The sequence below is a fragment of the Klebsiella sp. LY genome (assembly GCF_004010915.1).
Classification (GTDB): Bacteria; Pseudomonadota; Gammaproteobacteria; order Enterobacterales; family Enterobacteriaceae; genus Klebsiella; species Klebsiella quasipneumoniae.
Genome location: NZ_CP022441.1, coordinates 113,607 through 170,595, shown reverse-complemented (window position 1 = coordinate 170,595; position 56,989 = coordinate 113,607). Strand labels below are relative to the sequence as shown.

Genomic DNA, 56,989 nt, shown 5'->3' with positions numbered 1-56,989 from the left:
CCTTATTCATACCACTAGCGATGATAGTGTTTATCTGACTATTACCGACGTTTTGCTTAGTGAAATTGAAGATAATGATTTCACTCAGTATATAAATCAAGGTTACACGGAAGAACAAATAATTGGGGCGATGGCCTTTTCTACACATTTACCTAACATGGATGTAATAACAGCTTTCCCGACTGATGACAGATTTACTGACAAATACTGGAGTCTGGATAAGGAAGCAAGACTCAAGCTACTAACTCGGTTTCGCGATGTAGTTATCCCTGTATTGAAAGAAAAGTACGATCTCATTTTTATTGATACACCACCGCAAGATTCTCCAATCATTTGGTCAACAAATGAGGCGGCTGACGCAATTCTTGTTCCGATTACACCCCGTGAATATGATTTTGCTTCTACCACAAACTATATGATTACTATTTCAGACCGTCTGGCACAATTGCCCTCCAAAGGCGAAAACATTAAATGGCTAAATGTATTGGCTGTGAATGTAGATGACAGAAGCCAGCATGAGATTCGTACTTTAAATAAACTTGTAAGAACTGTACGTGACCGTTTCATGACAACAAATATTAAACATTCAGAAGCTTTCGTTGCAGCAGCTGAAAAAGGTCGCACTGTACTCGATATTAAAAAATCAGAAGAGCTCTGTTCTTCAAAGCAGTATGATATTGCGGAAATGTCTGTTCAGTCTGTATATCAACAACTTATCAATGAGATTAAAAGCTTTTCAGTTAGGGAGGACAGTGAATAATGAGTGATGTTGAACGCGGTACGAGCAAAGACAAGTACTTGACCGGAAACGCAAAGCGTACATTTGTTGATCAAAAAAGCGGGCTTCCGCCTCTAAAAGCTCCTTCTGTACAAAAACGCCTATTTACTCTGTCAAATGGTCGTAAAGTAGAAGCTCGCTACGTAGTCGTTCCTGGTTCAGAAGTGGCAGAGAAGACGCTAGTTCATGAGCTAAACCCTCGAAATCAAGAGGCAATTGACGACCTTTCAACAAGGGAAATACTCCCCCTTATAAAAGAAAATGGGGTTACTACTGAAGCTATTGCTGTATACCGCGACGGTAAATATTACCTGATTGAGGGTAGTCGGCGTCGTTATTGCTGCATCAAATGTTTGGCAGACCTGCCGTTATGGGCATTTGATGAAGAGGTAAGTCGTGAAGATGTCGATTGTATTGTAAATGCTGCACAAACAGCGAAAAGGTTCTCATATCGTGAAGTGGGTATTAAGTACCTTCAAATCATGAAAAATGAAGAGTTCAAAACCAATGAGGAACTTGCTTCTTATTTTAACATTAGCGTTGAGTCGGTAAGAAAGAGAATCCAGGCGGCTAAAGTTAACGAAGAACTAATTAGAATTTTCCCTGATAGTGAAGGGATACCTAATACTTACTATGGTAAATTGGCTAAAATTGAAAAAGTTGCTATTGCCCATAAAATCCCTTTGTCAGAGCTAACATCTGAAGTCGGGACAGAAGACAATAAGATCATTAACGTTAATGATATTGAGGAAGTCCAGAAATCCATTTTAGATGGTTTGCATTCAGTACTTACCATTCTCTGTAATGATGCAAATAAACCGCCTAAATGGACTGTGTCAGATATTATAGATTTCGAAGATAAGGATACTTACGCACGTGTCAGGAAGAGCCAAGACGGTCAAAAAGTAAGTTTTGAGTTCAAGCGTATAAGCCAGTCAACCATTAATGAAATAGAACGTTTAATTAAAGTTAGTATTGGCAAATCAAAATAATCATAAAATGGTATGGTCATGGCCCTTAGGGGTCATGACTTTATAATCCATTAAAAGCAAAGCAACCCCCTTGTTCGCAGTCCGGCTCCTTGAGATCCAACGGCTTCATGTTAACCCGACATGACAAAACAACCCCCTTGTTCGCAGTCCGGCCCCTTGACGCCCAGCGGCTTCATGGAAGCCCGGCAGGGCAAAACAACCCCCTTGTTCGCAGTCCAGCCCCTTGACGCCCAGCGGTTTCATGACAACCCGGCAGGGCAAAACAACCCCCTTGTTCGCAGTCCGGCCCCTTGACGCCCATCGGCTTCATGACAACCCAACAGGGCAAAACAACCCCCTTGTTCGCAGTCCGGCCCCTTGACGCCCATCAGCTTCATGACAACCCGGCAGGGTAAAACAACCCCCTTGTTCGCAGTCCGGCTCCTTGAGATACAACGGCTTCATGATAACCCGACATGATAAAACAACCCCCTTGTTCGCAGTCCGGCCCCTTGACGCCCAGCGGTTTCATGACAACCCGGCAGGGCAAAACAACCCCCTTGTTCGCAGTCCGGCCCCTTGACGCCCATCGGCTTCATGACAACCCAACAGGGCAAAACAACCCCCTTGTTCGCAGTCCGGCCACTTGGCGTCCATCGGCGTCCTGATACCCCGGCAGGGTAAAACAACCCCCTTGTTCGCAGTCCGGCCACTTGGCGTCCATCGGCGTCATGATACCCCGGAAGGGTAAAACAACCCCCTTGTTCGCAGTCCGGCCACTTGGCGTCCATCGGCGTCCTGATACCCCGGCAGGGTAAAACAACCCCCTTGTTCGCAGTCCGGCCACTTGGCGTCCATCGGCGTCCTGATACCCCGGCAGGGTAAAACAACCCCCTTGTTCGCAGACCAGCCCCTTGACGCCCAGCGGTTTCATGACAACCCGGCAGGACAAAACAACCCCCTTGTTCGCAGTCCGGCCCCTTGACGCCCATCGGCTTCATGACAACCCGGCAGGGCAAAACAACCCCCTTGTTCGCAGTAACGCTATGACCGGTCTGTGACACCTGATGAATGGTTTTTGATTTACGCCCATATAAATTAGGTTGTTAGTAGAGAAAAAAATTTATTCATGCTGATAAGATTGGGAAAGGTGGCAGATCTGGATTGAGTAATTTTTTATTCGTAAATCAACTGAACAGGTAGGATATGGGAGAATTATATTTGCTGTTTGCTAAAGACAAAAATGGCATGTTATATGACACCTATCATGCCCGGCTAACATCTGACATTGATTACTATTGCACTCAATGCGGACGTCGCATTGATTATCAAAAAGAAGTTGAAATTGGAGACTTCAAACAACAGCATTTTTTTAAACACAGCGTGGCTGATGATAAAACTATAGAGATATGTGAAGAAAGCTATCTTAATGAAGCTATTAAAGATATCGCACATAGTATCCTAGCCACTGACGGCTTCATTCATGTGAGCCCAATGTTTAATAAAGGCCAGATTCAAGCACCGAGTAAAATTTTCGCACCTCATAACGTCATGATTTCACATGATGACCTCATAGGTTCCCAGCGAGTTGATTTCAAATGGACAAGTTCAAAAGGGAAATGCATGGGGTTAGTTTTCGTTGACCACAATGAAGTCATTGAAAACAAGGTGTATGACGTGACCGATTCAAAAGCCTTCATTGCCGAAATTAACCTTGCAATACTTAAAAGTCATCTACGTTCGATGATTAAATCAAAACATGGGATGGATACTGGATTAATCAACGCCATAAAGGGATTATTAACCAATAAAAATATATATAGCCGCTGGATCAGTTGGGACGGTAAAAAAACGAATTTTAGAATGTCTCCAGCTTACTTTCGTACCTTCAACAACTACGGATATGACAGTTACAAAAACATAGTTTCGCTGGATGGTTTTTTTCATCATGAAAATGATTACATTGACCAAAATACAAAGTCCGTTTTGAAGATGACAGGAAGGAAGTTTGATTTTCAAGTTAAAGAAATGACGTATAAGTTCAGCCTGGAACGAGGAAGTTACTCCGATACGTTCTATGTCGTCATCTATGAGAAAGAATGCGTTTTACTTGATTATGTACTCAATTCTGTTCCAGCTAATGACAATACATACAATCAGATTAAAGCTTTGTGTATAAAGCTCATTCGTATGTATGAATCTGCCATGCGTGGTTTAAGCCTTGCTGGTTAGGGCTGCGCCCGGCCTACTCACGAATAATCAGGGCCGTTTTCCGTCCAAAAAAAGCCTCCACCCCCTTTAAACTGGGGGAGGGGAGTAATAAACAGCAAAAACGGATCTGATCATGTCGAAAACGACGTTGATCATTTCTGGAAACCTCCCAGCAAAGCTGGTATCTATCGTCCTGAAGTGACGATTAACGAATCTAGAAAGTTACTTTCTTTGGTGGGGTAGGTCGGTGGTAGGAAAACGATGGTGACTCCAGGGCTAAGGCCCTAATCAGGTGTTAACCTAATCAGGGCTTACTTAGTGATAACTTAATTACTGAATTTGCGGAAATTCGATAATGAAGTTGCTTTCGCCGGTAGAGCCGTTTTCCGCTGTAAAAATTGGGACGGTTGAGTTTTCCCCGTTCCCAAGGTCTATCTGAATTTCTTTCGTCTCCCCAGGCTGGATCACGTTCCCCAGAATGTTAATCGCATAATCGGCATCCTTCCTGACCGTGATATTTGCTGTTTGTACGCCCTGCGCCAGTGAGCCATCGTTACGACGCAGCTGGCCCGTACGCATGACGGCCAGCGGTGTGTTATCGCTGGTTTTGAGCGCTTTCACCACGCCTAAAGTTTTCAGCTTCTCAAGGGTCACGAGATTTTTAGGGTAATAGGCAAGGCAAACTGAATGCTTTTTTGTGTCGTGTTGCCTTTGGCATCGGTAGCAAAAGCGGTCAGTGTATATTTGTCCGTATCTGAATCCAGGCTGGGGAAGAGGCGAGGGTAGTCTGGGGTATAACTACCGTCCGAGTTCTGGTTAAAACCTAAGACAACGCTGTCAGACGCCGGTCCCCCTTTGAGCACAAGCCGGACAAGGCTGGGGGCGGTTAACGCATCATTTAACGTTATGCTGATGTTCTCAAGCCCGTAAACGGTGGCTCCAGAGGACAGAGACGCATTTTCATAGTTGAAATTCACCACAGGAGGCGTCTTGTCGTTAATCAGGTTTATGAATGGTGACGATGTTTCATTGCTAAAGGTGTCCTTTGCCAGAAAGCTCAGGTTATATTTCCCTTCGGCCAGTTTGCTCAGGTCAAAACTGTATGTGTAATCCTCGCCAGAAAGGGCGGTCTGGGCACCAGATAACAACTGTCCACCAGTATCAGAATCTATCAGGGTAGCCGATTTTAGTTGCAGCAGATCGCGGAATTTACCGCGTCCAGGTTGCGTTACAAATAAAAGAACCTTTTTGTTTTCTTCCTGGTAACTGTATCCAGTAATTCTGGGTAGCAGGTCAGTATTCCAGTGGTGCCTTTTTTCAATAGATACTGATGAAAACGTTTTATCGAAATCAGTCAATCTGAAGGAGTAGGTCGTAATACCGTTCCCCGTTTTTGGGATGGACCAGGATACCGCACCGATACACTCAGTTTCGCCAGCTGGTACCTGACAAATCTCAGTATTACCACTCATCGCACGCTGAACGTAATTCCGTGGTGATGCCGTTATCCTTACAGAGCTGAATTTAACGGGCAGATCTTTGGTATTCCAAAGGTAGCTGCCTGCATTCGTTTCGCCTTTTTTGTCTGATGTTAACCAGGCCTCAGGTGCTGCCGGACTGACCGGAGCCTCACTCCCCAAATTGATATCATAGGAGAGTGAACCGCCGCCCCATTGATAGCCATTATGGATAGTGTAAGTGACTTTATAGGCGGTCTTCGCTGATACATAGCTGTACCCATTAGCCTCGGAAATTATCGTTCCAAACTTCAAACCAGCTTTATTGTATTCCCTGCGGTTATTCGATGGCACCCGATACACGAGTGTCAAAGGGTTCTGGTTTACAGTCATTCCCGGCTTATAAGCTATGTAACCTTCACTAAAGCCTGGAACCACGCTCGTTTTAGACGTGGGGTCATATACGGCAAACAGTGTGTATTCACCAAGATCCGAGTCAAATACAAACCTCTGGTCTGGCAATGCTTTACGGTTTCCCGCTTTATCATAGAGCGTTACACGAAAGCGGTATTCGACATCAGCGTTTGATACAGGCATCCAGGCGGAACGACTAAAATTACCTTTTGTCCACGGCACAGATAGCGATGCTGAACCACTGTCGTAAACCATATCAGTGATGGAATACACCGTATCGTCAGGCTTGATCACCTGGATAGTCGCTTTATCAAAACCGGTTGCAGCTTTGACATTATTCACATTCAGGTAGAGTTTTGCTTCAGCCCCCTGGCCCAGTTCCCAGCGATCACCAGTTAACACCATGTCGTATCCGGGTTTTTGGTCCACGCTCAGGTTATCGGATGAGGGGCCAGCAGTATCAATAATAAAATTGTGAGTCGTGCTGTCGATAACCGCGTTTTGTGTATTCAGGATATCCGAGGTTATGACATAACTCCCGTCACTCAAAGGCGGCAGTGTCACCGTTTTTCCGTAAAACTCTTCACCTGTAGAGGCCTTTATACGGTCATTGACCGTCACGCTATCTGTAGTAAAGCTATATACACCAACATTGTCTTTCTTTACCGTTACCTGAATTTTGCGATCGAGACCTGATATCAGCTTTACCTGAATTTTTTCGTTCGTATTCAGAACACCAGAATCCGCGCTGACTGATTTATCCGTTCCGTAGATATCCGTGATCGCATACTCATAGACACGAGCATATGAGGGGAGAGAAAGGGCGGTCAGTATTAGCGTAGTCAGTAATTTTATTTTCAATTTCATATCAAATTATTCCAGAAGAATATTGAAGGTTATGCCATGGCGATAATGATTTTCTTTTTCTGATTGCATGCATTTAACAGAGCCATGAGGCAAGAAAAGCCACCAGCCCCACGTAACAGAGGCGGTGGCCGTCGATAGTTAGTTAAGTTGCGGGAACTCGATGATGAAGTTACTTTGGCCTGTAGAGCCGTTAGCAGCCGGAAAAATCGGTACAGTGGAATTTGCGCCGGTTCCGAGGTCGAGCTGAATTTCTTTTGTTTCCCCAGGTTGGATCACCGTACCGAGAATGTTGATGGCGTACTCAGCATCACTTCGGACCGTGATATTGGCTGTCTGGATGCCTTGGGCAAGTGAACCATCATTACGTCGCAGCTGACCGGTTCGCATGACGGCCAGCGGTGTGTTGTCGCTTGTTTTCAGCGCCTTCACCACACCCAGCGTTTTGAGTTTTTCCAGGGTCACGAGATTTTTCGGATAGTAGGCAAACTGAATACTTTTCTGGGACGTGTTCCCTTTAGCATCTGTAGCATAGGCCGTGAGAGTGTATTTATCCGTCGACGCATCCAGAGTCGGGAACAGACGTGGGTAATCTGGTGTGTAGCTCCCGTCAGCATTCTGGTTAAAGCCGAGGACAACACTGTCAGATGCCGGTCCCCCTTTGAGCTCCAGACGGTCAAGAACTGGTTTGGTCAACGCATCGTTAAGGTTAACGGCGATATTCTCCAGTCCATAGACGGTCGTTCCGGAGGGGAGCGGGGCATTCTCGTAGTTAAAGCTGATTTCCGGAGGCGTCATGTCATGCACCAGCGTGATGAATGGCGACGTTGCCTCGTTTTCGAAAGTGTCTTTTGCCAGGAAGCCTAAATTGTATCGTCCTTCCGCCAGCTTACTCAGATCAAACGTATAGGTGTAATCTTCACCCGAAAGCGCAATTTTGGTTCCATTAAGTACCTGCACGCCGGTATCGGCATTAATCAGTTCAGCAGACTTGAGCTGGAGCTGGTCCCTGAAGTTGCCGTTACCGGGCTGCGTAACAAATAACAGCACTTTTTTCTTATCTTCCTGATAGTCATAGCCGGTGATTTTAGGAAGAAGATTGGTGTTCCAGTGGTTACGCCTTTCCGCATTTATTGAGGCTAGTGTTTTGTCCTCGTTATACATTCTAAAAGAATAGGTCACGCTACCATTACCACTTTGGGCAATAGTCCATGGTACCGGCCCGCTGCACTCAGTCTCGCCTGGCGGGATCTGACAAATTTCCAGGTTCCCTGTAAACGCTCTCTGGAGATAGTTTCTCGCAGAGGTACGAACTCTCGCTGAAATGAATTTCACCGGCAGATCGCTTGTCTTCCACAAGTAGTTAAAGGAATTGATTTCACCCTTTTTGTCCGTAGTGAGCCAGACGGTGGAAGGCGTTTCCGGACTTTCAGGGGTATCCGGCCCGAGTTTCAGATTGTAAGTCGCAGCAGCGCCACCCCACTGGTACCCGTTATGGATATCGTATCTGATGTTATACGGCGTTGTTGCGGCCACATAGACGTAGCCGTTGGCTTCGGAGATGATGGTGCCAAAACTTAAACCCGCTTTGTTGTATTTCCGGACGTTATTCGTCGGTAGCCGGTAGACGAGGGTAATCGGATTTTGATTAACCGTCATACCTGCTTTATACGCTACGTATCCCGAGGTGATCCCCGGCACCACGCTTGTCTGTGATTCGGGATCGCGTATTGCAAATAGGGTAAATTCACCAAGCTGGTTGTCGAAAACAAATTTCTGGTCAGGTAACACTTTACGTGAGCCTGCCTTGTCATAAAGCGTCACCCTGAAACGAAATTCAACGTCTGCATCCGATGTCGGCATCCAGGAAGCCTTTTTCCTTTCACCTAATGTCCAGGGAGCCGAAAGGGAAGAGGACCCACCATCATAATCCATGTCCGTGATTGAATAGACGCTGTTGTCCGGGTTGATGACCTGTAGCGTTGCTTTATCAAAACCGGTCGCGGCCTTAACGTTATTCACGTTCACATATAATTTTTGTTCAGCACCGAGGCCGAGCTCCCAGCGGTCTCCCTGTGTGACCATTTCATAGCCTGGTTTCTGAATAATGCTCAGATTGTCTGAGGTTGGCCCAACACTATCGATGGTGAAATCCTGAGTGGTTGAGTCGACCTGAATATCCTGTGTGTTAAGTATTTCAGAGATGACCTGATAGGGACCATCACTCAGGGGAGGAAGCGTGATGATTTTCCCGTAGAACTCTTCGCCCGTTGAGGCCTTAATTCGATCACTTACCTTAATGCTATCGGTGGTCGTGCCGTAGACCTCTGTACCGTCTTTCCTGACAGATACGTGTACTTTGCGATCGAGGCCGGAAATCAGGCTTAGCTGAATTTTTTCGTTAGTGTTAAGAATACCGGTTTCCGCACTGACTGATTTCTCAGCGCCATAGATATCCTTAATGGTGTACTCGTAGACCCGCGAATACGATGAAAAGGGGAGGGTCGCGAGGATTAACGTTGTCAGCAGTTTTATTTTGGTATTCATATCAAATCATTCCCAGCAGGCTTGAAATCAGAGTGAAGAAAGTTACTTTTCTCTCTCCCCGGCCGTCATATCCGCCGTGTCGTGTTTATCCAGAAATTACCGGCCACCAGCAGGGACCGGTAATCGTGAGCCGCTATTTAATTTGCGGAAACTCAATGATGAAATCGCTTTGCCCGGTAGCGCCGTTTGTCGCCGGGAAAATTGGGACCGTGGCGTTTACACCAGCGCCGAGGTCTATCTGGATTTCTTTGGTTTCGCCTGGCTGAATGACAGTACCCAGTATGTTGATCGCATAATCAGCGTCAGTCCTGAGCGTGATGTTGGCCGTTTGTACGCCCTGAACCAGGGAGCCATCGTTACGCCTCAGCTGCCCGGTACGCATGACGGCCAGCGGTGTGTTGTCGCTGGTTTTCAGCGCCTTCACCACACCCAGCGTTTTGAGTTTTTCCAGGGTCACGAGATTTTTCGGATAGTAGGCGAACTGAATGCTTTTCTGCGTGGCGTTCCCTTTGGTATCCGTTGCATAAGCCGTCAGCGTGTATTTATCGGTATTTTCGTCAAGGGTAGGGAACAGACGGGGATAATCTGGCGTATAGGAGCCATCGGCATTCTGGTTGAAGCCAAGGATCACACTATCAGATGCGGGGCCACCTTTGAGCTCAAGACGTTCCAGTACAGGCTTTGTCAGCGCATCATTCAGGCTGATCGCGATGTTCTCCAGCCCGTACACGGTAGAACCGGAAGCGAGCGGGGCATTTTCATAATTAAATATGACGTCCGGGGGAGTCATGTCGTTCACCAGCGTAATGAACGGGGATGACGATTCATTATCGAAGGTGTCTTTGGCAAGGAAAGAAAGGTTATATTTGCCTTCCGGGAGAGCTCCCAGATCAAACGTATAGGTGTAATCATCACCAGCAATCGCTGTATTGGTACCGGTTAACACCTGCACATTTGAATCTGCATTAATCAGAACAGCAGACTTAAGCTGCAATTTGTACCGTAAACTGCCGTTCCCCGGCAGATTCACAAATAGCAGAACCTTTTTCTTGTCTTCCTGGTAATCATAGCCAGTAATTCTGGGTAACTGGTCAGCATTCCAGTATTGCCGCCTTTCAGCATATTGTGAGAAAAGGGAGCCATCGGCATTGGTCATCTTGAAGAAAAACCCCATATGGCCGTTACCACTTTTTTGAATATTCCCTACAATTTTCCCTTCACACTCCAGTTCGCCGACAGGAATGTCACATAAGAAATCGCCGGTATTAGACATAGCCTTTTGGATGTAATTTCGTGCCGACGCTTTCACGCGGGCAGTAAGAAATGTCACCGGGAGATCGGATGTTTTCCAGAGGTAATCATATGAGCTTACCGCGCTTTTCTTGTCCGAGGTAATCCACACGTCAGGAGTAGTTGGGCTTACCGGCGCATCTGCACCCATTTTAATATTGTAGGTAACACTGGCTCCCCCCCACTGATAACCGTTATGGATAACAGAGAGCGTCTGGTAAGGGGTCGTGACCGACACATAGCTGTAGCCGTTCGCCTCAGAAATTATGTTCCCGAAGGCCAGCCCGCCTTTTCTGTACTCCCTGCGGTTCGTAGAAGGGACACGGTAGACAAATGTAATGGGGTTCAGATTGACCGTCATCCCCGATTTATATTCAACATAGCCTTTACTGAATCCAGGTATAACACTGGTTTCAGTTGTAGGGTCATACACCGCGACTAGCGTGTATTCGCCTAAATCCGAGTCAAAGATGAACTTCTGATCCGGCAGGACTTTTCGGGTACCGGCCTTGTCGTATAGCGTGACACGAAAGCGATATTCTGTATCCGCATTGGACACCGGCATCCAGTCGGCTTTAACCGCGCTCCCCTTAGTCCACGGAACAGAAAGCGATGCAGAACCGCTGTCGTAAACCATGTCCATTTTGGAATAGACGGTATTATCAGGATTTAGGATCTGGATAGTGGCTTTATCAAAACCGGCAGTCGCTTTCACATTTTTGACGGTGACATAGAGTTTTGCTTCTGCCCCCAACCCCAGCTCCCAGAGGTTTCCGGTAAGGACCATGTCATATCCCGGACGCTGATCAATACTCATGTTATCGGCAGTGGGGCCAGACGTATCAATCAGGAATGACTGGGTTGTCGAATCAATAAGGGCATCCTGGGTATTCAGTATTTCCGAGGTGATGGTATACAGCCCATCACTTAACGGGGGCAGGGTTATCACTTTCCCGTAAAACTCTTCATCTGATGATGATTTGATGCGGTCGGCAACTTTTACGCTTTCTGTCGTCGTGCTGTAGACATTCACGTCGCCTTTTTTCACCGTCACCCGGATTTTTCTGTCCAGTCCTGAAATCAGGCTAAGCTGGATTTTTTCCGTGGTGTTCAGCTTCGCTGAATCGGCGCTAACGGATTTCTCCACACCGTAGATATCTTTGATTGTGTACTCATAAACACGGGAATGGCCGGGCAATGAAAGGGTGCCGAGGATTAATGCCGCCAGAAGCTTGGATTTGAATTTCATATCAGTACCAGTCTAAAGCATGGTTAAAAGGTCGCATTGTGGGTCGCTCTTAACCACTGATGGAGCGATACATGCCTAAAAGTTACTTTCCTTCTCCGTTGAAAAAAAACGGATGTTTATGATTCTGCACTTCAGGCCAGCGGCTTATTTCACCTGCTGGAGAACAGCACGCCTGCTCTTCTGGACTGGCGAGTGTAATGAGCGATTCCACACCAGCGTGTTTTCGTAAATCGAGATGAAACCAAGACTAATCAGCTCCTGCTTAATCCGTTCGTTCAGCAATGAACAGGTCTTTTGCCCCGTCAAATTTGAAAGGTAATTTTGTAAGGCCTTTGGTGTGGCCGGGAGAGATTTAGGGGAGGATGCGCAGGAAAGCTTCAGTCTGTTAATCCAGTAGCCCATGTCATGCTCTTTGGCTTTCATCACTTTCATTGTTGAAGCCTTGTCTTTAACCGGTTGCGGAACGGGCAGGGCTGGAGAGATCCTTGTACAGCTGATCCCTGTTGCTTTCAGACGGGCAATAATACCGTCATAGCCCTTGTCACGGGAGATAACAGAGAAGTGTGACGTATCCCCGGCCAATGCGGTCAGTTGTCCGAGTTCCAGGACCAGATGGAAATCAACATTGTTTTTGGATACCTCAGTCGCCGGAATAATGCGTAAAGAAATTGCAGAGCTCAGGGACGTAACAGGAATTTTAATGTTTTCCTGTTTAGCGCCCGTGAAGAAAAGCACTTTGTCAAAGTCATGAAGGGAAACTCCCTCAAGGCTTCCGATATTTTCATAATCAATCAGGGCAATTCTGGTTTTGGGACTTCGCATTACTCTCTCCCGAAAAAAAAGGTTGAACCAAATATCAACCAAATCGACTACACCACATGCAGGCCAAAAGTAACTTTTATGCCTACGTACATTACCTGCACCCAGTAAAAGTGACTTTTTAAAGGGCAAATCCTGACTAAACGTCCAGCTCCTGATTCACCATGGCTACGGCCATTGGTCTGGAGCCACTGGTATCATCCACCTCGACGGCTATATCTATCCAACGGCTGGGATCTGAAACCCAGTCAATAAGCTCTTTTATGGACAGGCTGTGCCTGATCTCAATGTTTTTAATGCTGTCATTGCCAAACCAGTTAATCCGGTTCACATGCTGTTTTATGTAGTACACATCCCATGAGCCATGGCCCAGAAAGTCCTTACCCCACTGCCGTTTAAGCTCTCGCCAGTCACAGGGCAGAACGTCTGCACGAGAAAGACTGTCTGTTATCTGATAGATATCTGAAAACCCCACCTCGCTATCCGGGATCATTTCCAGGTACAGGTACCCGGCAACCGGATGCTTCGCGCTAATGACCACATTTTTGGAGCTCATCAAAGGTTCCGTTTTTCGTATGAACAGGCCTGACGCCAATAATCCAGTTATATCAAAATCGGCATCAGAAATTCCTGAATAACAGGACGAAAAAAAGCCTAAACGAAAAAAAATGCGATAGAAAAAATAGGGTCTTCCAGGAGCGATATATTTTGATATCGTCAAATAACTAATCCATCGGAGAAGTTCAAATGACGCCAGTATTCAGAGCGGGAAATGTGAAAACAGTACGCGCAGCAAGAAGAAAACGACACAGAAGGAGAGGGAGGCTCATTCACAGCCATGATGACAGTTTCATTACCAACAGACTCCTCGATCAGCTAACCGACGAGATGATGTATCAGGAAGCATTCAGAAAAAAGCTTATCGACGAACGATAAAAAAATACTCCACGGCCGAAAAGTACCTTTTAGCCGGAAAAAATCAAAATTCTCTATGTTAGATTATGACCAGTATTATTAGGTCAGAAGTAAACCAGTGCCCTGTCTGGTTAAAGGGAATGGCGGTAGCTTCTGAAAATTCAGCTTAACTTCCAGTTTATTCTAGCGGGATGTCTATGCATTCAACTCATCTGACGAAAAAGTTTAATATTCTGGCGGTCGTCTATTTCACAATCATTGCTTGTGGTCAGATTGTTCTTTTCCCTCATTCGCAGCCCATTTTTCTGGTCATCGTCACTATGGGTATTGCGGTTCGCTTATTTACCCTGCGGCCACAATATAAAAATTTACGGTTTCTGGTTTTGTCCATCATCTCACACCATCTTGTTTTTACCATTCTTACGCTCATCCAGCTCTATATCAATGCCAGGTATATCAGGGCCAGTTTCATTGAGTATCAGATGGTTTACGCGCCTTTGCTCATCGGGATGGGATATGTGTATTTCAACGTCTGGAGAGCGCGTACCTGACGTCCACCTGACCTCTTTGATTAAAGGAGCCTGAATGCTTCGTTCTACCCCCAAAATCACACCCCTGACCTTTTCTCCTGAAGAAATTAGTGGCCTACAGAACGGCCAAAAAACCCAGTTCCGCCGGGCACTGAAAGGTCGTGATGCTTTTTCAGAAAATATCACCTCCAGAGTAACTTCTGGACCTGCAATACCAGTCCTAAAATGCCCTTATGGTCAGCCCGGCGACCGGATTTGGATCAGAGAAACAGCAAGGACCGAGTGGCAGCAAGTACAGGAGTCCCCGCTAAGAGTTCAGACCGGTGTACGGTACCGCGTTGATAACGAGTACCAGGAACTGACCAGCGATTACCCGTGCCGGATGTTCCCTACAAAACGCCTGACATCACAAGGCGTGCCTGCGTGGGCAACGCCGGTAAGTATGCCTCGATGGGCTAGCCGGTATCTTCTCGAAGTCTGCGATACGCGCCTTGAGAAACTCTGCGATATCTCTGAAACCGATGCCTATGCGGAGGGGGTTCTCACTGAAGTGTGGGACCAGGTTGTCGTTGCCCGAAATTACGGTATACCCGATGCATTCTTTCAGTACTGGTCTGACGATATCGATCACTACGTCGAAATGAATGAACTGTACCGTAGCTCTTTCCAGAGCCTGTGGGATAAGATTTATGAAGCTGGAAGCTGGGCTTCTAACCCGCTCGTTTGGGTTGTCACGTTTAAATTACTGGATATCGACAGGGGGGAGAATGAATAACACGCCAGCTCTATACGAGGCTGTTGATTCAAAGATTCTGGAAAAGGTGGGTAAACATCCAAAAGCATTCGTGGATATATATTTTCCGGAAATATACACGCTTTGCGTGGAAATTCTTAATGACAATAAAAAAGAGCCTGCTCGTATACTCGACAGGCGACTACAGGCTCTACGAAAGAAAGGTTTGATCCATCACGTTACCGGGAAAGGTTGGGTTAAAATGATTCCCCAGGAAGGAAAGGAAGGAAATTCAGGGGGGTAGAGACTCCAGCTGATAAAATGAAATATCAGGGCTGTTCTTTTCATATGGAGTAAGCTGTTATGCTTTACCCATTTTTTGGAGCCCTGTGCTTCATTCTGACGTTATGCTTTTTAAGTATCAGCGGTATGATTATTCTCATCCATAAAACTGATTCTGTTCAATACAGCGTTCGGCGTTACCGATTTCTTTTACTCTGCAAGGCAGCTGGTGCAGTGAATTTTTTTATTACCATTTACTGCATCGCTGGAACCGAGGGACAGCTTTAGCGCTGTTCCACATCTGGTCAAATCTTGTGGCTCTGGACCGAAAAGTAACTTTTCAACCGGGCTATCAATCCAGACAATCAGAATATGACATTCTTCTTATTAAATGATGTCGCCGGGGGCGATTATGAATATCTATATGGACGGTAAAAATGTAGGCTGGCTTTTATACCTTGCTATGGGTTTTGTCGCTTTGGGCATTGCTTTTTTATTGTCCCATAAAATCACTTCAATGCTAAAAATAAAATCAACGGCTAATGGCGGGCTTATCATATCAGGAATTACATTAATCCTGGCTGGTTTTGTCATGTTCATTGTCGTTAACCGAAGTTCATTATCATTGGATGATATTAAGATGGGAGAGCGCTGGCTTAATGAGTGCCAGCTACTTGAAACTAACATTAACAATGGTCTTTTTGACGAACCGACAAACAAGGTTAATTGCAACGGAGTGATTGAAAACATTCCAAAATACAGTTACGACGATTACACCACCGAATGGTTATTGTACCACCAACGCAATGAAAATCTGAAACATGCAGGACTAACATCAAAACTCAGTTCATAGCTGATTTCATGAAAGTAACTTTCTTATCACCTATTTTAAACGACTCAAGAGGCTGTTTGTGAATAAATTATTAATATTCATGGCGTTATCACTTTCCCTGTGTCTGTCTGGCTGTGATTTGGGAACATCAAAGTCCTCATGGGCTACCGCTAAAGTGGTTAAAACAGAGATGGTGTATGGAAATGTACTATACAGGATTGTTTTCTATACCCTTCCGGATTTTGATGAAGGAAATAGGATTTTTCAGGCGAACCTTTCTCCTCTTGAGGCAGTGAAAGCAGAACATGGGCAAATGAATATCAGGCTGAGAACATATTCAGATGGCAAAATAATGGTGTATGAAAACATTAGAACTTTCAAAGAATAGTTATGACAGAGGCAGTTATATGAGAATGAAAATCATCAGCAACTCATCCAGTCATTCAGCGCATTATATATACACATCATTTATTATAATATTAAGTTTGCTTGTCGCATACTTTCTTGCAAAAGAACTTTCAAAAACAGATGAGCCCGCAACGAAACAAGAGTTAATTGATATCATTGAAGCTACCCCATGCGCTTTAGAACCTATCTCCAGAGCCATAGAGCAAAATCCGATAAGTATCGTCAGAGCAAATTCTATTGCCATCCAATGTCAGAGAAACATATTAAGAAGCGAAGTTATAAATGAGCAAAGAGAAGCATTAAATGAGCAAAAACAAGCATTAAAGTACGTTGAAAAAGATGAGTGGCAATAATATTTACAATCATTTCTTTGTTTTAAATTCACATATCAATAAATGCTTTATAAGCAGGCATAACATGGAAATTAAACAGAACTTCTTGGTAGTAATAGCTTTAATTATTGTTGTTTGTGGTATTTTTATAGTTTCCGGGAAGTATGATGTTAACACTTTCCAGTTTGCATATTCCATTGCCACAAAAGAGAGTCTGGCGAAAATTATAAACAATACGCCTTGTGCATATAACCCCATTAATAAAGCCCTCGAAAACGGGCCGATTGATATCGGGCAGGCCAATGAAATTGCAGATAAATGTAAGAGGGAGGAGCAGTCAGAAGCAGAAAGGAAAGTGCAGCAGGATGCGTTAAGGCAAATCAGCAAACCTAACGATATTGAAGATAAAGACCGAGCTGCGACCAAACAGGAGATTATTGACATCATCAGTTCTTCACCTTGTGCTAATGGACCAATCACTGCTGCCATCGCTGGTATGCCTATTAGCATCAGTTATGCCCGACATCTCGGCAGCACTTGTGAAGAAGTTTCAGCACAACGGCAACGTTTAAAACATGAAAGAGAAGAACAGGTACAGGCTCTTTCCTATTTTTACGAGTAATAACCCCCCTGGTTCTTATTCATTAAGAAAAAGGTGGTCGTTAACCTAAAGGTTTTTTAAAAATAAAAAGGACTGGCATCGTTTCTTTAAGTGTCAGTTATCAAATTTCGGAAAGTTACTTTCTGGGGGGACTATGTCTGAAAAGATTATCAAAAGGGGAGGAGAGCTCATAGAGTTGCACTCTCGCAATAATATTTCAAATAAAGCGGAGCTGCAGAGCAATACACAAAAACCCAAAACGAAAATCACCAAAGCTCAAAGAGCAGCACTCAGAATGAAATTTGCTGCCCGGTGTGCTTATTGCGGGTGTGAGCTGAAGGAAAAGGGCTGGCACGCCGACCATGTAGAGCCAGTACGGAGAGATTTCGATATAGTTCGCGCGCCCCAGGGGAGTCGGGTGACTCACGTTGCACGCAACAATGGACGAGTATTCCATCCCGAGCGGCATGATTTAGAAAATCTTTTCCCAGCATGTTCTCCATGCAACCTGTTTAAAGCGACATTTTCAATCGAGGGATTCAGGAAACAGATAGCCCACCAGCCTGAACGAGCTCAAGCCTACTCTGTCAACTTCCGCACCGCCCAACGATTCGGACTAGTGACGGTCATAGAGAGACCTGTCGTGTTCTGGTTTGAGGTCTATGATGCTTCGGAGCCTCTGGAGCCCCAACTATCCTACTTCATGGAGAACCGGCAGGTCGCTCCGGTCTCCAGATGATTTGATTGATAGTCAATCGCCCTTCCGAACGTTGGTGTTTATTTATCTTTCCAGGTTGCGAGAGAATAAGAGGTATTTTGCAGTTTTAGTATTAATGTTTAATTTCAGGAGGATATTACTACCTTCGGTAAGAATACGTTTCTAACGAATGAAGACATCCTGATAATATCAAAAATCCTGAGCTGCTCGTTGCATTTCATCGGTGATTAAATCATAAGTTACAGTAATATCCGCCCCGCAAGCCTGTTCCAGCTTCAATCTAATCAACTTACCGATATGTTCATCTGTCATCGAGGATTCGATCCTGACGATTCCTCTGCCAGCTCTTAGTTTAGCTCGGTTTTCTTCTACCTCATGAATATCGAAAGTTTCCATTGTCATCTCTCTGTTGTCAGATAAATTGTTTAGAACAATATATCAGTCGTCACCATGCATCTCAACATATCCTTAAAATAACCCGTGGCGCAGGCCAGTATAACCAGATAATATTCTGGCATCATTCCTGTTCATTGTTATATAAACTGTTCAGTTACAGGCATTGCCTGGTCATACTTCTATCTCGAATCGTTAACCATGTGATGTAATTAGTCATGCAAAATGGACTCTACTATGCCCAGTCAAATTCCACTCGCGCCAATACTTCCGACAGATTTATTCAATAAAGAGGGCTTTATTGAATAAATCGAATAGAGAGAACAAAGGGGAGTCCTGTTGACCCTGCACTACGGGTTCTACCAGCGCTTCTCAATAGTGTCTACTATGAGGCTTATGTAAGCAGATCTCGATTCCTCACTGTCGGACTGCCTTGCGTAAGCTTTTTTTATTGCACCTTCAGAGAGAGGATGTTTCATGTTTAGAAGTAACATGATCACCAGAACATCGATAATGCGGGCAGAGGAAAAGTACTCATAGATGTAGTCGAAAGACGTTTGTTTAAAGTCTACTCCAGTTGCTCCAATATCAATCAGGGCAGCGATTATCTCCCTTTCGTCACCATTTCTGACGGTAAGCTTTAACAGGTTTAGTTTACGTTTCTGTGCTTCCTCAATCTTTCGTTGTGACTGTAGATATTCGGCAAGGTTTTTAAACATTATAACGTATCCCGTGAGTACTAATCCCGCAGAGCATACGGAGATTCCCTGAAAGTTGGAAGTCGGCAAACACCTGATTTGACCATTCCCCATAATGGATATACAATAATCGTCAAATGGAGGTGGCTTATGTACAAAAACACCACAGCTGAAAAACTACCAGATACTCATGATAATCTGACGGACTTTCAGCGCAATCTACTGAAAAGAATAAACAATATCGCACTGTCTCTGATGCCTGAGTTTGAGGACAAATCCCAGGCCATGGAAGCGATCACACTGGATGATGGCTCATTGATGCAGTTACTTTACTCTGTGCAAATGCAACAAAAAACGCACGCATCTGAGTATGAAATGCGTAAGGTTCATCGCCGTCGTGAAAATCTGGAAGCTTTTTACAGAAGCCTTCAGGAAATAGGCGGTACCTTTAAAGTCAATGATGTGGCGGACATACTGGGGATTACCCGACAGGCAGTGAACATCCGGGTGAAGAAGAATCAGCTTCTGGCCTTTAAGCAAAACGGTGACTTTATGTTCCCGGTCTTCCAGTTTACTGATGAAGGTCTGAGACCGGGATTTAAAGACATCATGGACGCATTCGATGAGGATACCCATCCGGTGTTGCGGCTGGAGGTTTTCAAAGCTCCGATTGCGGTCAGCGATGAGCAAACCAAAACACCCATCCAGATCCTGACTGATGGCGCAGCTGAAGATGAACTGGCTCTGGCCGTTCGAGCCGCACGACTATTCGGTAGCCATGTTGCCAGCTGAGTTAAAGAAAAGAGGGGCATACCGCGCCCCTCTTTAGTTACTTCGGTTCGGACATAATTTTGAAGTTTAGTAATTCCTCAAACATCTCTTCGCCGGTCATGAACGTACCAGGCCAACCTGCAGGGAAAATTCCTGTATCTGTCTCCCTGTAAGATGCATAGGGCACCATCCCCCCGGGAGTATCAGTGAAAGCAGGCGGCTTACCTGGCATTTCCCAGAAAGCATAACAACGCTTGCAGCGATAGTGTCTTCCTGAATAAGAGATCCCATCAAAATCACTTCCAAAATGCGTATGCAAATACGACATCAGCCATTGTGTGAAGGTATAGTTTTCGTTTTCAACGCTGTCAGGTGGAATGTGAAGCAGCTGGCATAAACCAACAATATCGATCGCTTTCACCGTTCTGTTGACATCTATCGAGCACATATAATGCTGATGTAAGACTTTCTCTGGGTAATTAACAGGACCACCCAAATGAAGTAAACGTCCGTATGCTTCCGCCGCTGCCGTTAATGATGAGTCTGCAGCGTACCACACGGCAATCGAACCACCGGGTGGGTTGTAGCGTCCACACTCTTCAAATAACACTGGCGCACTGAACTGTACTGCACTTGCATAACACTTCTTCTGGTGACGCTTCAAAACAGCCGAAGCCGGATTGATTGTCACTGTCGGAATACGCCCTACCTTTTGTAACGCTACAATTCCCTGCGTCACTTTATCTTCTTCAAAAATCCATTTATCCATAAAACACCTCCTTACAACAGATTAGGCCATAGGCTTTCTCCATTCTCATTTATAAAATGTCCCTGAAGTATCGTCATTCAAGGACGAATAAGACCTGCGGTCTCGCTGATATTATATCCAAAAAAACCATATGTTTCATATAAATATGGTTTATCTTCCAGATGAATTTAGAGTATAAATAGTAGCTTGCATTGTACCTAATTTAAGGTACAATTGATGTTGAAAGGGAAGGCTACCGAGCCGCCCAATAACTGCCTCAGGAGGCGTTCATGTCAACTATCCCTCAATTAGCTGAACTGGGTTTTACCTCAGATGTTATACCTGTGATCAATACACCAGCGCCCAATATGACTCGCGGATTTGAGCGCTTTCATATCAGCTATAACTTTTCATCAGCAGCATACGGTTGCGACACAACAGCTCTGGTTCTGGATGAGCGTGTCTTTTTCGTTCTGGACGGGGACCACGCCAGGGATATGACCGAAGCTGCAAAATCACATGGTATTGATGGATGCGTGAACGTCTTCATAGACCGTATTGAGTCTGCTAATCGTCACAGCGAGCATAAAATGGCGATTGGCCTGACAAGTGATAAGTTCGGACTGATGCCGACCGCACTTGCCGTCATCGGAGAACAGAACATCCTCCGGCTTCTCTCTGCAGTGACAGGAACTGTTCAGGACTTTTCAGCGAACGGCATTAACAAGGATTAACCATTCTAAGTACCAACAGACCCATAACATCTGAGGCTTATATGAAACTTGACGATTTAACAGGTGACGACCGTACTCTGGTTGTAGTCGCTCTCCAGGCTCTTCACCGGGAGCGAGCTAACGCATATCATGCAGCCTGCACCGCCTGCCAGCTCTCAGGCAAGCAACCACCAGCTGAAGCCCTTTTTGGCGTTGATGAATGTATTTCGGCATTACGCAGGATTGGGGCTCTCCCGATGAGATGAAATCAGAGATGAAATCAACCAATGTGAAAGACGATAGTAGGGCATTACTCATCAGTGCTGGTCAGTTGTTGTTTGGTGAGCGCTGGCAAACGGAACTCGCCAGAGCCCTTGGCCTGTCAGACGGCAGGCGCATCCGTCAGTGGCTTTCTGGTGACAGACCAATTCCAGTTGGAATATGGGATGACCTGAGTGGTCTTCTGAATGACCGAAGTTCCGAAATAGCTCTGATTGCTAAACACATTCAAGACAGGACGAATGAGAACGTATAGGTTAATTGAGCTGACAGTAGGGAGGGGGGAAAGTGACGCAACAATTCTCGCCTCCGCGTGAAGTCGTGGAGATGTCCCGGCGGATTTTTGAAAATGTAATCTCCAGTAGCCTCAATACTGCTGATACCACAGGAACCTGTATGTATGGTTCGATTCTGGTTTCCATGCTCCTGGAGAAATATTCAGGTGTCAGGACACGTATCGCCGGTGGAGATGGTGTTGGTGATGGTGGAATTCTAACTGCAGCCGGTATGAAGGGGCATTATTGGGTTGTTGCCAACGTACATGGAATGCTCTTTGTTGTCGATATCACGGCAGATCAGTTTGGCATGGACAAAATCGTATACAAAGGGTTAAAGGATGCTCCAGAGTACATTGAGGGCCACCAAATCACCATTGATGACCATGTTCATGAGACCCTTCATCAGATTATAGAGAGTCAGCGTTCAGAATATAACCAGCCGTGAGCCCTGTAAGAAATGACAAAGAACAGGAGTCCTGGCTCGCCAGAGCTCTTTGTACTGGTTAAAAACCCAGATATCATTCCCCCTGGGTTATATGAGTGATAGACTATCACTCATATAACCTTTGGAGGTAAGAATGTCTGAATTTGAATCCCTTGCAGAAGAGCTGGTAGAAGAAGCACGAAATGAAGAGGCCAAGCAACAGCAACGGGACCTGACACTGATAGGTAAAGTCCTGGAAATTTATGATCAGAAGTTCGTTGCAGAGCTTCTCCGTAAGCTGGGTAATTCAGACTGGACCAGGGAGACCCTGAACCGCTGGATTAATGGTAAATGTGGACCTCGTTCGCTCACAGTAACCGAAGCGTCTCTGCTCGAAAAGATGCTCCCTCAGCCGCCTGCTAACCACCCCGATTATGCATTTCGCTTCATCGATCTCTTCGCCGGTATCGGCGGCATCCGTCATGGATTTGAGGCCATTGGCGGCAAGTGTGTTTTCACCAGTGAATGGAACAGCTATTCAGTCAAGACTTATAAGGCTAACTGGTACTGTGACCCCGACGCACATATCTTCAATTCAGACATCCGGGATGTCACGCTCAGTCATAAAGATGATGTCAGCGAAGAAGCCGCCTACGCCAATATCGACAAATCGATACCCGATCACGATGTCCTGTTAGCTGGGTTTCCATGCCAGCCTTTCAGCCTTGCCGGTGTCAGTAAGAAAAACTCACTTGGCCGTAAACACGGTTTTGAATGTGACACCCAAGGGACCCTATTCTTTGATGTGGCCCGCATCATCATGGCGAAAAAGCCAGCCATCTTTGTCCTGGAAAACGTCAAGAACCTCAAGAGCCACGACAAAGGCAAAACATTCCGCGTCATTATGGATACCCTGGATGAACTCGGTTACGACGTCGCCGACGCTGAAGCAACAGGTGCCGAAGATCCAAAAGTTATAGATGGTAAACATTTCATCCCGCAACACCGGGAGCGTATTGTTCTGGTGGGGTTCAGACGTGACCTGAATTTAAGCCAGGGATTTAGTCTTGGTGACATTTCTTCTCTGTACCCGGAAAAAAAGGTCCTGTTCAGAGAGCTTCTTGATAGTGAAGTAGAAGATAAATATACACTAACGCCAAAGCTGTGGGATTATCTCTATAAGTACGCCAAAAAACACCAAGAGAAAGGCAATGGTTTTGGTTTTGGACTGGTGAAGCCTGAAAATGATGATGCAATTTCTCGCACAATATCAGCGAGATATCACAAGGATGGTTCAGAATCGCTCGTTGATCGTGGTTGGGATAGCGAACTCGGTGAAAAGAACTTTAACGACCCAGAGAACATGACCCGACGTCCTCGTCGTCTAACACCGCGTGAGTGTGCCCGGCTAATGGGATTTGAGCAGCCAGGGAAAGTAACTTTTAGAATCCCCGTATCCGATACTCAGGCTTACCGCCAGTTCGGAAATTCCGTCATCGTGCCGGTATTCGATGCAGTAGCGAAATTGCTGGAGTCACGGATCATCGAGGCTGTGAAGGCGCGGAAATAGAAGGTATTGAAAGAGCCCCAAGGGGCTCTTCAAATATCTATGCTGGTATCATCCCATTGCGCATACGACTCTCGCCAGATGTGGGGGGATGTCACCAATAGAGTTTTTTAAGTTCATCTATAAACGCAGATAGTGACATTAGCTCACCCCTGATTTCCTCGGGAAAGGCCTTATGCAACCCTACCGGTACAACGAGCCGTATCCCCTCAGACTGCATTTCCCTGAACTGTGCCACAGATACGCCCTGCTGTAAGGTGAACAGGTGTACTGTATCAATTCTGTCAGCCTCATTCAGTACCTGCCGCCAGCGGTCCTTACAGGTGGTTTTAACCCCCAACATGCGTAACTGTTCAGCAGGGTAATAAGGATCGCGATAGGCAGCACCGGAAGGAAAGATGAAATCGGGTTTTTTCTTACCTTCCGTGATAGCCTGAGTTTCAAAGCTCATTACACCGTGTTCTTTGAAAAGAGATTCAAGATGGAGCTCAAGACTTTTCCCGGCACGAGACTTCCTCCGGTTACTCACTGAGTTAGCAAGCGTAATAAAATCATTCACCGTGGCAAAGCCTTCGGCTATCTGACCCAGCACGTGCAGTTCCTCAACGGCTAGAAAAATTTCAAACTCAATTTTCCGCCGCCACGTCAGTTGAGTGTCCGGATCGTCAGATTTTTTATCGTAATGACATGCGGCAAAACCAATAATTTCCCTTCCTGAAGGAAAGTGATGGGCCCATTCCGGCGGCAGCTCATACCTGGTCCTGGCTGGGGAGTGCTCGGTAACGAATCCCCCAATTATTTTGTCTCCAGGACCAAATATTGTTCCTCCCGGGATAACTTCTCCAATAATAGGTTCAAGAACCTCCTCCTCGGTCAGGTCTTTGCAGACCCAGACATCGCAATAACTGGAAGATGTGCCGGGGATATGGTCGAACGCGAGAAGGGCCAGAGCTCCTGTATTCTCCGGATTCTGGAGCGGATTTTGTCTACCAAAGCCCGTCAGCCGTTTTTCATCCCGGGTGCCACCGAAAAACTTATTGTTATAGTAAATGGCCCTTACATCATTAAGGTCAGGGCAATCAGGATGAGATGACATGTGCACTGAAAAAAGTGCTTCTGGATTTCTTAACTGAGTATCACGGAGTGAAGGGAACAGCTCATCAATGACTGCCCCTGGCATGTAAAGACCAGACTGGTGGGATCTTGTCGCGCCGGTATCGTTCGCGGATAGACGCTTCACGTATACCCAGACATTAGCAGAGCATTTTTCTTGCAACCACTCAGCCAGAATACTCATCCAAACTACTCCATCATAAACATTCACTGTTTATGAAAGATGTTACGGATCCTGAGGTTAGAAGCAAGGCTAAAAGAATCGGAGTGGGCTGGAGTGAGGGGATGATTAACAGTGAATTGCTTATACGTTCAAAAGGTTATGCTCATAAAAATACACTAATACTAAACCTTAATAATTTATAAAATCGTTAGTTACCCGGACTGTATATCAACACTACCTTCACATCATGTTCCTCAACGTACGCTACATCATTAAAAAAATCAGTCAGAAAAAAATGGCGATGTGTATTTCATATAATTTCTCACTGTTTATGAGATGAAGGACTCCTCCAGCATTTAAATATAGCATACGAACAAATCAGGGGATTGACGAAGCAACTTAAAATGTAAGAATAGAGATGCGCGATATTCATCATCAATGACAGACTCACATGAAATAGCATTAAAATCGTTCATGCACGTCTGAAACAGGCATGATCAATATTATTTTTCACAATCAAAACCGGGATTATATTGACTAAACATTTATATGTGGAAAAATAGACTAATCCCGTATCACTCTAAAAGGTAACATATGAAAATCCGAGATAAGATTGCTGCTGAATTGAATTACCAGGCATCTGTAGAAGGAGAGACGGGTAATATAAAAATGTGTCGTATTATTCTGGAGTCTGTGAACAATGCTGTTGTTTTCAATACAATGACAAAGGTAGAGAAGGCACCTGACTCTGACGCAAAAACCACCAATGAGCAGTATTTCCACTATGTTCAACCATGGGTTATCCCGTTCATTGAAAAAATGCATACAGCCAAAGACGAATGACGACAGCATCCCTGGAAAGGAAGAACCTATGGCATTACTGATTTCAGCAGATGATAGTATTCGAAAGCTATCCCCTCAGGACCTTGACGGTAGCCGTGATAATGAAGGTGTATTCTCGCTCGCCGATATGCAACAAATGGTAGGCGGTTACATTCAGGCAGTGAGACTTAATCCTGTTATCGTACATGAAGATACGCGTTACACCTGGTTAATTATCAATGAAGAAGGGAAGCTTCTATCTTTGCCAATTAACAACAATGCGACCCTTATGGCAGTCACTGCTATCAGGCATGATGATTACATCGTCGGTGATGCATTGATGCTTGAAGAACACGAATTTCAGTAACTTTTTGTGATACACTATTCTCGTTATTATTCAATGTTCGTTAGTTAAATTTGCCTGTCGATGACAGGCTTTTTTTTGAAATAAAAAGCCCGGAACCAGGCTTTAAGTGGAGTACCATCAGACAGAAGAAAGTTACTTTTTGGATTTTTCGCTACCAGGATGGAGTGCTAAGGCATCAGGCTTAACATCAACCATTGCCATTAAACATTCTTTATGCCCGTATGTGCTACCGCCTGATTTGTCGATATACACAACTCCATTTTCTCTCATTCTCTCCCTTCCATAGCGGGCCGCATACGACTCTGGCATATTTTTCGAGCAAATCTCACAGGGCCCCAGATAGTCACTACCCCTGGCCGTTGCCCTAATGACTTTTACCAGTCGACCCGTTGGTACGTTAGAAATCATTTGATTAAACCTCAAGCATTATCCAAAGGGCGATTAAACATTACCCTTAAGAAAATTGAAAAGAAAAAAAACTAACACACTAGCACCCAACATATAGATCGTGATGATAAATATTCTGGCTGAAATGGTTGGGGTCATTCTTGCGTTAAATGCACTGATGAATAGTGCGATTGCCGCAATGATTTTTATAATATACTCAGGGATAACATTGTTTTCACCTAAAATCTCGTATACCTGTGAGCTTAACAGGCAAAAAGAAAGAATAACAAGCGGACTCAACCATTTAAGGTTGCGAATTAAATACCAATCCTCTTTGCTGTTTTTCATACTCATTCATACCCTCTAAATTTAATTATCGACCAGATTCTAATTTCACATTACTTTTTTAGCTTTGACAGTAACTTTTTGAACGGGGTGTACTCATACACGATCAATGCAGTCAATAAAATCAAACTCACAGAAAGAATAAAAAGGTGAATGCAATTTATATAAAATTCGAGCTTTATGCTCAATTTTTTCAAGTTTTCAAGTTCCTTAAACTCATTTCCGACATCATACATGTCCTGATGACCTGCTAATTTTGCCGAACGAAAGAGAGCGTCTTTTTCAATGGCGGTTTGAGTTTCCAGGGCTTCATTTATCTCACTCTTTTTTAACATTAATTTATTGAGTTCCGCACCAGCGCTCGAAATATCCGTCTCTTTGTTTTTTCTTTCAAGAATTACAATTAAATTCTTAATGTTAGAATTAAGTTCTTCAATGTCACTTTGTTTAACTGTTTTCAATAACATCGTAGACGTTTTATTTGACAGTTCATCCAAATCTGGATGACCTGCGTACTCCTCTGAAATCTTCGCTGAGGCAGTGTCTCGCTCATTAATCAGCTCGCTAATGTGTTTCAACGGTCGAGAATCATTAGATGAAAATGTATCTATGGGTGGCTCATCAATACTGCGAGCAACGCTACCAGAACTCATGAATATCGTCAGCAGAAGGGCGGGCAGTAGGGCACGGGGAACATTTGAAAATTTTGAGGGTTTCATAATAGCTTCCTGAATTTTTGAGATGTGAGTAGTTTCACGATCGTAAAGGAAAATTCTGTCGATTTCCGGTCTTTGCTGACCATAAAAAGGATTTAGAACTTTTTATTTTCTTTAGTTAGCCTAAGCATCCCCCCCCTTTAACAGATAGGGGGGGGTAGAGGCTATCAGCATCCCATCATCCGTTCCATTTTTTCCATTTGAGCTAAGTCCGCCAACTCACGACGTTCGCGGCGTTCTACGACAAGAGCTCTTTTTTCCCCAAAAGTCAGAGCACTGATAATGGGGACCTTAATTTTCCCACTGCCTTTACAGGTGGTGCAGGCAACATCATATGTACCGTTTACTATCCTGTGCCGTTCCTCTGGCTCCATTTCGTAAAGCTCAGCGCTGGTAAAACCATCCGAAAACGCTGGGTTGTCAATGGTACCGTGGCCTTCACAGTGATGACAAATTGCCCAATAAAACTTACCCATGCATGGCTCCCTTTATCAGCTGTTACACCATTCATCGTAAGTTTTTAGTGGCTTTCCGGTAGTGACGTCAATACCTTTTCCATTATCTGCACAAGCAAGGTAAATTTGGTATTCACTGTCGTTATCACCACGAGAACGAGTCTGCCAGTTTTCATTTTGTTCAAGTTTCATGACACACCTCACTTTAATTTATTAGTGTTATCCTACTCTATTTGACTCGTCCATCAACCCCCTAATTACTAAACAAGAAATATTTTAATGCTATTGTTTAGCAACTTTAAATCGTGTTTAACAACAAGCGTGCGTTAAAGAACATTACCAGCGACAATAGAAATAAAATAATACTTAATGCCACTTCTTTTAAGGCTTCATTTACAACTATCTTTCTGAATCCTGAGGAGAAGGGGGCGGAAGGATTCAAACATCTCAATGCTGGGATTAAATTCATAATGGCGAAAATTAAGAGAGTAAGTCCAGCCGATACGAACAGTGTAATCACACTGTATGATACATGCTCATGCTTATAGAACATATTGTATGCTATCAAGGTTATACCTATGAGTACAAGGAATAAACCTGTGATGTTAACAATAATGAATATGGCGTCCTTTCTGTTATATAGGGAAGAAATCATCACTCTACCAATCATCAACAATACAATGATGTCAAGAATTACATTTAATGAAAATATAGCGATATAATAAAAATCACTCATATCCTTTCCTTTTCCCTACAAACAAAAAATGTTGCTTGTGATGTAATGTTAAATATATTAAAAAATCATTGATTTGAAGTCATATCATAATACTGTCCATAGGTTAATTTTATAAAATCAGGGGGAATAGACACTTCATTTTTGAATCCATCAACTCTATTCGGAATGCAAAATACCAGAGCATCATTTCTTTCAAAGAGCATACCGCATTTCGTTGTCAGCATAGCCGTTGCATGCTTGCGGAAGGAGGATGGACCGCCTTGTGCTGTTCGCATCACGCCATAGTGGTTGATAATGTAAGATTCCCAACAAGGATACGAACCGAGCCTTTCATTTGCTGATTTAATAACCGAATCCAGTTTTTTATTGTAGTCGCGACCTTCCTTTGTGTTGCCTTTGCCGCGTACAACTATCACCGGTTTATTATTGAATATAGATCGCTCTTTAATCGTTATGGGGCACGGAAAGGTACACTCAGCATCCCAGGCAAAGGCACGCAATTTATCCCCTTTATCTCCCAATCCGTATGAATTAATGAATGCAATTGCCCCGACTGACCTGCAGGCTTCATCAATAACCATGGAACGTTGCTCTCCGACAGTTTCATAGGACTGAATTAACTCCTTAACCTTTGGTCCTTCAACAAGGTAATAATCATAATACTTAGCCTGGTCCGACATCGTGGTCCCTCTCGTGTTATGGATGGTTACTGCAATCAAAGAAAGTTACTTTTTTGCGGCAGTAAGCCCAAGAACTTCTTTCATCTGTTTCTGTGTCCATATCGTTTTGGTAATGGTCAGATCTACATCACCGCGATAGGCTGTACCATCTGGCAAAATCACCAGGCTAATTATTTTTTTCCTGGTTTAGAAACTTCAAACCGATCTCCACTTCTCTTTACGGTATAACCCTTTAACAGAGCCTCCTGAACGATTTTTTCTTTTCCTTTCTTAGCCATAACCCCCTCCCGGCTTTTATAGCATAGCAATCAGGGTAAATTATCAAATATCAAGGACAACATCGCCACAGGGACGACAGCAGCATGGCAGAATTTCATCCGCACCTACGTAAGCCAGGGGGAAGCAGTTGTAAGTGACTTTTCCTGATTTTTTCTTGAGCCTGCATGCACCACAAAAACCTGAACGGCATTGTGATTCAACAGGAACCCCCGCCGACTCTAGTTGCTCCAGGATAGAGTTTGCACTATTTTCAGAGGTTATAAGCATTTTGCTTTTCTCAGCAAAGATAGTCTGACAATTGATATAACCTGACATAAGCCGCCCCCTTTTATCTTTATCATATTATATCATTTTACCAGGCTACCATAACCCCCTAATTATGCGATGAGTGAAAATTAACCCGGAAAAGTTTTATCATCAGAAATATTCAGAAATTATCACATCAGAGCCAGCCACATTGGAAAACCACAATCATAAATGGCGGGTGTTTATGAAAAATAATTTTAAATTTTCACGCTCAAACTAAAAATGACCCCTTGATGCAGCGTTTTAATATGCAATCATGTATTCAACAAAGGAGAAAATATGATCCATTCATTTGAAGAAAAGAACCTTGAGAAGTTATTTAAGAGCGGGAAATCGCAGTCAGGTCTTCCAACGGATATTACCAACAGTCTGAAAAGGGCGCTTGAGGAGCTGCATAATGCGGCAAGCGAAGCTGACCTGATCCGTCTTAAAAGTCGTAACTATGAAAAAATTCACCATACACGTTTACGAGAACGTGAAAGGGCGGGAGATATGTCATCTATCCGTGTCTCTTCAAAATATCGTCTGCTGTTCACCTGGGCCGATGGTGGCGCAAACCGGGTGAAACTTACCGCTCATGCCCATGCGTAAGGATTCGTTTATGCAGCATTGCACAGCACGTCCTAATGACGAAGTCCGGGCTATCGATCTGTTTACATCCTTAGGTCGGGAAGGGGTGCAGTTTCGCCTGGACAGCCTCGCTATATTGGCAGCATCTCGCTGGGAGCAGGCGTTACCTTTGCCTCCTGATTACACAGGAACACCGATTGATTTTCTGTCGGATGCGGAACGCGAGGAAAGGCATATCCTTTTAACCGGTCAGATGCTTTGCATCGATGAGATAGCTGAAGCACGTGAACGTATAAAGCAGCGTATAGCCAGTCGTAAAAAGCTATGCGGTACACGGAATGCTGACTCACATATTGAAAGCGTTTGAATGGGACTACCATGTTAGAGAAAATTTATTATCTGGCCCTTTTTCTGATTGCGGTTTGCATTATCTGTGGTTTCGTTTTTGCATGGCGCAGACGTAGCCCTATGGCCCTGACGTTGACTATCAGCGCTCTTGTGATCTGTATTGCTTTTCATACGCTGGAGAACTCTGTTGCGACAGGTAAGGATGAGTTATTGCCAGGTGCCAGGGACTTTACACAGTGCGAGCTGGTTGACCAGCAATCAGCTGAAATCAGCGGTTTTGGCTATCCGGTCGTTGTTCTGATTTGTGATGACGGCCAACAGATTTTAGATGCAGGGATATACACGCAGCAGCTGAAGCAAAAACAGGATTGCGCCCCGGGCAGTGAGGTAACAAGCTGTCATTAACTGCCAGAAAAGTTACTTTCCCAAATAATTCTTATCCGCTGCAGTATTTCCTGTTTTCCAGCGAGAAAGTATCCGTTAGTATCTGTTAACATCATTGAATCAAACACAGAGAGAACAAAAAAAATTAACCGCCATAGAGGTATAAATGACTTCCGACGACAATCAGAATAATGCAAGCGGCAAAGGTGTGGATGATTCTGTTAAATCAGGCCAGAGCCAACAAAACACAATTAGCATTCTTAAACCAGGATCAAATAACGACCTGATTGACCAACTTCGTGGTGGGCCTCTGGACAAAACATCCGTTGACTATGAATACCACTCACCGGATCCTACTGAAACTGCCCAACGTCTTGCTTTAATTAGTTATTTGATTGCCGGGGAAGAAAAAAATGGTGCCTTTTAAACCTGTTAATTTGCTTCAAATTATGTCATCTCACAAGATGGAGACAGATGATGTTGCACTAATCGCCGGTACCGATTCTGTTGTAGTGGAGTCCTGGTTCAAGGATGGGGTCGCCAGTGAGACAGCCCTGCACAACATCGCATGTGCAGTCGGAGTATCGACGGAATGGATTCGGGGCTTTGTCTCCGGTGAGGATGAAACACTTAAGGCAAACAGTGAAGGCCTGACGAAAGAGTTGCAGAATCTTCCCCCTGAAGAAATCTCCGTTCTGGCAAAAAGCTTCAGTTTGCGTTTGAAAGATATCAGTGAACTCGATAACAAGCAGCAGGGGCAGGCTCTTTCAACGGTCAATAATAATGCGGTTTTCAATAGTGATACCGAAGAACTCCTTGCGGTATATCGGTTATTGCCAGAAACAGAAAGACGAAATCTATATCGTGTGGTTTGTTTGAGACACAAAGAACTAGCACGGCTTTACGAAAAATATATTAATAATAAACAACTTATTTAATAATGCTACATGGCTACAGAACTGGACATTAGCAATAGCCGGTGTCCGGTTTTTATCCGCACGCGCTAGTTTTAAATGAAACTAACAATCAGTCATAAACACTGGGCAAAAACAAATTATTTCCATTTCAATCTCATTTCACCCCTGGTCATAGCATTTATTTCTGGCATAATAGCTTTATAGTGAATAACACAGCTTGCCCTGAATTGTTACTCTCTTACTAAATTATCAAGGATAAACTAATGATATCTAAAAACGAGGCATTAGATTTTTTAATGATGCCAAGCCAGGGTGCAACCTTTAGCGTTTTTGTTGGTGCTATTAGTTTATTATCAATCCATACACAAGGGTAAAACATGACGAACAAAGATGTCAGCAAAGCGATTTCAGTCAAAGACAAAGAAGCTCTTCATTTAGAAGTTGTAGATGGAAAACTAGCTGTAAAAAGAATATGCGAAGATTTTGTTATCGTAAATTTGAATGATATCCCTTCGAACCGTGAAGAACTCATTCATTTCAATAATAAATATTTAGCTCCAAACGGACTCGGTATTGATGCAGAGTCACTTTCTGATGTAAAAGTCGAGCAACTTATTGAAACAATAAAAGAAACATTCACTAAGGAGAATGGGGTTGCCACTATGACTGACTATACTGGCCCTCTTAATTAACCCAACACTAGCTATCAGTGAGGCGATATGTCGACAGAAAACAGTGCAAAGATCACTTTTACTTTTAACGGTAATGCTCCTCAACACTGGATAACTACATTAAATAGTCAAAGGAAAGGTACCTGGATTGATCCGCAATCCAGCGGCAGCAAAGTACTGCTGGACATCCTCACTAGCAGCGGCATTGATGCGGACAGCGTTCGCGGTGATGATGTTCTGGTGTTTTCAGTTCCCTCTCAGCGTGAGATTTTGTCTGAACTTCTTGGTATCTATGCCGTTTCTGATGCCAGAGTGTTGCTTATCGCCGCTACGCCATTCTGTCCGAACCTTTCTCGTGTTGTGGTAACAACCCACCAGCTTCTTTCGGACGGCAGCTCTGTTTCCAGCGAACAAAAGGCATTACGCAACCTGTTTTTTATGACACAAAACGGCATCTGTATTCAGAGTGATTTATCTTTGAATCTTGACCCGGCCAAACTACCTGGTTCCCGTTTCTTTGCCTGTGAAGATGATATGGAACAAGCAGGAATTCAGCGTTGGGGAGAAAATGGTGGTGATGCCTGGCGTGCAATGGCAACGATTATGCATGGAAAGAAAATTCTCATCAACGGGGCCGGACAAATGCTGGAACTAGGGAATACCCCGGAAGAGCGGATTAACGCCGTCAATAATTAAATTCATTTATAGGTTGTACCTATGGAAACAACATTTTTAGGAAACAACGAGTTTATCAAACATGGAGGCCAGTTATTCCTAAAAACTGAGGAAAGCTGTTTCGCTTTTTATAATATAGAATGGGCGAAAAAAATCTTATCCAGTGATAATGTTAAGTTTCAAAATGGAAGGATGTCCCATGACGTCGCCCATGATGTTCTTGAGGAAGCTCAGGATAACTTATTATGTTTTTTGTGTGCAACATTACCTAAAATGTCCACCAGCTAAAACTAACTGTTTGCGTGAAATGACGCTATCGAGCCCCCCCTAACACAGGGGTTCTCGTAGCCATAACAAGAATTCCATCTAACACTGCAATCAAAGGGAAATGGTTTTTGGGGATTCGAAAGTTATACATCCATAAACAGTGGATGTTTATAAATCATATAATTTTTTATCGGATTATTTTTTAATCTAATGAAAATCACCCCTGGCACTCAATTATAAATATGAGATAATGATTTTACGAATTCAACAGGGGTATGTTATGTCTCGTCTGAACCTGGATTTAATTGAAACTATTTACTCTGATGCTGACCGTGAACTCACCAATGATGAGTTGTATCGGGAGGTACAGTCTCGCCTTTCAATTTCAGATAATGATTTCAATTCAAAAGAAAAATTCGGTTTGGCCGGTGTTCCTCATAACAAAATTAAACACCGTATCCGTTGGTTCCAACAGACACTAAAAGCCATGAACGTCATCGAACGTTTAAGCTCCGGCCGCTCTCTATGGCGTCACTGCAGGAAAAAAAATTCCGGACTTTCCGAAGCGCGGGAAGGGACACGTATAGTGGCATTCAGTACAGATCTCGGGGTAGCGATTTTAGGCAACTCTACAATGGTGTTGCCTGGCAATACCGAACCGGTCCATCTCTGCCTGACATCTCCACCGTATCCACTCAGAAAGCAGCGGGATTATGCCGCAGCCTTCAAAAACGACAGTGACTATATTGATTTCATCGTGGAAGCCATTAGACCAATCGCCCGCCAGCTGGTTAACGGTGGTTCTGTCGTGCTGAATATCGGTCAGGATATTTTTAATCCGGGTCAGCCTTCACGTTCCCTCTACCCGGAGCGCCTGCTACTGGCCTTGTGCGAAAAACTTGACCTCTACCTGATGGACCGGGTGCCGTGGGTGAATATGAGCAAACCACCCTCACCGACATATTGGGCCTGCCGTAAGAAAGTTCAGCTGCTGGCCGGTCATGAAATTATTTTCTGGCTGACCAATAATCCTGATGCTGTCCGTTCCTGTAACCAGCGCGTTTTGCAGCCCCATACAGAGAGCCACAGCGCGTTGGTTGCCAGAGGCGGAGAGAACCGTACGACCATCTACGGTGACGGAGCCCATGTCGTGAAACCAGGTGCCTTTTCTCAATCCACTGACGGGGCTATTCCCAAAAATGTGATAATCCGAGGCCATGCGTGTGCTGACACTCGCCGCTTTCACAAGGAAGCTAAACGGTTAGGGCTTCCTGGACATGGGGCGATGTTCCCTACGGCCATCCCCGACTTCTTCATACGGTTTCTGACGGAAGAAAACGAGCTGGTGGTTGATCCTTTCGCTGGCTCTCTAAAAACAGGCCTTGCCGCCGAACGGCTCAACCGCAGATGGATGTGTTTTGATAGTATTCTGGAATGGTTACGAATTTCAGCCACCGGCTTTTTTTCTGACTTCCCGGGATTTGAGATGAACCCGATTATTGATAACGGCGAGTTGTTCGCGTAAGCGGGCGTTAGAACATTTTTCATTCTGCACATCGTGGAGTGAACGATCACAGGAGATGGCAATATGCCTGACATTATCCCGCACCAACAGCAGCCGGAACAATTTCATAAATTCTACTCCCTCAAGGGGGGGCAATACTGGCGTGCCAAAAACGCGATTCCTGAACAACGTATAGAGCAGGATGAGGTTTTGCTGATTGAGTCGCTTCGCTGGGTCGATAATGCACTCCATACCGTGATCCTCCGCACCCATCCGTCAAAATTCGACAAAAACTTTGTTTTCAAATTCACCGATGCTGCTGGCCGTAGCTACAGCACGACGAAATCGTTTAAAGAACACCGCTTTCTGTTCGACGATTTTCTGGACAAATTTGAGTTTGCCGATGACGGGCAGGAAATCCGTGGTCAGGAACTGCTGGCCGCTCAAAACCGGGTTAGCCAGCTGACACAGCAAATGACCGACACCATGTCCGATCCTGATGCTCTGCGTACGGAACTTCTTGGCAGGATTGAAGCGAAAAAAGCCAGTTCATCAGCTCCTGGGGATGAGAAAAAACAACTGCCTATGGTTCCGGGCCTGTCGTCATCTACGGAGTTAGCATCTCTCGGTTCCGCTCTTTCTTCCGGAATAGATGAAACAAAAATAGTACAGCTCAAGCAGGCAGTTGAGTTCAGACATGAAATCGCGCAGGCCCAAATCGACTGGATCAAAGAAAAGAACTCTGTGATTTCGAAAGCCGTCATGGCTATTACACCCTATCTGGAAGAGTCGGCCGCCGCACAGTTGGCTATTGCTGAAGATAGTCGTGAAACGCTGAATAAGCTGATGGACGGTATCAAGTCCCTTGACCTTTACATCGGTAAAGATGTGGTGGTTAACACGATCAGAGAGGGCGATTCAGCACCGGCACACATTCCCTTAACGTTCGTACAGCGTAAGCTGGCCGTCGACGAGGAAACCGCTGTTTTTCTCGATATCGGTGAATGGTTTGATTTTGAAAAGCTGCCACTTTTTTTCCAGGCATTAAAGAACCATCCGGGGCTGGTGGAGCAGATCTTCCCGTCACAGCGCTGCGTGGTCTGTATGACCACGACCCGGCGCTATATTGATTATCAGGACCGCTGGGCGAACTGGGAGCTTAATGCCAAAAACCAGACCGTTTTCCTGATGGTTCGGGACGGCGAACGGCTGTTCCAGGTCTACTCCGGTGTTGAATCTCACCTCGGCGCTCATACGCTTTTCCCGACCACCGATGAGCAGGGAAATATCTTTCGTGGCGTTGACGGTTCGCAGGTGACGTTCAATGACGTGTCCTACACGGACAAACTCAAAGCCCATGAGATGGTTGCTCTGCATTATTACCGGTTTCTTATCCTGTGCTGCGGGCTCGACCACCGGCTTAAGCTCTTTGGCGAGTTCTACGACCCTCAGGACCGCTTAAGTTTCGTCTCTATGGCGTTCCAGGAGACGTATTGTCGATTCATTTACGATCATGATGGTACTGGTCTTCTGGACGATCCTGATGCGAAAGTGCGCCCCTCTATTGAGGAGTATATAACCCAGGCCAATAGCCATTTGCGCTCAGGTTCAAGGGTGTTCTGCGAGTGGAGAGCTGTTTGTACACCAAATACCGCGCCAGGTGTTGTGAAAGTCGATACTGGTACCAGTTACCGATCCTATTATTTTACCGCCGATTTCATCGATGATGAGGGAATGGCAGTGGCCTTTACCCGCAACAATGAGATTTGCGTGGAGGTTCCGGTCAAAAAAGATATCTACCGTCGCACCCGGGCTAATGATGTACGTGAATTTAATGCGAAAGTATCCCTCACGAATTTTCAGCGTGATCCGTGGGATGACGCCAGCAGCGTGGGATTCCTCTGTCTGGACGCGGTAAAAGCCGATGATCTGGATTATTACATCAACAGCCGCTCCAGCCGTAGGGATTTTATGTACTACATAAAGCTCTTCAAACGCCTTTCAGCTGTCCTGAGAGCGGAAGAAGAGCAGGAGATGCCATATCGACAAAAGCTCCTCAGAGCGCTGGTTGATGGCAACATAGGCACTAAAGCTAACCGTGCTGAAATCGTCGACAAGACAGTTATCACCTGGCGGGCTGACAAAAAAGGTCAGCCGCTTAGTGAAGGAATTGACAACGAGAAAAGCTGGAAGGCATTACTTGGCATGATGGACCTGATCGCCTGGCGCGGTTTGAGCCATAAAGAGGCCGCAGTGGAGATGGCCATCTCCCGGGGTAGCAAACCGTTACGTCTGATAGTCATGACAAATGCCAGACTGGCTCTGTACGTAACCCCTACAGACGAGGAACGTGATGATCGCGTGGAAAAACATAAGTGGGCCATGCTGCTGACCTTCAAAATGTCAGCAAAAGGGCTGACTCTGGATTCCAGCAAGCCTGCTTTGCTAAGCAAAAATAGTGTCTGCGAAACAACCCTCTATGAATGGCCGGAGGCCAATGAGTGGAAAGGGCTGAAATCAGTGTTCTCCAGCTTCCACGAAAAACAAAGAGCTTTTGAATACATTGAGACAGGTAAAGAGGACCTGCGAAAACTGTCTCCGGCTAACCCTGCTGAATTTGAGGCTGGGGTACGTGAATGGATGACGGCCTACTGCGAAATGAATGATTACCGCAAAACCGGGGGCCAGGTGCAGCATCCGAGATTGATGATACCGGTAGGCATCTACATTGACCGGGGAGACTGGCAATATATCTACGTCACTACAGAGAGTGAGGCCGCAGGGTATTTTTATCACAACGCCAGCGAATCCCTGAAAAAGGAACTTTTTCAGGAGTATGTATCACGCTTTGCTCATCAGGAAGGAAAACTCGAAAGGCTTGAAACTCGGGGGAACCGGCTGGCATTGGGCATGGCTAACAAAACTCCCGACATCGGGATGTTCAGTGCAGATCGCAATGTTGAAATGGATAGCGTGAAATATGGTTCTCTGTCTTACAGTGCTTACAGCCAGCTTCAGATGATAGAAAACCGTTTATATTTTGTCATTGAGGAAGCTGAACGTGGGGTACATCGTCGGATTTATATTGCCGATAACCTAAAAGACGATAAGGATGAGTTTATCATAGACAAACTCCTTGGTTCTTCACATCTACAGGAGTCGTCTGGCGTTGATGTATTCGAAGTTATGCTGCCTAAGTCGCTGTCAGAAGGGCCACTGCCGGTATTGAAATCAAGTGGTGAAATCTACCGTATTCACCACTGGTTCGACATTTGTCCAAAAGGGACTGACTCGAATGTATCATTGAGCAATATTGATGCCCCTGTAAATACTGTTACCAGACACAGTTTTGATAGCAGGGAGGCGGCAATTATGCATATCCTGAGGCAGGATAATACAGTTAGGAAAAACACCTCTGGTGACATATTTAATACGCCAGAAGGTATTAACGAAAGATGGTATTAGGAGGGGCTAATGTTTAGCATGTTCTTTGTTTTAACCAGTATTGTTGTGTGGATTATGCCGGTGATGACCATCGCCGGAGCAATTTTCCGTAAGGACCTGTTAAACCGGAATGAATGGACATTTCTCGTATTCTTTAGCGTTATTGCTGCATCGTACGTGTCATATTCCAGCTGGCAGGACAGAAATATGGGCCTGGTACCAATAGGGAAAGAATATTTATCTTGCCAGTTAAAATCGCGTAATGAACCTGACCTCACAAGTTTCAGGACCGTGACACTTGATTGTGGCGGAGAAGAAAAAATGGCTAAAGAGGAATTTTATGATGCGGCCGTAAAAGCCGCCACAAAATACGGTTATGAGTAAATCGTCAAGATTCACTTTCCTCCATTTTACCCCTCAGCAATTTCAATTTCGTTCAATCCACCAGCACAGGCCCACGGTCCCGGTAAACCCGGTACCGGGACCTGTGCCGTGAGACCACTTTAGACGGGTCACATCACTTCAAAGGGAAGCTGTCGCCGTCTCAGTCACCCGGTCTCAAAATTTTTACAGGCGTTCAGCCTGCAAAAACTTTGAGCTGCGGCTTCCTTCTCCGCCCTTTTTCGTTCTGTTTTCCCCGTCTGCGTTTGTCTCACGGCACAGGTCAAGCCGCATACTATCCTCAACTGCTGGAGAACTCGCTATGAACGTTTTTAACAATCTGTTTAATCGTCACTGCCAAAACACTCTGCTGGCGCACGGCTGGCCCGCCGATCTGGAGCTGGACTATTCATTACGTTATTGCCAGGGAGATGGTGTGGCATTTTACGGCGTGCTGCATGACAAAGAAATTTTGACTTTGCTGTCTGGTCTGCTGAGAGATAACCACATCACCGAAAAGCTGGCAGAAGAGGTTGCCGAAGTAATAAAAGACAGCGACACAACACTCACCCTTGAGCGCAACAGTTTTGGCTACCGGTATTCTCATGCTAATACCATCCGGGCAGAGTTAGAGAATTACCCAGACGACATTGGATATGAAGAGCGCTTTAATGACATGCTGGAGAGTGTCCGTGGGAGCATTGAGCAGATTTGTAGCACACTGGAAGGTGACGGATATAAAATTCATGAAAGCATAACGCCTTCGTATGAAGGAGACCTGGTTATGTCACGTTCCACCGCCAATTTTGAAATCATTGTGACAGAAAGCGAAGAGGAATACTGGGACACATCTGATACCTGGGATGATGAATGCAAAGATTTATGCATCGCAGATATTCTGAGTGGCAAATGTGAACTGAAAAACCTAGAAATCCAGGTCAGAGGTAGACACACAGGCAAGGTCTATGGGCAACATTATGCCGAACTGGTATTTATTAATAAAAACAGCCCGGTGCGAAGCTGGTTTGACAGGGAATGGTTAAGAACAGCGCTTGATGATGCACGTGGCAATATTGAAGAAAACCGTAGTGAACTGAAAAACATAAGGTCATAATTTATATTTAAGGAGGTGCGACTATATATGATGTCGCACCTTTTTAAAATATTGGCAAACACATAAATGCCTGTCACATTCAGAAAGGAAAATCATTGTAGCACTATTCTGAAATTCATAAGGAATTACAGCGTTGAGAATATCCGATGTTTACTGGCTTAACTTTCGCTGAAAACTACGGCAGTTCAGTAGATACAGGTATCGGAATGCCCAGAGCTTCCATCATTCCGGCCCCCGGTCGTGCAGTGGAACAGCGAAACGAGATTGCCGCGCTTCGCCTGTCCATCCGGTGACGGCGAACGGAAAAAACTATTCGTCCGCGATGGACGATTCCGGTTAAAGTCCTAAAATGGTCAATGTCTCCAGGCTTTCAGGGATTGGGATCCGCTTGGCCCGCTTATCCAACATTTCACTGATCCTTTCTGGATCAAACAGGATCCAACCTTTCAGCAACCCTATCCTTAAGTCAATTAGCCCCTCAGAAGCCCGTAAACGCTCTCTGAGGACATTTTTCAGAAAAAAGGTATCTACCTACGTATAAATTCTACGATTAATCCTGTGGCGTTTCAGGGGCATTTTGTCATTGGGGGGGGATTGTCTTCACTGTTAGCTGTTCCCAAATTCTACCACCAGCATTACCAGGCAGAGATACAACACACATTGACTTTTTTTTATCATATTAATAAATAACAGTTTTTAAAACAAAACATCAGCGTTCGTACGTTGCCTTTTACGCTTGTTTGCCGTTGTTTATCTCGATCTGGAATCCAGCTTCGGGAGGATCAGGGGGGGGAATGCCCGGAAAGAAGCTATTTTGCTGGTTTTGTAAGCAATCTGGAGGGGCAAGACACTTATCACCGTTATCCACAGGGTATAACCAATAATAGATCCCAATATGATCCAAGATCTAACCTAAATAAAACCCAAAGGATCCCCGTTCCTTCATCCCATTGATTTTATGATAAAAATCGTCACTTTCCCTCATCGTTCGTACGTAGTTTTGTCAACGTTCGTACGTGATTATGTCATTGCTAGGTTGAAATTCGTCATCGTTGGTATGTATTTTTAACATCGTTCATATGATATTAAGTAATCGTTCGTACGTTTGCAGAAGGGTAACCTGTGAAGAAAGTAAACAAAGAAATATCTAAAGATATCAGTGGGAAAGGTTATTTTTCTTTTGAAGTGACAGGACAAACAGGCAAAGTTACTCACTTCGCACCAGGGAACACAGGCACTGTCCAGCCCGTTGCGCTGCTAAGACTAGGGGTATTTGTCCCGACTCCCTTGGCTACAGGCAAAACACGTTCCATTGATAAAGTTGTGACTATGGACGTGTCAAACGAGCTCCAGCATATGGAGGTCGCTTCCAGTGAAGGGTACAAGGAGATCTCCCTATCTAGCCCCCGGCTGGATATGAACACCGATTTTCGAGTCTGGCTGGGAATTGTCAGGACGATTCACGATTTTAACGATGTCTCAGTTTCGGGAAGAATAAAATTACCTTTCTCAACGTTCCTCAAAAACTGTGGATTTGACCCGACACGATCGAATAAGCACATGAAAGCACGTATCGACGCCTCGATGGTTAAGCTAAGAATGGTGACATTTCAGTTCAGAAACGAAGATTCCACGCTTACTACCGGCCTGATAAACTGGGCACGTTATAACATCAAAACAAATGAGATCGAGATAGAAGGTGACCCCCGCATCAAAGAGCTTTACGCGATTGATTATAAGGTTTTTTTGCGGCTTAAGGCACTGGACAGCTTACAACGAAAAGAGTCTGCACAGGCGTTGTATACCTATCTGGCGAGCTTGCCGAAGAACCCGGCCCCAATCAGCATGAAACGATTCCGAGACCGACTGCGGTTAACTTCCCACGTCTCCGCTCAGAATGAAATTATACGGCGCTCACTTCGTGAGCTACATGAGATAGGTTATCTGCAATACCATGAAGAGAAGGTCGGTAGAAATATCAAATTTCATATCCTAAAAAGAAGCCCATCTCTCGGTGCGAAAAAGGACCCTATTCAGGCACCGGCACAAAATGCCCCGATCCTGGATGACCCGTTGCTTGAAAAACTGAAAATGATGAAAGCAGCTGGATTTACCGGCGAAGAGATTGCTGCAGTTCTTGTTTCCATCGATAAGATGAAAAAGATAAACGGCAAGCATCATGATGAAGAGGCTGAAGACGCGGATTTTAGCGAGGAGTGAGACTGCTCAACTAACAGAGGGAGTCTTGGCTTTCTGAGACTCGTTCATTTCCTGATTGCCTTCCTTCAGACGCAAAAAAACCTGGGGCATTCCCCATCTAATTATCAAAACGTCATCGTTCGTACGTTCACGGTTGACGGATGCGTGTATCCGGACCTATTGTCATCGTTCGTACGTTAACGTGCTTTGCTCGTTAAAAACACTCCCGATAAAATGGCAGATGCCAGGAACGTTCTGGAACAAAAACAGATTGTATGAATTGATATTTAAATTAATAAAAATCAATAAGATATACTTTCGTGAGCTACATATACACCTTCCCTAAACTCATACTGTCTTCTAAATACAGTTTCCGCTAACACTAGCGCAACGCCAAAAAGTCATCGTTCGTACGTATGAACGATGACGAAATGGATCAGAGGCATTGTTCTACTGAACAGGCAATCTGATAACAGATGTGTGCGGAACTAGCCTCAGGCCTAAACCTTTAACGTTCAGCGAGCTTTAATTGGTATTGATACTCGTACGGCGGTACTCCCTTACTAAAAGTAACTTTTCAAACTTAAATTGCCCGATGTGCTGTCCTGTTTTGAAACTCACCAAAGTTTTCCAGACAGCGCGCTTTAGAGACTCAATCGCCCACCACTTTACTTGGAAAAAAAGTTACTTTTGGTGATAAGCCCTGTCAGAGCAGCTGATCCTGTTTCGTCGTGCATCCGGACGAACATATAAATGAGAGACTGGACAGAGCAAGGCACCGGAGGCCAAGATTGCTCCTTCTCTCGTACGTCTGGCTTGTCCTGGCCTCAAGTGATCACTCAAGGCTTATCGCAATCAAAAGTAACTTTACAAACTATCCCACCAGCTGAAGCACCGGAATGCCGTTGCTCATCACAGGTTGAACAATTTTACAATGTGCTGAAATGATTTTTCGGGATTAAGGAACGTTTTTTCGTGATGTAAGCAATAAAATGTCATTTCATATCAAGGCTGTATGAATATACAGTGTCTGGATATGACCGTCGCCGGTTTTTGTCCGATTGGGGAAATAATAAATATCCTGGAAAAGGCCTTTACAGCGTTAAAGACATAGATATGCATTTAGCCCATGCCTATAATGAGTAGCCGAAACATTAAAATAGATATGAGGTAACAGAATGATTAATATCAAAGAAATTCCACTTAGGGATATCCTTGTTGTGGGGATTCCTGTTCTGTTGTTTTTGACTTTGCTGTGCATGCTTAAAAGTCACTTTCCAGACGTTGTTAACGTCATCGGTACATTATTCGTTTTTATTTTTTCGCCAGCACTGGTGGCACTGTTGACCCTTAACCGGGGAGTGTTCGTGTACTTTGCCGGAGCGCTCGTTACACAGGTGCTTACTGCTTCTCTGGTGTATTTTGTTTCTTCCCGCGACTTTAGCGAATCTGTAGGCCTTGGAGCGTGCGCAATAGTGATTTACGTAATTGCTCAGTCGAAAATTAACGACATTAATCCATAGTTAAGAAGGGAAAAACATAACTCCGCACATTAGTTCTGGTGGCGGAAAGCAGAAAGCCTCGTAGTTAATTTTCAAGGAAGAGTAAACCACGAAATTAACGCGAAACGCCCTTAGACATTTTATCCCCCTCCTTTGCATAATCACTGAATGTTTATGAAATAAAAGAATTTTTTTCCTCTATTATTCAAATAAGGGCTTTACACAGGGTTTTAATCTGTATAATTGTTGCTGCCAGACACGAATACAGAAGAGGGTTTTATTGCATATGGGTGGTCGTGGAAGTTGCCGAAGAAAGCGAAGCCTGCGCTGTGTCCCCTGCTATGCAGGAAACTGGCACCGCTACAGAGACGGGCTGGACTATAACGGATGGGAAGATGTATCAGTGATCGCAAATAAAGGGTCGGGGTATGTGTGTCAATGCAGACAATGTGGTCACACCTACATCTCCTACTCCTCTGCTGCCCGTCGCCAGTATCAGTATCAGGTTAACAGAAGCAGCGATGAACCCGGTATTCGGGAAAATAATTTTAATTCAAATGCAAATTCACCCTCTTAATTCTGAAACGCCATTGTGTATCGGGATAAACTTTCTGTGCATGCTGGTTTGCATCAGCGCATTTCATGAGTGCTGTTGCAGACATGCAGATGAAATCAGATTTGATAATTTATAAAGAATGAAGGGCAGGGCTGATTAATGAAAACGTCTATCGCACCGATTCTGTTCGGGAGGAATATTGCCAATATTTCGGAGAAGCATTTTACTCCCTGGTTTTGTCCTTATGACCACTACCCGGGTTTGGTTCTGGCCTCAACGATCACCGTTCCTTATTCACCCTCACCGGACTGGTTTCTGGGTGAAGAACAATGTGGAGGTCACAGTTGTAACCAGTTTCGTGCAGCAATAAAGCCTTTGCAGATCATACCTCAGTCACAGGTACAAGGGGATCTGGAACTCATTGCCAGCGAGGGATTTGAGCCAGGCACGCTCGATTATTTTAGCCTTGCAGACGATGAGGTGCAGAAACGGGTACGGCTGAATTATCAGTCATTCGTTATGAATCTAGGTTTAACCTGCTCGGATGAAAATGTTCTTCTGCTGACGCAGCCACTGTATCCACTGGATGCGACGGAATCCAATCTCAGAGCGTTAACTACAGACCAGACTTGCCTGAGCGGACTTACTGACACCACCGGACTGGTCATTTTTGTTGTGGGGGTGAACTGCGACTAGGAGAGGGTAGAAAAGGGTAGTATCACGCTAAGCCACTTACACATTAACGAATAAAAGTCACTTTTTGAGGTAGATATGAAAAAAATCACACGCGATGCATTACTGGTACCCTTCATCGGGCTGCTGATCCTCTCCTACCACATGGGCTATTTCCTTTCCGACTGGCCTTACTGGCAGGTATACGCCATGCTGGCGGTGGCCTTCTTTGCAGGCCGTTTCTGGCTGAGAAAAAAAACGTCGAAAGATGAACCTCAGGAAGGCAAAACAGCCGGTGAGTAAATCTTTTCCTGAACTGGCCTGTTCCGGTAATAACGTCCAGGCCATTCAGTCAGTTGACGGAATAACATAAAAGGAGCCTCTGTATGAGCAACATGACAGTGTCGTTTTACAGTAAAAAACATCATGACACCGTAACCAGCGCGATTAAAGCCCGTGCCACATCATCAATTGAGCTTCTCTGTACACCGACGCTTAATCAGCTCCTGGAGCTGACAAATGCGATCTGCCTGTGTGCCGGGATTGAAAATCAAATCGGCCTTTTCGTTGACGACTCAAATAGTGACGAATCCGGGCACGACGAACAGGAACTTACGACACACGTTGCATGGCTGTTTAACCAGAAAAGCCATGGTACTGCCCGTAATGCAATTATTAAAAAAGACATTACGGAGGTGAAAATTGATGACCCTCTGACTTTGAATGAGATTCTGGCGATCATCGAGGCAGTGTGTCGTTGCGGCGGTATTGACGATGACGTAGTGGCTATTGCCGAGCCTATGGTAACGGTCATTGACGGCGCAAAATACGATAACGCCGCTGCCGTGGATACCATTCATTGACCGAACGGAAACCGGAAAAGTAACTTTTCCATAGAGGTGTTTATGCTGTTTCGGAAACTTGTTTTGTCAGGGGGAGGATGTATCTTGCTTCTGGCCTATCACGGAGGCTATTTGTTAAGAACCTGGCCGTGGCTGTTCTATTATGCAATGGTCGCATGGGGGGTTGCATTCAGCTGGTATTTTTTCGCGACCCCTAAAGCCGATTTGGTTCCGGAAAAGATAAACAAAAACGAAAAACAAATACCCATCGCTGGTCAATCACAGACTAACCGGTATAAACAGAATGATAGTGATTCTTCACTGATTAGCCATAACATTAATTTCTCATCTACAGGAATCAATCATTCGGAAAGTATCATAAACAATGGATCAGATTGCAGTTATTCGGACTCGTCAGATTCAGGATGCAGTGGGGGTGATTAAAAATCCTGGATAAATAATTAAAATCCTTACAAATAATTAGATGAGGAGGAGATATGGCATACACAGGAATAACAGATCACGCCAGACTCAGACTTATGCAGCGTTCACGACTTCCCCTGCATGTACTCACTGACATGATCGACAAAAGGGAATATGTGGATCTGGGTTCCAAACCCGGAATATTAAAAAAACACATTCTGATTTATAGTCGACTGGATGAACGTTGGTACGTACTAATCAGGGACATAACATCAGGATGTATCGTTACGGTATTGCCGGAAAATTACCATGATTCTTCATTTATTAAAATCAAAGATTCAGATAAAAAATCTGCATATGATTTAGCGTTTAAAGTCAGGGCTTCTAGTCCTGAAGTTATTAGTATAAATCTGTGCTTTAATGATTTCGATGGTTACCGACATTCAAAGAATATTTATTCCATACCGCTTTCACAGGTGGATATGTCGCAAGAGTTATTTTTAAAGTCAAAGTTTATAAAACAGATAAAAAGAAATATTAGGGAAAATATTGCACGAGGGCTTTCCTTTGATGAACATACCATAGAGCCTGGTTATACGCCGTTGTTCCTGAACGTGAGGTTCAGTGCGGATACATACAAAATATTATATTTCTGATTACAGGGGAAACTCAATGAATGACCGAGTCGTCTTTTTAAACATCAATGCAGAAGATAAAACCCCATTTATTACTGAGGTAGAAATGCTTATTGGGGGAGTCCCACGGCTTATGTATCCAGATGGCACAGAGCAGTTTGCGGATGATGAAAGCGAAACTGTTCTGATTTATTCACCTCGACTGACCGAGCAGGAACTAGAAGCATTTTGCGAATCGAACATTGAGCATTACCGGACTTTTCACGAGAAAAATTTAAAACACATACTGAGGGGAGACCGCGTATCAATAACCCATTTCTGGGTTGAATAAACTAAGTTAGGTATTCACGATTTGGAGGGAATCATGTATCTGCATCTTGTACCAACACTATACCACATCATTTCAAATAAATGCCGACTAGAATCAGTGACGATCCCGGAACTGAAATTCGAGATTAAGGATGATGGACTTTCATGCGGAAGACCGTATCCAAATAAACGGCTTTATGTTGGCATGAAAAATAATCGGAAAGCCATGGTTGGGCTACTTCTTGAATATGACAAACAACTCAGCCAATTTACAACGGAATATAAATGGGTTATTGATAACATTGGTGTTGTTCAGCACCATATTAAAACGATTGTGCTGGACAGTGAATTTGACCTTATTTCACAACACATAGGGTTAAATATTGGTCTGGATGAATTGAAGCCAAGACTCCATCCCTCTTATCACAAAATCGCACCAGTTAAAATACAACCTATGATGGAATCATACCGAACAGGCGAAGCGGTTAATAAATTGCAGCATGATGTATGGGAGAATAATGTTCTACTGTTCAGGACAGAGACATTGCTTTTGCATACTCTGGAATCAGAAAGACTCGCTAAGTATAGTTTTTTCATCGACAGGCTTCCTCAATTAAGTTCTAAAATTTGCATCTGAATTAATTCAAAAAGCTCCGATTTTATTGAGGGGCTTTCCTTTTCATGAAATGCCAATTTAAAAACCCCATACAACTTATGACCTAAACTTGAAACACAATCAGGAAAAGACGACTACGCAATGATGGTTGCTATGGGGGGTTAACCCCATTCCAATTTTGATTAAAATCACTGAGTGATTTTGACTTAATTTTTCTCCCTTATTTGCATCTTATGTAAACAGTGGGGCATTATAAACTCATGACTTTCTGCCCCAACACCTCAAGATCTAAGAAAGTAACTTTTTTATTGGTTTTTTAAAAATGGGGGTTGATGGGACGAAAAAAAAAGGTATCCTGGTTTCAACGAAGAATAGTTTTAATGCTTGCCTTATCTACCCGGGAGTTCATATGTCCTTAGAAAATACATTGACCGCTGAGTTAAATTCATCAGAGAACGCAGGCGGTATTATACCTTCTGTTGCTATTGATTTAATTATTGCTCAACGTGCAGCAGGTATTGCGGCATTTATGGAAGGTTTAGATAAACTCAGGGAAGCGGAGCGACTGTTCGCTGCTGCGGCTGAAAAGGACTGGTTCACGGGGCTAGATGAGATTATTTCGACCGGTAGGCGTTGCCTTAAAGAACATGAGATAGAGGCGGTTCGACGCCGGGTGGCTCGTAGCGTTGATAGATCTATCTGGCAACGCTTGATGACCCAGACAGGTATGTTTACGTTGATGAGTGGTGATCAACATGACAAATGGACTGCTCAGGTATACAGCAAAGATTGTCCGGAAGTCACCCTGGACAATGTCATCAGTACGTTTCAGCATCTTAATGCAACAAAAAATGAAACGTTTGTTACAGGTATTATTGATGTTTTCCGTAAGCTGTCCTGGGACTACAAAACAAATAATCCTTGCCGTCTGGGCAAGAAAATTATCCTCGAAGGTGTTTTATCCATAAATGTCTCACCAACCCGATACGCTTCGGTCAGGACTAATGCGCAGAACTGGATTAACGATCTCGCCCGTGCTTTCTGCCTCATCGACAAGAAAAACGTGCCAGATTCACGGATAGCAGAAGGGTGCCAGTACAGGGATTTTATCAACTTAAACAGTTATACGTTAAACGGTGTGTTTACCTGCGAGTGGTTCACTATTAAATCTTTCTGGAAAGGTTCAGCTCATGTGACTTTCACACGCCCTGACCTCGTTGAAAAAATTAATGAAATTATTGCAAGCCGATACCCCGGCGCTCTCCCACCCAGAGTATGAAAGTAAATTCCAACTATTTAATCATACAAAATTCATTATTAAGGAATCCTGATATGGGAATTCAAATTAAAGAAAGTTACACCACTGCTGTTATCAGCACCGCGCACATTGCTAAAGAAGATACTGAGTTATTAACTGATGCCAGTTATAATCCCCGAACAGATAGTGGACGTAGCTGGATCCACGTAAACGAATATGGTTATATTATTCGGACCAGCGTTGAAAATCCGGGGTGGAAACAGCTTTTACGAGACGATGGTATCTCCTGGCCTACAATTGAAAATATCGAAAAAGTGATTAATGCTGGGTACGAATGTGTTCATTTTGACCGTGACGCAGATATCGTTGATGGTCTGATGGCGTGGGAATGGTAACTACTCATTACCAGGGCTCCTTAACCTATAGGGAAGGGGCCCATATATAATTGGCAGTACAGAAAAAAAAGGAGTCATTAATGGATATGCTTAACGGGTGCAGTTCAGCTCCTCAGGTTTCAACATCAACCGCTATTGCTGGTGGACGCGAAGTCATTGTGACCGGTTGTGTGACAAAGCAGGGCAGAGCTATTCATTTCTGCAATCATAAGCTACTCAGCGGTAGCAATAATAATCTCTGGTTCCCAGTGGACACCGTAGATGACTGGTTTTCCGGCATTGAACGAGTGCTGGTTATGAATGGGCTTGCTGAGAATGTCGTAAACCTCACGCCGTTAATTGAAGGTTCAGAATATTTCGACTGGAAAGTAAAGTATAACCTCCGGGTTATCTGACTCACAAAAAGTTACTTTCTTGCTTAACGCTTATGAACAATCAGAGAAATCAATTGGCTGTCCACCAGCTTCTGGACAGCCGTTCTTCTAATTAGATCTTATCCAGAAATTACAAGATAACTCCATTTCTGTCCCGTTAATTGTCGTTTTGAAAAAATCATAATGATAAAATCAAATTCACCGTAGAGCTTGTCACCTGCCTGAAAAAAAACAGGGGCTTGATAAGGCGATTTAAAAATGTATCCTGGTTTGATGAATAGTCATTTCCGGGTGAAGGGAGAATTTAATGGCTGTCCAAAAAACTCATACTGGCATCGTGATTACCAAAGACGGCGAGGTAACAAAGAAATTTCATGAAACACCGACCATGTGGGTGGTCAATAAAACTGAATGTTATCGCAAGGATAACGGCATACGCCATTTTGGTGAAAGAACCCGCCGCCGCCTTGTCCTCGAATCCATAAAACCAATACCTGAAGTTAAAAATTAACTAACTTAATTATTTAATTAGTTGACAAAAAAGGAAAAAATAATGAATAGCCATTCTCCAAAAGTCGTCATGATGGACAGTGACGAAGCAGCCAGTATTCAAACATTAACGGGATGGGTCGATCGTCAGGGGCGTTTCTGGGGAGATAACGAACATCAGGCCCGCTGGAGTGGTTCAACGCACCGCAAATGTGGAAAACATCCGGAACAACATCCTGCATACCCTTCTAACAGTTATTGTGAATCATGCAGAAAAGAAGATCGCCAGGCTAAGTTTGCAGAAATGAAGCGGGTGGCCTGGCGCGGCGAACCGTTGGTGATTTTCGATACGGATACCTATTTTTTTGATGCCGAGTCGCTGGAGGATTATTGCCGTGACCATGACGTTTTACCCGGTGATCTGCAACTGGTTATCTGTCTTCCAAACCATATAGATCAGTTTGATATCCTGCAACATTGCGAAGAAATTCTACCCGAAGATGGTGAGATAAGCTTTATCCCTGAAGCTGTCCAGGTGGCGGTTGAGGCGTTGAATAAAGCGATCAAAGAAAGCGCAGCGGTCTCATGGAGCCAGGGCTCCCTGGTAGCTGTTTTACCGGATGACCTGCTGAATGCCGGTGAGAAGACCGCAGGGCAGAAAGAACAAACCGCCTGATAATGGCGGTGGGCACCACCGATAATTACGGGGCTTGTAAGCCCCTAAATTAGGGCTGACAGATATGTTAATGCAGACAGAAAAGGCAGTATTACAAATTGCGGAGTATATCCCCCGAGCTTGCCGCAATATGAAACTCTTTGAGGCAAAGGCCCGACTTGCAACCAAAATCGCATTGTATATTGTTGACGGCTGCTGTGACGAAGTACTCAATCTGGCTTTCAAACCTGCACTTAACTGCCGCACCAGGGAACAGTTTTTTAACCATATTCAGCAAATTAAAAACGGAGCTGGCAATGTTCGCTTTTAATGACGTTAATACTCCGCATGAATGCTTCAAGAAATGTCGTTGCTACCTCCCCCCAAAGCAACGCGAACAGCATCGTTTAACCCAGCATGTTTCTGAATTTGACGAGCATCCCGCTGACCAGATTGACCAATACAAGGACTACCCCGATGCGTAAAGATAACAATGTCCTCCCTCCAAAGATTAACAACGGTGTTCTCCGGCGATGGAATGCTCAGCGTGGGCAAAGAAATAGCAGGGGTGGGAGATATAAACGCTTCCCTTCAGTTCACAACTTGAACGAGTGGGTCGTTGATCGTTTGATCTCAGAAATTATCGCAGAGGACAGAGATGCCTGATAACACCGAACTGACACATGATGAAATCATTGCTGCGTTGGCACAGCTGAAGCAGATCAGCGAATACCCAACTCCCTCTACTCAATACGCACGCGTCTTACTTAAATATATTACTACGCTGGTGGAGTCGCAGAAGAAGGCGCATTCAGTAATGGCTGGAGTCGTAACCACAGCATGTATCCGGGGAGTCAGACCATTTGATGGAATTGAGTGCGATCCCCCAACTCTGGAAGAAAATGCGGAAGCGTGTGGCGATGCCATGTCTGCTCGAATCAGAGAACTGGAATCTAACCCACCAAAACCTAAGGAATTAGCCGAAGCGCTTTTTCTGATTGCAACTTTACGTGAGCAAAGCGACGGTTGGGAGCGTAAAGCCATTAACAGTTTCGCTGAGCGTACGCAGATGTTCCAGCGCATTGCCGAGTTGGAAAAGAGAAACCAAGAACTGGAGTCAGGGCTGTTAATTCCAGCCGAAGTTGAGAGCCAGGACCGAGCATCTGGCATGAACGCTGAGGCAATTTGTGTCGACGGGAACAAACCTGGCATGATTGTGGCGGTGCACATTGATGCCGGTGACTTTGTTAATGTTAATGGTCTGATATTAAAGGTAATTGAAACCGACTTTGACGACCACGACGTAACTTTATATTTGGCTGGTGGTGAAGAGTTTAAATGTGCTGCTGGTTACCTGATAGAAGTGGTTCCTGTACCAGAGGATGAAGAGTAATGGCTAAGCGCGATTTTATCCCAGCTGGCGCGACCTGCTGGCAGGGCGGTTGTTGTACTCACAGGGGGATTACCCGTCGCCATCGTTATGTTACCGGGGGCGATGGGCGGAAATTCGAATCGTGTTCCTATACTGACGACTGGTACGCACTTGGCGACACGATTGACTCTTATGGGAGACCATACCGGTATCGAATCACGGGTGAGAAGGCCACGGTTCTTACTCAGTTCTGCTTAGAAAATTTAAAGCCAGAGTAAAACAGACAATGAAAAAATATACCGAGCTTGACAGAATAATCATGGAAAAAATCGGTGTTACCCCGATCCCTTTTCACCTCTTGTTTTCCCACGACGACATCCCGGCCGAATGCAAAAAAATTGCCATGAAAGAAGGAAAAAGCGAGCCATTTCGCATCCTCGATCGTCGGCTTCAGGCTCTACGTAAAGCCGGAAATATCCGTAGCACTTCTAAAGGTTGGGTGAGGACTTAACAAATGACCACTAAATTACCATTAACAGACGAACGCCTCTCCACCATCAGTGATTACTTTGTTGCGATGGAAGAACATTACAGTGACCCGGCAGACAGAGAGAATTTTGAAATTTTCAGTGATGCTAAAGCCTTTCTGGCAGAGCTACAGCAACGTCGCAAGGCTGCAACAGGTCGCGAACCGGTGGGCATTAAGCTCCCCCCTAAGATGTCGAATGATCGCATAAATGCGCATGAATTAAGCACAGGCGTCGACGTCTGGAACCGATGTATTGATGAAGTGGCAAAGCTGAACGGCAAATGTATCCCGTCAGTTCCATCCGGGCTTCACCCAAATACGCAAAAGCTCGTGACCGAATTCTGCACCGAGCTGGCTGAAAAGCTTTATAAGGCGCAACTCAAGTACGGCCACTCAGATAACTGGTCATACGCAAATTGGGAAATTGAGTGCCAGACAGCTTTCCACGAGCATATCGCCAAAGGTGACCCCCGCGACGTTGCCGCGTACTGCGCATTTATGTGGTATCACGGCTGGAGAACCGAGGTCGAGCGTCGAGAACAGGTCGTGCCAGATGAGGTCGAGCATGTAGCCGCCGTACTAGAGCTTATCGGTGGTTTTGAGGCTGCTGATATCGATAGCGACACAGTAGATTTACGGTTTGAGATCGACGATGTGGACACTGGCTCTGACGTATCCATTACTGAATATGCCGCACGCGGTTCCGCTATTATCCGTATGCTGGCTGGCAATGCTCCGGTAAATCCAGACAGTTGCATTCTAGAGGCGCTGGAGAACATACAAACCGAGAATGAAGTGGCACGAGACCAGTTAGTCATTCTCCAGCTGACGCTATTAAAGCAGCAGAGAAAGATTGCCGAGCTGGAGTCCCGCACCGTGAAGCTGCCGAAACCTAAAGATTCTGACCCGGGTTGGAAAATTGATCCGGAATTTATCAGCAAAGTTCAGAACGAGATAGGGTACGATGACCAATGCGAATGCTGGGAGGGTACACCTTCCATGGAGGTAGTAGAGGCCGTTTTGCTGGCCGCCGCTGGCATCAAGATGGAGGTTGAATAGATGGCATTCATATCTCAACTGGGAACAATACCAAAGAGTAGCGGAAGAGTGCCAGGTTCTAAGTTCGTTTCGTTTAGAAAGACAAAATCTGGTGCTACTGGTGGGCTTATTACTAAGGACACTGGACTGCGCGGAACCAAAATAGACATTCAGATTGATGAGGATAATAAAACTATCCGTCTTGGCGAGTACGAGAACGGAGTGATGGTAACTCAAAGACAGGGCGTATTCAGTTGCTCGGTTAGCGTATTTAATGCAGTGGGAAAGTGCCGAATATCCCTGACTGATGGCGGGGACGGGTGGTGGTACGGAAGTTATAAATAAGTAGGCAGCTAACCACTATTATCCGGTTTATAACAAAAACCAGGTTCTCCCCCTGCTGGAATCACTTGGACTTAGATTTTTTAGGCGGATGCATGAGTAGAGACGAAAATATTCAGGCTGTATTTGATCTAAAAGCTGGTTATACACTTGGGCTCGCCGACATCGAGATTCTTAAGAGAGTGGCCCGGATGGCGCTGGCCGCAATGGACGGCGAGCCGGTAGTGTTTACCGACGAACGAAACCTTCATCATATTGCCATGGGCCGAGAAACCTCTCTGATTTGGGGCAAACAGAACCATGAGGCGGGAGATATCCCGCTCTTTCGCCACGCTAAGCCAGCGCCGGTAGTGCCGGTAGTGCCGGATGCATTGATTAAAGCTGTAGATTTTTATGAACAGGTTAAACGTGAAAATCCGTCAGTAGAAACGGGAGCCTGGAAAGATGCCGTGGAGTGGGTACTGAAGGAAGCCTGCCTGGCTGCTAAAAAGGATGAGTCATGACACAGAAAATCAGATTAACAGACGCGCAAGTCTATACGCTGCGCCGAATGAAAAGCGGCACCAGATACTTTCTACAGGGCGATGGAAGGCGTGGAGATGAGGACAACGGTACGCGCAGAGTCAACTGCCCGTCGCTTCCCGTCCTCTTTAGAAATGGTCTCGTTGATTTTTGCAGTGATTGCGTAAAGCAGAATTACACCTGGTATAGCGTGAAGTTGACGCCTGAAGGAGCAAAAGCCGCAAATGGTTCTCAGACAAGGAAAGAGCGCGGTTTGCCCTGATGAGGGTTGCTTACAGTGCCATGATGCAATTGATCTCGGATACCTGTCAGCATAACAGTCAGAAAAAGTTACTTTCTTTTCTCCCCAGCAGTGATAATCCCCGGCACTATCGGGTGTTTTTAGATATTCTCCATGTTTACTTTTTCATGCTTCGGGGAGAATATTTTAATTCATCGTTAATTATTTCTCAGTGTTTATGAAATCACCATGGTTTATTTTTTGTGGAGCGACCATTGGATGCCGTCAGAAAAAGTTTCTTTCCTGGTGATATGCAATTAGGGGCTTGCGAAAACGATTCGAAATAGTATCCTGGTTTGAGGTCGAATAATTTTATCCAAGACTGGACACCACATTCCGGGAGCGATGAACATGAGCAAGGTACCTGAACAAAAAAAGCATGTAATTAATTTTGAATGCGACCATTGCGGACGCAGCTATGACGATACTGATGTTTGTACTTCTGACGATTGCCCTGATAATGAAATCGCTATGCCAGACCTACTCAATTACTGGACAGTTGATGAAGTGGCTGAATGTCTCGACGGCGTGGGTGATGATCTTTACAGAAAGCTATGGTCGTACATTACAGCAGAGACTGATGGTAACCCGCCACTGGCTAAAGTTGCCTGGGAAGCGTTGACTCATGAAGAGAAGGCTGAAATGGTCCAGGCAGTGGAACAAGAGTTCCCTGACGGTGATTAAGTTCAGTAATGTGTGACAAACAAAGTGTCGTGCCGGTAATGGGTAAAGAACGGAAATAATACACAGCAAACCCTATAAATACCTTCCACCAGCAGCAATGGACATTTACGCTTGTATCCATTCTGGAAGAGCAGGCGACAGGCCTGCTTTAAAAAAGAACAACTAAACAGCTGGTGGATTGGGATAATTTAATCAACTTTAGTGTTATCTGAGTGGTAACGCGATATTTTCACTTAAATATTTCATGGTGAATTAAATGAAAGCATTAAACGAACTACAGTTACGCCAGATATCCGCATGCCCTGGGAACATTGAGTTACAGGATTGGTTGAAAATACTTGTTGCTGATAATGCAGTGCTCGTTCGTTCTTTAACGGTCATCGCTAATTCAGATGAGCATCATGGTAAGACGATGGTCTGTGATTTTGATTCGTTGATTTCTGTAGCTACTGCTGGTCTGAAAGAGCATGAGCAACTCCTTAAAGGGAACACTTCACCTGATTGCGAACAACAAGAAACAAACATCCCTATGTTCTACGTGGATGGAGAGGCGGCAATACGTCTTCTCAAGGGGCATACTCGTTATGCAGCCATGACGACTGAGCCAAAGTCTGGTAAGACGTTGCCGCTTTACATAAACGCTCAATCTGCGTCAGTCGCACCGGCAGAAACAGAGCGAAAAGGTAAAAGGCTCCGCGTTGCAGAAGGGAGGTATGCCGCTTTTTTCCCTCAAGAGCGGCCACTCGATGGAGCGCAGATCATCGCATGGGATGAGAACGGTAATTTGTTAGGCATTGGTTTTGGACGAGACACACGCGATACGGGAGTTGC

At 44.7% G+C, this 56,989-nt stretch carries 66 protein-coding genes and 1 pseudogene (2 of these 67 only partly in view); 51 read left to right on the top strand and 16 right to left on the bottom strand.

Features of this window, described 5'->3' with window-relative positions; genetic code table 11:
• From CE636_RS01055 to CE636_RS01045, 3 genes are all read left to right on the top strand, one after another.
• Positions 1-760: the 3' portion of a ParA family protein gene (locus CE636_RS01055; RefSeq protein WP_014839956.1), read on the top strand. The gene continues 488 nt to the left of window position 1, outside the view; 760 of the gene's 1,248 nt are visible here — the last part of the coding sequence; its start codon lies off the left edge, out of view; the stop codon is at positions 758-760.
• Complete coding sequence (locus CE636_RS01050) at positions 760-1,770, top strand: ParB family protein (protein ID WP_017900718.1); 1,011 nt, start codon at positions 760-762, stop codon at positions 1,768-1,770. Before CE636_RS01055 ends, CE636_RS01050 begins: the two co-directional genes overlap by 1 nt.
• Before the next feature lie 1,185 nt (positions 1,771-2,955).
• On the top strand, positions 2,956-3,981 hold the full coding sequence (locus CE636_RS01045) for a hypothetical protein (protein WP_017901050.1): 1,026 nt from the start codon (positions 2,956-2,958) through the stop codon (positions 3,979-3,981).
• 309 nt (positions 3,982-4,290) lie between these two features.
• Here CE636_RS01045 and CE636_RS01040 read toward each other — a convergent pair.
• The 5 genes and pseudogenes from CE636_RS01040 to CE636_RS01020 form a co-directional block, all read right to left on the bottom strand.
• Positions 4,291-6,698, bottom strand: a pseudogene (locus tag CE636_RS01040) (Ig-like domain-containing protein).
• 138 nt (positions 6,699-6,836) lie between these two features.
• Positions 6,837-9,242, bottom strand: coding sequence for an Ig-like domain-containing protein (locus CE636_RS01035; RefSeq protein ID WP_017901049.1), 2,406 nt, complete (start codon positions 9,240-9,242; stop codon positions 6,837-6,839).
• 133 nt (positions 9,243-9,375) lie between these two features.
• Positions 9,376-11,781 (bottom strand): Ig-like domain-containing protein, encoded by a 2,406-nt coding sequence (locus CE636_RS01030; protein ID WP_017901048.1) that lies wholly within the window; start codon positions 11,779-11,781, stop codon positions 9,376-9,378.
• A gap of 144 nt (positions 11,782-11,925) precedes the next feature.
• Entirely contained in the window at positions 11,926-12,603 is a 678-nt protein-coding gene (locus tag CE636_RS01025) for a PIN domain-containing protein (RefSeq protein ID WP_009652509.1), read from the bottom strand.
• Between the two features lie 136 nt (positions 12,604-12,739).
• Positions 12,740-13,321: a hypothetical protein gene (locus CE636_RS01020; RefSeq protein WP_024266206.1), complete on the bottom strand. Its 582-nt coding sequence runs from the start codon at positions 13,319-13,321 to the stop codon at positions 12,740-12,742.
• A gap of 391 nt (positions 13,322-13,712) precedes the next feature.
• Between CE636_RS01020 and CE636_RS01015 the strand changes: the two genes are divergently transcribed.
• The 8 genes from CE636_RS01015 to CE636_RS00980 all read left to right on the top strand — a co-directional run bounded on the left by CE636_RS01015 (position 13,713) and on the right by CE636_RS00980 (position 17,972).
• Positions 13,713-14,066: a hypothetical protein gene (locus CE636_RS01015; protein WP_017901046.1), complete on the top strand. Its 354-nt coding sequence runs from the start codon at positions 13,713-13,715 to the stop codon at positions 14,064-14,066.
• A 34-nt stretch (positions 14,067-14,100) separates the two neighbouring features.
• On the top strand, positions 14,101-14,820 hold the full coding sequence (locus CE636_RS01010) for a hypothetical protein (protein WP_017901045.1): 720 nt from the start codon (positions 14,101-14,103) through the stop codon (positions 14,818-14,820).
• A complete protein-coding gene (locus CE636_RS01005) occupies positions 14,813-15,082 on the top strand; it encodes a hypothetical protein (RefSeq protein ID WP_017901044.1) in 270 nt (89 codons plus the stop codon). Before CE636_RS01010 ends, CE636_RS01005 begins: the two co-directional genes overlap by 8 nt.
• A 390-nt stretch (positions 15,083-15,472) precedes the next feature.
• The gene (locus CE636_RS01000) at positions 15,473-15,913 is read left to right on the top strand and encodes a hypothetical protein (protein ID WP_017901043.1); all 441 of its coding nucleotides are present in this window, start codon (positions 15,473-15,475) and stop codon (positions 15,911-15,913) included.
• A 58-nt stretch (positions 15,914-15,971) separates the two neighbouring features.
• A complete protein-coding gene (locus CE636_RS00995; RefSeq protein ID WP_062878101.1) occupies positions 15,972-16,280 on the top strand; it encodes a hypothetical protein in 309 nt (102 codons plus the stop codon).
• On the top strand, positions 16,252-16,653 hold the full coding sequence (locus CE636_RS00990; RefSeq protein ID WP_024266211.1) for a hypothetical protein: 402 nt from the start codon (positions 16,252-16,254) through the stop codon (positions 16,651-16,653). Before CE636_RS00995 ends, CE636_RS00990 begins: the two co-directional genes overlap by 29 nt.
• A 64-nt stretch (positions 16,654-16,717) precedes the next feature.
• Complete coding sequence (locus tag CE636_RS00985) at positions 16,718-17,254, top strand: hypothetical protein (protein ID WP_017901041.1); 537 nt, start codon at positions 16,718-16,720, stop codon at positions 17,252-17,254.
• 133 nt (positions 17,255-17,387) lie between these two features.
• Positions 17,388-17,972 carry an HNH endonuclease gene (locus CE636_RS00980; protein WP_017901040.1) on the top strand — a complete coding sequence of 195 codons (585 nt, stop codon included), beginning with the start codon at positions 17,388-17,390 and terminating at the stop codon, positions 17,970-17,972.
• Positions 17,973-18,140: 168 nt separating this feature from the next.
• Here the strand turns inward: CE636_RS00980 and CE636_RS00975 are convergent, their stop codons facing one another.
• Both CE636_RS00975 and CE636_RS00970 read right to left on the bottom strand, forming a co-directional pair.
• Positions 18,141-18,347 carry a hypothetical protein gene (locus tag CE636_RS00975; RefSeq protein WP_017901039.1) on the bottom strand — a complete coding sequence of 69 codons (207 nt, stop codon included), beginning with the start codon at positions 18,345-18,347 and terminating at the stop codon, positions 18,141-18,143.
• A gap of 356 nt (positions 18,348-18,703) precedes the next feature.
• The gene (locus tag CE636_RS00970; protein ID WP_017901038.1) at positions 18,704-19,063 is read right to left on the bottom strand and encodes a hypothetical protein; all 360 of its coding nucleotides are present in this window, start codon (positions 19,061-19,063) and stop codon (positions 18,704-18,706) included.
• A 129-nt stretch (positions 19,064-19,192) separates the two neighbouring features.
• Here CE636_RS00970 and CE636_RS00965 point away from each other — a divergent pair, with 129 nt between their 5' ends.
• A complete protein-coding gene (locus CE636_RS00965; RefSeq protein WP_014839959.1) occupies positions 19,193-19,834 on the top strand; it encodes a hypothetical protein in 642 nt (213 codons plus the stop codon).
• Between the two features lie 37 nt (positions 19,835-19,871).
• Here the strand turns inward: CE636_RS00965 and CE636_RS00960 are convergent, their stop codons facing one another.
• Positions 19,872-20,582, bottom strand: a complete 711-nt coding sequence (locus CE636_RS00960; RefSeq protein WP_017901037.1) for an RES family NAD+ phosphorylase — start codon at positions 20,580-20,582, stop codon at positions 19,872-19,874.
• A gap of 269 nt (positions 20,583-20,851) precedes the next feature.
• Between CE636_RS00960 and CE636_RS00955 the strand changes: the two genes are divergently transcribed.
• The 4 genes from CE636_RS00955 (at position 20,852) to CE636_RS00935 (ending at position 23,825) form a co-directional block, all read left to right on the top strand.
• Positions 20,852-21,295: a hypothetical protein gene (locus CE636_RS00955; RefSeq protein ID WP_017901036.1), complete on the top strand. Its 444-nt coding sequence runs from the start codon at positions 20,852-20,854 to the stop codon at positions 21,293-21,295.
• 199 nt (positions 21,296-21,494) lie between these two features.
• Positions 21,495-21,809 (top strand): hypothetical protein, encoded by a 315-nt coding sequence (locus CE636_RS00945; RefSeq protein ID WP_017901035.1) that lies wholly within the window; start codon positions 21,495-21,497, stop codon positions 21,807-21,809.
• Positions 21,810-21,841: 32 nt separating this feature from the next.
• Positions 21,842-22,276, top strand: coding sequence for a hypothetical protein (locus CE636_RS00940; protein WP_024266216.1), 435 nt, complete (start codon positions 21,842-21,844; stop codon positions 22,274-22,276).
• A gap of 133 nt (positions 22,277-22,409) precedes the next feature.
• Positions 22,410-23,825 (top strand): DNA cytosine methyltransferase, encoded by a 1,416-nt coding sequence (locus CE636_RS00935; protein ID WP_017901033.1) that lies wholly within the window; start codon positions 22,410-22,412, stop codon positions 23,823-23,825.
• A gap of 91 nt (positions 23,826-23,916) precedes the next feature.
• Here CE636_RS00935 and CE636_RS00930 read toward each other — a convergent pair whose 3' ends face one another.
• The gene (locus CE636_RS00930; RefSeq protein WP_017901032.1) at positions 23,917-25,119 is read right to left on the bottom strand and encodes a type II restriction endonuclease; all 1,203 of its coding nucleotides are present in this window, start codon (positions 25,117-25,119) and stop codon (positions 23,917-23,919) included.
• A gap of 573 nt (positions 25,120-25,692) precedes the next feature.
• Between CE636_RS00930 and CE636_RS00925 the strand changes: the two genes are divergently transcribed.
• Together CE636_RS00925 and CE636_RS00920 are read left to right on the top strand one after the other, a co-directional pair.
• Positions 25,693-25,941 carry a hypothetical protein gene (locus CE636_RS00925; protein WP_017901031.1) on the top strand — a complete coding sequence of 83 codons (249 nt, stop codon included), beginning with the start codon at positions 25,693-25,695 and terminating at the stop codon, positions 25,939-25,941.
• Between the two features lie 28 nt (positions 25,942-25,969).
• Positions 25,970-26,287 carry a DUF3846 domain-containing protein gene (locus CE636_RS00920; RefSeq protein ID WP_017901030.1) on the top strand — a complete coding sequence of 106 codons (318 nt, stop codon included), beginning with the start codon at positions 25,970-25,972 and terminating at the stop codon, positions 26,285-26,287.
• A 441-nt stretch (positions 26,288-26,728) separates the two neighbouring features.
• On the opposite strand, the gene CE636_RS00915 is transcribed toward CE636_RS00920, so the two are convergent.
• The 7 genes from CE636_RS00915 to yfaE all read right to left on the bottom strand — a co-directional run bounded on the left by CE636_RS00915 (position 26,729) and on the right by yfaE (position 30,200).
• The gene (locus CE636_RS00915) at positions 26,729-27,022 is read right to left on the bottom strand and encodes a hypothetical protein (protein WP_223226678.1); all 294 of its coding nucleotides are present in this window, start codon (positions 27,020-27,022) and stop codon (positions 26,729-26,731) included.
• Between the two features lie 50 nt (positions 27,023-27,072).
• Complete coding sequence (locus tag CE636_RS00910) at positions 27,073-27,738, bottom strand: hypothetical protein (protein WP_017901028.1); 666 nt, start codon at positions 27,736-27,738, stop codon at positions 27,073-27,075.
• A 164-nt stretch (positions 27,739-27,902) separates the two neighbouring features.
• Complete coding sequence (locus CE636_RS00905; RefSeq protein WP_017901027.1) at positions 27,903-28,211, bottom strand: hypothetical protein; 309 nt, start codon at positions 28,209-28,211, stop codon at positions 27,903-27,905.
• 15 nt (positions 28,212-28,226) lie between these two features.
• The gene (locus CE636_RS28385; protein WP_024266223.1) at positions 28,227-28,382 is read right to left on the bottom strand and encodes a hypothetical protein; all 156 of its coding nucleotides are present in this window, start codon (positions 28,380-28,382) and stop codon (positions 28,227-28,229) included.
• A 106-nt stretch (positions 28,383-28,488) separates the two neighbouring features.
• The gene (locus tag CE636_RS00900) at positions 28,489-28,926 is read right to left on the bottom strand and encodes a hypothetical protein (protein WP_017901026.1); all 438 of its coding nucleotides are present in this window, start codon (positions 28,924-28,926) and stop codon (positions 28,489-28,491) included.
• Positions 28,927-28,991: 65 nt separating this feature from the next.
• A complete protein-coding gene (locus tag CE636_RS00895; RefSeq protein ID WP_014839960.1) occupies positions 28,992-29,606 on the bottom strand; it encodes a hypothetical protein in 615 nt (204 codons plus the stop codon).
• Between the two features lie 321 nt (positions 29,607-29,927).
• Positions 29,928-30,200 (bottom strand): class I ribonucleotide reductase maintenance protein YfaE, encoded by a 273-nt coding sequence (gene yfaE / locus CE636_RS00890; RefSeq protein ID WP_017901024.1) that lies wholly within the window; start codon positions 30,198-30,200, stop codon positions 29,928-29,930.
• A gap of 270 nt (positions 30,201-30,470) precedes the next feature.
• Between yfaE and CE636_RS00885 the strand changes: the two genes are divergently transcribed.
• The 33 genes from CE636_RS00885 to CE636_RS00715 all read left to right on the top strand — a co-directional run.
• A complete protein-coding gene (locus CE636_RS00885) occupies positions 30,471-30,782 on the top strand; it encodes a type II toxin-antitoxin system RelE/ParE family toxin (RefSeq protein WP_014839961.1) in 312 nt (103 codons plus the stop codon).
• Between the two features lie 10 nt (positions 30,783-30,792).
• Positions 30,793-31,128 (top strand): hypothetical protein, encoded by a 336-nt coding sequence (locus CE636_RS00880; RefSeq protein ID WP_017901023.1) that lies wholly within the window; start codon positions 30,793-30,795, stop codon positions 31,126-31,128.
• An 11-nt stretch (positions 31,129-31,139) separates the two neighbouring features.
• Positions 31,140-31,514 (top strand): hypothetical protein, encoded by a 375-nt coding sequence (locus CE636_RS00875; protein ID WP_017901022.1) that lies wholly within the window; start codon positions 31,140-31,142, stop codon positions 31,512-31,514.
• A 145-nt stretch (positions 31,515-31,659) separates the two neighbouring features.
• On the top strand, positions 31,660-31,920 hold the full coding sequence (locus tag CE636_RS00870) for a hypothetical protein (protein ID WP_024266227.1): 261 nt from the start codon (positions 31,660-31,662) through the stop codon (positions 31,918-31,920).
• Positions 31,907-32,431, top strand: a complete 525-nt coding sequence (locus tag CE636_RS00865; protein WP_017901021.1) for a hypothetical protein — start codon at positions 31,907-31,909, stop codon at positions 32,429-32,431. Before CE636_RS00870 ends, CE636_RS00865 begins: the two co-directional genes overlap by 14 nt.
• A 356-nt stretch (positions 32,432-32,787) precedes the next feature.
• Positions 32,788-33,102: a hypothetical protein gene (locus CE636_RS00860; RefSeq protein WP_017901020.1), complete on the top strand. Its 315-nt coding sequence runs from the start codon at positions 32,788-32,790 to the stop codon at positions 33,100-33,102.
• 27 nt (positions 33,103-33,129) lie between these two features.
• On the top strand, positions 33,130-33,777 hold the full coding sequence (locus CE636_RS00855; RefSeq protein ID WP_014839962.1) for a hypothetical protein: 648 nt from the start codon (positions 33,130-33,132) through the stop codon (positions 33,775-33,777).
• A gap of 21 nt (positions 33,778-33,798) precedes the next feature.
• The gene (locus CE636_RS00850; protein ID WP_024266234.1) at positions 33,799-34,044 is read left to right on the top strand and encodes a hypothetical protein; all 246 of its coding nucleotides are present in this window, start codon (positions 33,799-33,801) and stop codon (positions 34,042-34,044) included.
• A 259-nt stretch (positions 34,045-34,303) separates the two neighbouring features.
• Positions 34,304-35,548, top strand: a complete 1,245-nt coding sequence (locus CE636_RS00845; protein ID WP_017901019.1) for a site-specific DNA-methyltransferase — start codon at positions 34,304-34,306, stop codon at positions 35,546-35,548.
• A gap of 63 nt (positions 35,549-35,611) precedes the next feature.
• Complete coding sequence (locus tag CE636_RS00840; RefSeq protein ID WP_014839963.1) at positions 35,612-38,992, top strand: hypothetical protein; 3,381 nt, start codon at positions 35,612-35,614, stop codon at positions 38,990-38,992.
• A gap of 9 nt (positions 38,993-39,001) precedes the next feature.
• Positions 39,002-39,355, top strand: coding sequence for a hypothetical protein (locus tag CE636_RS00835; protein WP_017901018.1), 354 nt, complete (start codon positions 39,002-39,004; stop codon positions 39,353-39,355).
• Positions 39,356-39,674: 319 nt separating this feature from the next.
• Entirely contained in the window at positions 39,675-40,466 is a 792-nt protein-coding gene (locus CE636_RS00830; RefSeq protein ID WP_014839964.1) for a hypothetical protein, read from the top strand.
• Between the two features lie 1,122 nt (positions 40,467-41,588).
• Positions 41,589-42,686: a RepB family plasmid replication initiator protein gene (locus CE636_RS00825; protein WP_024266240.1), complete on the top strand. Its 1,098-nt coding sequence runs from the start codon at positions 41,589-41,591 to the stop codon at positions 42,684-42,686.
• 1,157 nt (positions 42,687-43,843) lie between these two features.
• Complete coding sequence (locus CE636_RS00820) at positions 43,844-44,188, top strand: hypothetical protein (protein WP_017900716.1); 345 nt, start codon at positions 43,844-43,846, stop codon at positions 44,186-44,188.
• A 694-nt stretch (positions 44,189-44,882) separates the two neighbouring features.
• Positions 44,883-45,419 carry a hypothetical protein gene (locus tag CE636_RS00815; RefSeq protein WP_014839965.1) on the top strand — a complete coding sequence of 179 codons (537 nt, stop codon included), beginning with the start codon at positions 44,883-44,885 and terminating at the stop codon, positions 45,417-45,419.
• A gap of 75 nt (positions 45,420-45,494) precedes the next feature.
• On the top strand, positions 45,495-45,698 hold the full coding sequence (locus CE636_RS00810; RefSeq protein WP_017900715.1) for a hypothetical protein: 204 nt from the start codon (positions 45,495-45,497) through the stop codon (positions 45,696-45,698).
• Positions 45,699-45,781: 83 nt separating this feature from the next.
• Positions 45,782-46,258, top strand: a complete 477-nt coding sequence (locus CE636_RS00805; RefSeq protein WP_017900714.1) for a hypothetical protein — start codon at positions 45,782-45,784, stop codon at positions 46,256-46,258.
• A gap of 476 nt (positions 46,259-46,734) precedes the next feature.
• Positions 46,735-47,316, top strand: coding sequence for a hypothetical protein (locus CE636_RS00800; RefSeq protein WP_017900713.1), 582 nt, complete (start codon positions 46,735-46,737; stop codon positions 47,314-47,316).
• Positions 47,317-47,332: 16 nt separating this feature from the next.
• Positions 47,333-47,626 carry a hypothetical protein gene (locus CE636_RS00795; protein ID WP_017900712.1) on the top strand — a complete coding sequence of 98 codons (294 nt, stop codon included), beginning with the start codon at positions 47,333-47,335 and terminating at the stop codon, positions 47,624-47,626.
• Between the two features lie 33 nt (positions 47,627-47,659).
• The gene (locus tag CE636_RS00790) at positions 47,660-48,241 is read left to right on the top strand and encodes a DUF6012 family protein (RefSeq protein WP_025999287.1); all 582 of its coding nucleotides are present in this window, start codon (positions 47,660-47,662) and stop codon (positions 48,239-48,241) included.
• Positions 48,242-48,629: 388 nt separating this feature from the next.
• On the top strand, positions 48,630-49,499 hold the full coding sequence (locus tag CE636_RS00785; RefSeq protein ID WP_014839966.1) for a DUF4942 domain-containing protein: 870 nt from the start codon (positions 48,630-48,632) through the stop codon (positions 49,497-49,499).
• Between the two features lie 53 nt (positions 49,500-49,552).
• Positions 49,553-49,873: a hypothetical protein gene (locus CE636_RS00780; protein WP_014839967.1), complete on the top strand. Its 321-nt coding sequence runs from the start codon at positions 49,553-49,555 to the stop codon at positions 49,871-49,873.
• 80 nt (positions 49,874-49,953) lie between these two features.
• The gene (locus tag CE636_RS00775) at positions 49,954-50,268 is read left to right on the top strand and encodes a hypothetical protein (protein WP_017900709.1); all 315 of its coding nucleotides are present in this window, start codon (positions 49,954-49,956) and stop codon (positions 50,266-50,268) included.
• A gap of 286 nt (positions 50,269-50,554) precedes the next feature.
• Positions 50,555-50,758, top strand: a complete 204-nt coding sequence (locus CE636_RS00770; protein ID WP_014839968.1) for a hypothetical protein — start codon at positions 50,555-50,557, stop codon at positions 50,756-50,758.
• Between the two features lie 42 nt (positions 50,759-50,800).
• A complete protein-coding gene (locus CE636_RS00765) occupies positions 50,801-51,412 on the top strand; it encodes a hypothetical protein (RefSeq protein WP_025999286.1) in 612 nt (203 codons plus the stop codon).
• A gap of 64 nt (positions 51,413-51,476) precedes the next feature.
• Complete coding sequence (locus CE636_RS00760) at positions 51,477-51,722, top strand: hypothetical protein (protein ID WP_014839969.1); 246 nt, start codon at positions 51,477-51,479, stop codon at positions 51,720-51,722.
• Between the two features lie 327 nt (positions 51,723-52,049).
• Positions 52,050-52,784 carry a hypothetical protein gene (locus tag CE636_RS00750; RefSeq protein ID WP_017900706.1) on the top strand — a complete coding sequence of 245 codons (735 nt, stop codon included), beginning with the start codon at positions 52,050-52,052 and terminating at the stop codon, positions 52,782-52,784.
• Between the two features lie 265 nt (positions 52,785-53,049).
• Complete coding sequence (locus tag CE636_RS00745; protein ID WP_014839970.1) at positions 53,050-53,274, top strand: hypothetical protein; 225 nt, start codon at positions 53,050-53,052, stop codon at positions 53,272-53,274.
• 3 nt (positions 53,275-53,277) lie between these two features.
• Positions 53,278-54,351, top strand: coding sequence for a hypothetical protein (locus tag CE636_RS00740; protein ID WP_017900705.1), 1,074 nt, complete (start codon positions 53,278-53,280; stop codon positions 54,349-54,351).
• A 416-nt stretch (positions 54,352-54,767) separates the two neighbouring features.
• Entirely contained in the window at positions 54,768-55,175 is a 408-nt protein-coding gene (locus tag CE636_RS00730) for a hypothetical protein (RefSeq protein ID WP_017900703.1), read from the top strand.
• Positions 55,172-55,456: a hypothetical protein gene (locus CE636_RS00725; protein ID WP_017900702.1), complete on the top strand. Its 285-nt coding sequence runs from the start codon at positions 55,172-55,174 to the stop codon at positions 55,454-55,456. Before CE636_RS00730 ends, CE636_RS00725 begins: the two co-directional genes overlap by 4 nt.
• Before the next feature lie 369 nt (positions 55,457-55,825).
• Positions 55,826-56,158, top strand: coding sequence for a hypothetical protein (locus CE636_RS29540; protein ID WP_305955157.1), 333 nt, complete (start codon positions 55,826-55,828; stop codon positions 56,156-56,158).
• Positions 56,159-56,414: 256 nt separating this feature from the next.
• A protein-coding gene (locus CE636_RS00715; protein WP_017900701.1) for a hypothetical protein crosses the window boundary here: on the top strand, positions 56,415-56,989 show its 5' portion. It continues 58 nt past the right edge of the window; only the first 575 of its 633 coding nucleotides appear in the window; it begins with the start codon at positions 56,415-56,417; its stop codon lies off the right edge, out of view.

Bases quoted from the DNA above. Each gene is read 5' to 3' on its own strand.
- CE636_RS00900 (WP_017901026.1), bottom strand. From the start codon at position 28,926: ATGAGTGATTTTTATTATATCGCTATATTTTCATTAAATGTAATTCTT.
- CE636_RS29540 (WP_305955157.1), top strand. From the start codon at position 55,826: ATGAGCAAGGTACCTGAACAAAAAAAGCATGTAATTAATTTTGAATGC.
- CE636_RS00740 (WP_017900705.1), top strand. From the start codon at position 53,278: ATGACCACTAAATTACCATTAACAGACGAACGCCTCTCCACCATCAGT.
- CE636_RS00815 (WP_014839965.1), top strand. From the start codon at position 44,883: ATGAAAACGTCTATCGCACCGATTCTGTTCGGGAGGAATATTGCCAAT.
- CE636_RS01035 (WP_017901049.1), bottom strand. From the start codon at position 9,242: ATGAATACCAAAATAAAACTGCTGACAACGTTAATCCTCGCGACCCTC.
- CE636_RS00960 (WP_017901037.1), bottom strand. From the start codon at position 20,582: ATGGATAAATGGATTTTTGAAGAAGATAAAGTGACGCAGGGAATTGTA.
- CE636_RS00855 (WP_014839962.1), top strand. From the start codon at position 33,130: ATGTCGACAGAAAACAGTGCAAAGATCACTTTTACTTTTAACGGTAAT.
- CE636_RS00770 (WP_014839968.1), top strand. From the start codon at position 50,555: ATGGCTGTCCAAAAAACTCATACTGGCATCGTGATTACCAAAGACGGC.
- CE636_RS00975 (WP_017901039.1), bottom strand. From the start codon at position 18,347: ATGGAAACTTTCGATATTCATGAGGTAGAAGAAAACCGAGCTAAACTA.
- CE636_RS00730 (WP_017900703.1), top strand. From the start codon at position 54,768: ATGAGTAGAGACGAAAATATTCAGGCTGTATTTGATCTAAAAGCTGGT.
- CE636_RS01005 (WP_017901044.1), top strand. From the start codon at position 14,813: ATGAATAACACGCCAGCTCTATACGAGGCTGTTGATTCAAAGATTCTG.
- CE636_RS00970 (WP_017901038.1), bottom strand. From the start codon at position 19,063: ATGTTTAAAAACCTTGCCGAATATCTACAGTCACAACGAAAGATTGAG.
- CE636_RS00830 (WP_014839964.1), top strand. From the start codon at position 39,675: ATGAACGTTTTTAACAATCTGTTTAATCGTCACTGCCAAAACACTCTG.
- CE636_RS00800 (WP_017900713.1), top strand. From the start codon at position 46,735: ATGGCATACACAGGAATAACAGATCACGCCAGACTCAGACTTATGCAG.
- CE636_RS28385 (WP_024266223.1), bottom strand. From the start codon at position 28,382: ATGAAACTTGAACAAAATGAAAACTGGCAGACTCGTTCTCGTGGTGAT.
- CE636_RS00850 (WP_024266234.1), top strand. From the start codon at position 33,799: ATGGAAACAACATTTTTAGGAAACAACGAGTTTATCAAACATGGAGGC.
- CE636_RS01030 (WP_017901048.1), bottom strand. From the start codon at position 11,781: ATGAAATTCAAATCCAAGCTTCTGGCGGCATTAATCCTCGGCACCCTT.
- CE636_RS01015 (WP_017901046.1), top strand. From the start codon at position 13,713: ATGCATTCAACTCATCTGACGAAAAAGTTTAATATTCTGGCGGTCGTC.
- CE636_RS00745 (WP_014839970.1), top strand. From the start codon at position 53,050: ATGAAAAAATATACCGAGCTTGACAGAATAATCATGGAAAAAATCGGT.
- CE636_RS00905 (WP_017901027.1), bottom strand. From the start codon at position 28,211: ATGGGTAAGTTTTATTGGGCAATTTGTCATCACTGTGAAGGCCACGGT.
- CE636_RS00965 (WP_014839959.1), top strand. From the start codon at position 19,193: ATGTACAAAAACACCACAGCTGAAAAACTACCAGATACTCATGATAAT.
- CE636_RS00880 (WP_017901023.1), top strand. From the start codon at position 30,793: ATGCAGCATTGCACAGCACGTCCTAATGACGAAGTCCGGGCTATCGAT.
- CE636_RS00885 (WP_014839961.1), top strand. From the start codon at position 30,471: ATGATCCATTCATTTGAAGAAAAGAACCTTGAGAAGTTATTTAAGAGC.
- CE636_RS00780 (WP_014839967.1), top strand. From the start codon at position 49,553: ATGGGAATTCAAATTAAAGAAAGTTACACCACTGCTGTTATCAGCACC.
- CE636_RS00955 (WP_017901036.1), top strand. From the start codon at position 20,852: ATGTCAACTATCCCTCAATTAGCTGAACTGGGTTTTACCTCAGATGTT.
- CE636_RS00840 (WP_014839963.1), top strand. From the start codon at position 35,612: ATGCCTGACATTATCCCGCACCAACAGCAGCCGGAACAATTTCATAAA.
- CE636_RS01025 (WP_009652509.1), bottom strand. From the start codon at position 12,603: ATGCGAAGTCCCAAAACCAGAATTGCCCTGATTGATTATGAAAATATC.
- CE636_RS00860 (WP_017901020.1), top strand. From the start codon at position 32,788: ATGACGAACAAAGATGTCAGCAAAGCGATTTCAGTCAAAGACAAAGAA.
- CE636_RS00820 (WP_017900716.1), top strand. From the start codon at position 43,844: ATGATTAATATCAAAGAAATTCCACTTAGGGATATCCTTGTTGTGGGG.
- CE636_RS00990 (WP_024266211.1), top strand. From the start codon at position 16,252: ATGAAAACATTAGAACTTTCAAAGAATAGTTATGACAGAGGCAGTTAT.
- CE636_RS00915 (WP_223226678.1), bottom strand. From the start codon at position 27,022: ATGAAAAACAGCAAAGAGGATTGGTATTTAATTCGCAACCTTAAATGG.
- CE636_RS00895 (WP_014839960.1), bottom strand. From the start codon at position 29,606: ATGTCGGACCAGGCTAAGTATTATGATTATTACCTTGTTGAAGGACCA.
- CE636_RS00910 (WP_017901028.1), bottom strand. From the start codon at position 27,738: ATGAAACCCTCAAAATTTTCAAATGTTCCCCGTGCCCTACTGCCCGCC.
- CE636_RS00920 (WP_017901030.1), top strand. From the start codon at position 25,970: ATGGCATTACTGATTTCAGCAGATGATAGTATTCGAAAGCTATCCCCT.
- CE636_RS00805 (WP_017900714.1), top strand. From the start codon at position 45,782: ATGAGCAACATGACAGTGTCGTTTTACAGTAAAAAACATCATGACACC.
- CE636_RS00945 (WP_017901035.1), top strand. From the start codon at position 21,495: ATGTATTTCGGCATTACGCAGGATTGGGGCTCTCCCGATGAGATGAAA.
- CE636_RS00835 (WP_017901018.1), top strand. From the start codon at position 39,002: ATGTTTAGCATGTTCTTTGTTTTAACCAGTATTGTTGTGTGGATTATG.
- CE636_RS01010 (WP_017901045.1), top strand. From the start codon at position 14,101: ATGCTTCGTTCTACCCCCAAAATCACACCCCTGACCTTTTCTCCTGAA.
- CE636_RS00810 (WP_017900715.1), top strand. From the start codon at position 45,495: ATGAAAAAAATCACACGCGATGCATTACTGGTACCCTTCATCGGGCTG.
- CE636_RS00930 (WP_017901032.1), bottom strand. From the start codon at position 25,119: ATGAGTATTCTGGCTGAGTGGTTGCAAGAAAAATGCTCTGCTAATGTC.
- CE636_RS00925 (WP_017901031.1), top strand. From the start codon at position 25,693: ATGAAAATCCGAGATAAGATTGCTGCTGAATTGAATTACCAGGCATCT.
- CE636_RS00725 (WP_017900702.1), top strand. From the start codon at position 55,172: ATGACACAGAAAATCAGATTAACAGACGCGCAAGTCTATACGCTGCGC.
- CE636_RS00865 (WP_017901021.1), top strand. From the start codon at position 31,907: ATGGTGCCTTTTAAACCTGTTAATTTGCTTCAAATTATGTCATCTCAC.
- CE636_RS01050 (WP_017900718.1), top strand. From the start codon at position 760: ATGAGTGATGTTGAACGCGGTACGAGCAAAGACAAGTACTTGACCGGA.
- CE636_RS00795 (WP_017900712.1), top strand. From the start codon at position 47,333: ATGAATGACCGAGTCGTCTTTTTAAACATCAATGCAGAAGATAAAACC.
- CE636_RS00935 (WP_017901033.1), top strand. From the start codon at position 22,410: ATGTCTGAATTTGAATCCCTTGCAGAAGAGCTGGTAGAAGAAGCACGA.
- CE636_RS00785 (WP_014839966.1), top strand. From the start codon at position 48,630: ATGTCCTTAGAAAATACATTGACCGCTGAGTTAAATTCATCAGAGAAC.
- CE636_RS00775 (WP_017900709.1), top strand. From the start codon at position 49,954: ATGGATATGCTTAACGGGTGCAGTTCAGCTCCTCAGGTTTCAACATCA.
- CE636_RS00985 (WP_017901041.1), top strand. From the start codon at position 16,718: ATGGAAATTAAACAGAACTTCTTGGTAGTAATAGCTTTAATTATTGTT.
- CE636_RS01045 (WP_017901050.1), top strand. From the start codon at position 2,956: ATGGGAGAATTATATTTGCTGTTTGCTAAAGACAAAAATGGCATGTTA.
- CE636_RS00875 (WP_017901022.1), top strand. From the start codon at position 31,140: ATGTTAGAGAAAATTTATTATCTGGCCCTTTTTCTGATTGCGGTTTGC.
- CE636_RS00870 (WP_024266227.1), top strand. From the start codon at position 31,660: ATGACTTCCGACGACAATCAGAATAATGCAAGCGGCAAAGGTGTGGAT.
- CE636_RS00845 (WP_017901019.1), top strand. From the start codon at position 34,304: ATGTCTCGTCTGAACCTGGATTTAATTGAAACTATTTACTCTGATGCT.
- CE636_RS00750 (WP_017900706.1), top strand. From the start codon at position 52,050: ATGCCTGATAACACCGAACTGACACATGATGAAATCATTGCTGCGTTG.
- CE636_RS00765 (WP_025999286.1), top strand. From the start codon at position 50,801: ATGAATAGCCATTCTCCAAAAGTCGTCATGATGGACAGTGACGAAGCA.
- CE636_RS00790 (WP_025999287.1), top strand. From the start codon at position 47,660: ATGTATCTGCATCTTGTACCAACACTATACCACATCATTTCAAATAAA.
- yfaE (WP_017901024.1), bottom strand. From the start codon at position 30,200: ATGTCAGGTTATATCAATTGTCAGACTATCTTTGCTGAGAAAAGCAAA.
- CE636_RS00980 (WP_017901040.1), top strand. From the start codon at position 17,388: ATGTCTGAAAAGATTATCAAAAGGGGAGGAGAGCTCATAGAGTTGCAC.
- CE636_RS00760 (WP_014839969.1), top strand. From the start codon at position 51,477: ATGTTAATGCAGACAGAAAAGGCAGTATTACAAATTGCGGAGTATATC.
- CE636_RS01000 (WP_017901043.1), top strand. From the start codon at position 15,473: ATGAATATCTATATGGACGGTAAAAATGTAGGCTGGCTTTTATACCTT.